This is a genomic window from Phytohabitans kaempferiae (assembly GCF_042433955.1).
In the GTDB taxonomy this organism is placed as follows: Bacteria; Actinomycetota; Actinomycetes; order Mycobacteriales; family Micromonosporaceae; genus Phytohabitans; species Phytohabitans kaempferiae.
This window is the reverse complement of the sequence record NZ_JBHLUH010000031.1, coordinates 1-57671: the sequence shown is the minus strand read 5'-3', so window position 1 is coordinate 57671 and position 57671 is coordinate 1. Positions and strand designations below refer to the sequence as shown.

Below are 57671 nucleotides of genomic sequence, written 5' to 3'. Positions count from 1 at the left end.
GATGACCGTACGCTTCTCGGCGCGCCGGACCGGGCTGCTCGCCCGCGCCGCCGCCGTCGCCGTCGCGATGCTGGCCGTGACCGCCTGCGGTGACGGCGAAGCCGACGACAGCGCGGCGGAGCCGACCGGCCCGACCGTCCAGCCGATCGAGGTGCAACTGCCGGACGACATCAAGGCGGCCGGCGTACTGCGGGTCGGCACCAGCTTCAACTTCCCGCCGCTGAACTTCAAGAACGACAAGAACGAGTACGACGGCATCGAACCCGACCTGATGGACGCGCTCGGCCAGAAGCTCGGCCTGCGGATCGAGCGGGTGGAGACGAACTTCGCCGGGCTCCTCCCCGGCCTGCAGGCGGACCGGTTCGACATCGTCGCGTCCGGCATGAACGACACCACCGAGCGGCAGGCCCAGGTGGACTTCGTCGACTACCTCGAAAGCGGGACGTCGGTGCTCGTCCGGAAGGACAACCCCAAGGGGATCGACGGGCCGGACGACCTCTGCGGCGCCGTACTCGGCGAGACCGTCGGCACCGTCTACATCGAACAGCTGGAGAAGCTCTCCGCCGACTGCAAGGCCGCGGGCAAGCCGGCCATAGACGTCCAGACGCTTCCCTCCGGCTCCGAGGTGGCCCAGGCGATCGTCACCGGACGGGTCGACGGGACCTTCGCCAACCACGTCGCCAACCTCTACTTCGCCGACCAGACCGGCGGGCAGCTGGCGACCGTCGGCGACCGGGTGAGCGCGGTGCCGCTCGGCATCGCCGTACCGAAGGGGGACAAGGTGCTCGTCGACGCCATCCGGGCCGCGCTGACCTCGATGATCGAGGACGGCAGCTACGGGCGGGTCCTCGACCAGTGGGGCATCTCCGACGCCGCCCTGACGACCATCACCGTCAACGGGAAGGCAGCCTGAGCGGTGACTTCGAAGATCCTCCCCTCCCGGCGCACCGGAACGGCTGGGCTGGACGAGGTGGTCGTGCCCCGCCGCCATCCCTGGCGGTGGGTACTGGCCGGGCTCCTGCTGCTCCTCGTGGTGATGATCGTCGAAGGTCTGGTGACCAACCCGGCCATGCGCTGGGACGTGGTCGCCGAGTACCTCTTCGCCGAGCCGGTGCTCGAAGGGCTCGTCATGACGCTTCAGATCACCGTGCTCGCCATGGTGATCGGCATCGTCCTGGGCGGGATCCTGGCCATCATGCGGCTGTCGGGCAACCCGGTGCTGGTCGCGGTGAGCGTCGCCTACTCGGCGCTCTTCCGCAGCATCCCGGTGCTCGTCCAGCTCCTGTTCTGGTTCTTCCTGTCGGCCGTCCTGCCGACGATCGGCCTGGGCATACCCTTCGGCCCGGTGTTCGTGGAGACCGAGACCAACTCGCTGATCAGCCGCTTCGGCGCCGCCCTGCTCGGCCTCGGCCTGGCCGAAGCCGCCTACATGGCGGAGATCATCCGAGCCGGCCTGCTGAGTGTCCCGCGTGGACAGTCGGAAGCCGCCGCCGCGCTCGGCATGGCTCCCGGCCGGGCGCTGCGCAGGATCGTCCTGCCGCAGGCGATGCGCTTCATCGTCCCGCCCACCGGCAACCAGGCGATCTCCATGCTGAAGATGACGTCGCTGGTCATCGCGATCTCCCTACCGGACCTGCTGACCTCGGTGCAGACCATCTACGCCCGGAACTTCCTTCAGATCCCGCTGCTCACCGTCGCCTGTTTCTGGTACCTGGTCATGACCGGCGTGCTCAGCATCGGGCAGTACTTCCTGGAACGGCGCTTCGGCAAGGGGGCCACCACATGACCGGCGAACCACTGGTGCGGGCCGAGGCGGTGACCAAGAACTTCGGCCACGTACGGGCGCTGCGCGGCGTGGACCTGGAGGTGTACCGGGGTGAGGTGGTCTGCCTGATCGGCCCCTCCGGATCGGGCAAGAGCACTTTTCTGCGCTGCGTCAACCATCTGGAGAAGGTCGACTCCGGACGGTTGACAGTGGACGGAGAGCTGGTCGGCTACCGCCGGGCGCGGGGCAAGCTGTACGAGCTGCGGGAGAACGAGATCTGCCGGCGCCGCGCCAACATCGGCATGGTCTTCCAGAACTTCAACCTCTTCCCGCACCTCACGGTGCTGGAAAACCTGATCGAGGCGCCGATCCAGGTCCGGCGCGAGCCGAAGGCCGAGGCGGTCGAGCGGGCACGTTCCCTGCTGGAGCGGGTCGGCCTGTCGGACAAGGAGCGCAGCCATCCGGCACAGCTCTCCGGCGGCCAGCAACAGCGGGTCGCCATCGCCCGCGCACTCGCGATGCGTCCCGCGCTGATGCTCTTCGACGAGCCGACCTCCGCGCTCGACCCGGAGCTCGTCGGTGAGGTGCTGGAGGTGATGCGCGGCCTGGCCTCGGACGGCATGACCATGATGGTGGTGACCCACGAGATGGGCTTCGCCCGCGAGTCCGCCGATCGCGTCGTCTTCATGGCCGACGGCGTGGTGGTGGAGTCCGGCCCGCCGGACGAGCTGTTGCGCGCGCCCAAACACGAGCGCACCCGCGCGTTCCTCTCCAAGGTGCTGGCCTGACCCGGCGCCCGACGCCCACGGAAGGTAGATCCTGTGCCCCACACCTCGTCCGCCGACGCTGGACACGTCGGTCCGGTGGACGCCCGCACCGTGCCCCGGTTCGCCGGGCCCGCCACGTTCGCCCGCCTGCCCCGGCTCGACCAGGTCACCGCGTTCGACGTCGCCGTCGTCGGCGTGCCCTTCGACACCGGCGTCTCGTACCGGCCCGGGGCCCGCTTCGGGCCGGGGCACGTACGCGAGAGCTCGCGGCTGCTGCGCCCGTACAACCCCGCGATGGACGTGCAGCCGTTCGCGGCCCAGCAGGTGGTCGACGCCGGCGACATCGCGTGCAGCCCGTTCGAGATCGAGGACGCCATCGCGTCGATCGAGCGCGGCGCCGACGAGCTGCTCGCCACCGGGGCCCGGCTCTTGACCATCGGCGGCGACCACACGATAGCCCTGCCGCTGCTGCGCGCCGTGGCCCGCCGGCACGGCCCGGTGGCGGTGGTCCACTTCGACGCCCACCTCGACACGTGGGACTCCTACTTCGGCGCGGACTACACGCACGGCACACCGTTCCGGCGCGCGGCCGAGGAGGGCCTGATCGACCGCGAGGCGAGCGTGCACGCGGGCATCCGGGGCCCGCTGTACGGCCCCGCCGACCTCGCCGACGACCGGCGCATCGGCTTCACCGCGGTTACCTGCCCGGACATCGAGGCGGACGGGCTGGCCGGTGCGATCGAGCGGATCCGGGCAAGGGTCGGCGACCGTCCGGTGTACATCTCCGTGGACATCGACGTCCTCGACCCGGCACACGCGCCCGGCACCGGCACGCCCGAGCCAGGCGGCCTTACCAGCCGGGAACTGCTCGCCATGCTCCGGTGCTTCCGGGATTCGAACCTCGTCTCCGCGGACGTCGTCGAGGTCGCTCCGGCGTACGACCACGCCCAGCTCACCGGCTTCGCCGGCGCGCACGTGGCGTACGAGCTGCTGTCCGCGATGGCCGCTGGGCCGAAGGTGGAACCGGCGCGGCGCGGGTAGTCCCGGCTCTCCGTCCCCCCTCGCCGGACACCACCGCCGGGATGTGCGGAAAATGTGCGGTTCTGTAGCCATCCTGGTGCTGCCCGCGTCCCGACTCGTGCTCGGTCGGACCGAGCGGGCTTGGTGCGCGCGTGGTGAGCGGGGGGACCGTGACGACATCTCGATTCGCTGCCGCCGGTTGGTCGATGGCTCTCCTGGCCGCGCTGGTCGTGGATCCCGCCGCGCCGGCGGCGGCAGCCCTTCCCGCGCCGGAGCGGGCCGCCCAGCCCCGGTCCCTGGCCGCCGAGCCGGTGGGCGGGACCGAGGCGGCCCGGGCGGCCGAGACCGCACGGCGCACCGGCGTACCCGTCGAGATCGTCGGCGAGCGCACCGAGACCGCGCGCGTGTTCGCGAACCCGTCCGGTACCCGCACTCTCGAGCAGTACCTGCTGCCGGTGCGGGCCAAGCGCGACGGCCAGTGGGTTCCGATCGACACCAGGCTGGTCCGCGGCGCGGACGGCGAGGTGTCGCCGGGCGCGACGCCGATCGGGCTGCGGCTCTCCGGCGGTGGTTCCGGTCCGCTGGTCACCGCCGAGCAGGATGGCGCCGAGCTGGCGCTGACCTGGCCGGCGCCGCTGCCGGAGCCGGTGCTCGACGCCGACACGGCGACGTATCCCGAGGTGCTGCCCGGAGTGGACCTGCGGGTCACGGTCAACCCGGTGGGCTTCTCGCAGGTGCTCGTCGTCAAGGACGCGACCGCCGCGGCGAATCCGGCGCTGCGCCGCATCCGGTTCGGCACCAGCACCAGGAAGCTCACGCTGCGCGCGGGGGTGGGCGGCAGCAGCGCGGCGGTGGACGCCACCGGCCGGGCCGTCTTCGCCTCCGGACCGCCGCTGATGTGGGACAGCACGCCGGAACCGCCCGAGGCGACCGGCGGAGCGTCGGCACGGACGGCGGACGCGGGGCCGGCCCCGGACCGCCGGCGCGTGATGGGCCTGGAGGTCAACGCCGGTGAGCTGGTGGTGGTCCCGGACCAGCGGATGCTCGCCGCCCCGGACACCAGGTACCCGGTCTACATCGACCCCTCGTACAGCGCGGCCCAGTACCTGTGGACCCTGGTCAACCACGACGACCCCGGCATCTCGTACTGGACCGACAACTTCTACCGCGAGGACGTGCGGGTCGGGACGGTGTACGGCAGCGGCGACGGCCCGTGGCGGACGTTCTTCCAGATGAACATCGCCCGCGTCGCCCGCGCGACGGTCTCCCGCGCCTGGTTCTCGATCTCCATGACGCACACCGCGAACTGCGCGGACACGACCGTGGAGCTGTGGCACACCAAGCTGATCGACCCCGCCACTCCGGTGACCTGGAACAACAGCGGGGCGCACTGGCTGCGTGGCGCGGCGCTGGACACGCGCAAGGGCAAGGCGAACAAGTCGAGGTGCGGCCAGCCGCCGATGCTGATGGAGTTTGGCCTGAGCCCCGACACGATCACGCCCGTCGTGCAGGAGGCGGTGTCGGGGGCGAACGGCCCGCAGGAGGCGATCGGCTTCGGGTTGCGGATCCCGTCCGGCAACGAGAGCACGGAGCTCTACTGGAAGCGGTTCGCGCCGGCCACCGCGCGACTCAACATCGAGTACAACACTCCGCCGGAGGCCCCGACGAGTGTCTCCACCGTGCCGCCGAGACCGTGCGGGACGGCCGCCGCGCCGACCCCCCTGCACACCGCCACTCCGACCTTCACCGCCGTCGGCTACGACCCGAACAGCGACAACGTCACCAACGAGCTGGAGATCCTCTCCGGCGAGCAGGTCGTCACGAGGCTCTCCTCGGGCACGGTCGGCTCGGGCAGCGCGGTGCGCTGGTCGCCGGTGCCCGCCGGGACGCTGCCCACCGATCAGCCCGACGCCGTGTTCAGCTACCGTGCCCGTACCCGTGACGCGGGGCTGCACGGCGGTTACAGCGAACGCTGTTGGTTCACCGTGGACACCGATGGGCCGGAACCGCCGGTGGTGACGTCCCAGGACTATCCCGGCCCGACGCCGGTGCGGTCGGTGGGCGAGGCCGGCACGGTCACCTTCGCCCCGGGCGGCGCGGAGGCCGACGTGGCCGGTTACCGGTACGGGTTCACCCAGGACGTCACCACCATGTGGGTCGCCGCCGGGGCGGACGGCCGGGCCACCGTACCGGTGACGCTCTGGCCGGAGTACGAGTCCGACACCGGTGACGTCCACCGGACCCTGTATGTGCGGGCGGTCGACCGGGCCGGCAACAACAGCGGGCTCAGCGAGGGATACGAGCTGGTCGCCCGGGGCCGTACCGTGACGGATCCACCGATCTCCGCGGACGTCAACGGCGACCGGCGCGCGGACGTGACCGCGCTGGTGGACCACGGCCACGGCCAGACCGCGGTGTGGAACCTGCTCTCCGCCCCGAGCGGCTTCCATCCCGGGTACGTCGCCTGGGACACCGGCGTCGCCGGCGGGTTCCCGGCCGACCTGGTACGCAGCGTGACCGGCGACTTCGACGGTAACGGGCGCACCGACGTGGCCATCTTCCGCGAGGACGCCGACCGGATCGTCCGGCTGTTCCTGCTGCCCGCCGACGGCAACCGGTTCTCCGCCATCAGCGAGCCGGTGTGGAGCGGCGACATGTTCCGGCTCAGCCACCTGAAGGTCGTCGCCGGGGACTTCGACGCGGACGGCGACGACGACATCGCCGCGCTCCAGGGCCTCGTGAACGGCCAGCTCAAGCTCTGGATGTTCCGCTCCACAGGGGACGGTTTCGCGGCCCCCGCGCTGAGCTGGACAAGTCCCGCCACTGGCCCCGGCGTGTCCGGTGCCAACCTGGTGGCGATGGACGTCGACGCGGACGGCGACGACGACGTCGTGGACATGCACGACATGGGCGGCGCCCAGACGCACATGCGGATCCACCACGCCAACGCCGGAGTGTTCAGCGCCCCGGTGACCCGGTGGGACAGCGGGCCCGGCGCCTTCGACGCCCGGCGTGCGCGGTTCGTCGGCGGGGACGTCGACGGTGACGCCGCACGCCGCCACGAGGTGGTCGCGCTCTACGACGACGGCAACGCCACCGCGCGGCTGGTGGTCTTCAAGGGGCAGGACACCGTCTGGACACCGACCACGCGGTGGAGCAGCGGCGCGGGCGGCTTCGACGCGACCCGCGGCACGCTCGCCGCCGGGGACTTCAACGCGGACGGCCGGACCGACGTCGCCTCGCTGTACGACACCGGCGCCGGGAAACGCCGCCTCTACACCTTCATCTCGACCGGTGGCGGCTTCGCCGACAAGCGCGCCGACTGGGAGGGCTACGTCAGCGAGGCCCAGCGGACCGTGCACGTCGACCCGAACCGCAGGTACCGCATCCATCCCGTGCACAGCGACAAGTGCTTCGACGTGCCAGGCGGCAGCACGGCGGACAACGTGATCCTGGACCAGTGGGACTGCGTCGTCACGGCGACCTGGGAGACGTTCCGTTTCGAACGCGTCGGTGGCTCGCCGTACCACCTCGTCAGGACAGCCGCCGACAAGTGCCTCGACGTCAGGCTGTACAGCCTGCTGGACAACGCGCAGACACTCCAGTACCCGTGCAACGACGGCGGCGCGGCCAAGCCCAACCAGCAGTTCCGCCTCGAGCTGGTGGCGGGCGGCGGGTACGAGCCCGTGGTGCGGTTGCGGGTCGTGCACAGCGGGAAGTGTCTGAGCGTCAGCGGGGCGAGTCTCGCCAACGGTGCGCAGATCGTGCAGGCGCCGTGTGCCGCCGTACCGCGGGACAACCAGCGCTTCGCGCTCCGCCTCGAACCATGACCGCGGCACCTCCTGTGCGCTTTCTGTGCTGGGACGACGCCATGATGGCCATCTACGTATCGAGATAAAGCAATCGATGTGACGTCTGTCCGCTTCCGGCCCGTGACCCTCTGTCCCTTGTGGAATGCCGGGAAGGGGGCCGGCGGCTACTTTCGGGCGACGGCCTTGCGCCAGGTCCGTTCGGAGAGCGGGCGGAGGTGGACGAGGTGCTTGCGCATGGCTTCCGCCGCGCCGGGTGCGTCCTGGGCGCGGATGCAGGAAAGTATCTCCGTGTGCTCGCGCAGGATGTCCTGATGGTCGCGCGCGTTGAGCAGCAGGCGCTCCGACCGGGCTTCGAGGACGGCGTACACCGGCTGTGCGGAGATCACCATCAGGCGGTTGTGGGCGAGCTCCAGGAGGGTCATGTGGAACGCGCGGTTCAGATCGCTGATCTCGGCGTGGGACAGGCCGCTGTCCGGGCCCGGCACGGTCTTGGTCAGCCGCGCGAGCTGCTCCTCCGTGCGCCGCATCGCGCCCAGCCGCGTGGCCTCCACCTCGATCAGCTCGCGCAGCTCCACGGTCTCGGCGATGCTCACCTCCTCGGCCGCGGTGAGCAGGTTGATCTGCGTCGTCATGAACTCGGAGACATAGTCGATCGTCGGGCGCATCACGAAGGAGCCGCCGGTCGCGCCCTTGGACGTCCGGATCAGGTTTTCGCTGGAAAGGACGCGAAGTGCCTCCCGGACCGTCGCGCGGCTGACGCCGAACGTCTCGGCGAGGTCGACCTCCCGGGGTAGCCGCTCGCCGGCCCGCAGCTCCGCCTTCAGGATGCTGTCGCGCAGCTGATCCGCGATCTGCTCGTAGGCCTTGCGAACGCGCTTGAGTCCTGAGCTCGTGTACACGTCCGTCCCTCTACCTTCAAGTCAGACATAGCGCATTTGGTGATGAAGCACGCGCTGAGACCTGACTGTACAGGATTTTTTCATCCAGGTGGGGCAGGGATCTGTGCTCACCGAACGTCGCCGAACAAAAGTCTAGCAAAAGCCCTCTTGAAGCTTTAGGGTTTCCTCGTTCGCTACCAGAGGAGGTCCGCAGTGCCCGACGAGGAGCGCGGCAGGAGTTTCGACGCCGTCATCATTGGCGCTGGCCACAACGGGCTGGTCGCCTCGTTCTACCTGGCTCGGGCCGGGCTGGACGTGCTGGTGCTCGAGCAGCGTGAGGACGCGGGAGGGCTCCTGGCGACGGCCGAGATCGTCCCGGGCTACCGCACCAACGCGGTGTCCAACTCTTGCCACAACCTCGAGCCGTCCATCGTCACCGAGATGCGCCTGCAGGACTTCGGGCTCCGGTTCGCCCACCCCGACCCGAGTTCGGTCATGGCGTTCGCCGACGGGCGCCGGTTCGTCGCCGCCAACTCCCGAAGTGCCCTGGCCGATGAGCTCAAGGCGCTCAACTCAGGCGACGTCGATGGCTACTTCGCCACGCTCCAGGTGATGTCCACTCTCGCCGAGAAGCTCGACGTCTCCTTCTACGAGGGCCCACCGAGCCTGGCCGACCTCTACGGCCGGCTCGACAACGACACCGACCGGGCGCTGTTCCACCGGCTCATGTTCGGCAGCGCCACCGACTTCCTCGCCGAGCGGATCTCCTCAGAGGAGGTCATGTCCCTGCTGGGAATGGTCGCCATCTCCGGCAACTACCTGGGCCCGAGCACGCCGGGGTCGGCGTACATGCTCTTCCACCGGCCGCTCTACCGAGGCTCCTCGGCCACGCGCAGCGGGGAACGCTTCCACACGCTGGGGACGAGCAAGGTCGCCCCGATCGGCGGGATGGCCGAGATCGCCCGCGCGATGACCGCGTCCGCCCGCGCGGCCGGTGCGGTGATCCGGACCGGGGCGGGGGTGGCCTCCATCGTCACCAGGCACGGCCGGGTCGCCGGCGTGGTCACCCGCGACGGCGAGGAGTACACGACCGACGCGGTGCTGTCGGCGGTGAACCCGAAACTGACCCTCACCGAGTTTCTGACGCCGGACCAGCTCGGCCAGGAGCTGGCCGAACAGGCGCGCGGCATCAAGATGGACGGCACGGCCTTCAAGCTCATGCTGGCGGTGGCCGGGACGCCGCGCTTCACCTGTGCCGTCGACGACGCCGAGAACGACCGCCTGCTCAAGTGCGGGTTCCGGATGGGAACGACCATCTCCGGGATGGACCAGGGGTACCACGCCGCGCTGGCCGGCGAGTGGTCACGTGAGCCGATCATCTGGGGGCTCATCCCGTCGTCCATCGACCCCACGCTCGCGCCCGAGGGCGGGCACGTGATGAGCCTGACCGTCTTCCACGCGCCGCCGAGGTTGGTGGGCAGCACGTGGGACGTGGAGAAGGACAGGTTCGCCCGCCACATCATCGAGCATCTCGACGCGCAGTACTTCCGCGGGCTCAAGAACATGCTGGCGGGGTACCGCGCGCTCTCGCCCGAGGACCTCCAGCGCGACTTCGGGCTCATGGGCGCCCACGTCTCGCACGGCGACATCACCGCGGGTCAGATGTTCGACGCCCGGCCCACCTTCGGGATGGCCCACTACTCCACCCCGGTCGCGGGGCTCTACCTGGGAAGCGTGGGGACGTGGCCGGGCAACTACGTCTCCGGGCTTCCGGGCCGTAACGCCGCCCGGCGGCTGCTCGCCGACCGCGCCGACCCGGACCGCTACGCGGAGTTCGGCGCGGCGGGGGCCAACTGATGTCCGGACTCGAGACGAGGGAGACAGCCGTGGAGCCTGACCGCCGCGGGCAGGCGGCATTCCTGGAGGCGTCGGGCGTGACCATGCGCTTCGGCGACCACGTCGCCGTACGGGACGTCACCCTGGGCCTGGCCAGGGGAGAGGTCGTCTCCATCATCGGCCCCAGCGGCGCCGGCAAGAGCACGTTCCTGCGCTGCGTCAACCTCCTGGAGATCCCGGACCAGGGGACGCTGCGGGTCGGCGACACGTCGCTCACGGTGGGGCCGGGCGGCAAACCGAAGGAGAAGGACATCCAGCCCTTGCGCCGCAAGTTGGGGATGGTGTTCCAGAACTTCAATCTCTTTCCCCATCTGACCGTGCTCCGCAACGTCTCGCTGGCCCAGGAGCGCGTGCTCGGCCGCTCCCCGGCCGAGGCCAAGGCGCGGTCGATGTCGCTGCTGGAGCGCGTCGGCCTGGCCGACAAGGCGGGCGCCTACCCCGGGCGCTGCTCGGGAGGCCAACAGCAGCGGGTCGCGATCGCCCGCGCTTTGGCGCTGGACCCGGCGGTGATGCTGTTCGACGAACCGACCTCGGCCCTGGACCCCGAGGTCGGCGCCGAGGTGCTGGCCGTCATGAAGGAACTCGCCGGCGAGGGCATGACGATGCTGGTGGTGACGCACGAGATGGCGTTCGCGCGGGACGTCTCCGACCGGATCGTGGTCATGGTCGACGGCGCCGTGGTCGAGGCGGGCGAGCCGCAGCAGGTCATGTCGGACCCGAGCCATCCGCGTACGCGCAGCTTCCTGAGCGCGGTGCTGGGCCGCTGATGTTCCAGTACACCGGATACATCCTGGCCGGCGTGGTGGGCACCGTGACCATCACGGTGGCCGCCTTCGCCATCGGCGCGCTGCTCGGTGTGCCGCTGGCGGTGGCCAGCCGCAGCGGCTACCGGTTCCTCCGGTGGCCGGCGATCGGCGTGATCGAGGTGCTGAGGTCGGTCCCGAACCTGGTCTGGCTCTTCCTCGTCTTCTTCGGCCTGCCCGAGGTCGGGATCCGGCTCGGCCCATGGGCGACCGCGATCCTCACGCTCGGCATCACCAGCTCGGCCTACCTCGCCGAGATCTACCGGGGCGGCTTCAGCGGGCTGGGCCAGGGCCAGTGGCTGGCGTCCAAGGCGCTCGGCCTGACGACGTGGGACCGCGGCCGGTACGTGCTGGCGCCGCAACTGGCCCGCGTGGTGAGCCCGACCATGGCGACGTACGCGATCAGCCTGCTCAAGGAGTCGGCGCTCGCCTCGACGATCGGCGTGGTCGAACTGACGTTCCGCGGTGGCCTGGTGTCGCAGCGGACCGGCGACGGACTCACCACCTTCGTCGTCGTCGGCGCGGTGTACCTGCTGCTGAGCCTGCCGCTCGCCTACACGTCCCGCCGGGTCGACAGCAGCCTTCGCGCGAAGTTCTCGGTCGGCTGAGGCGGGACGATGGACGGATTCCTCTCTGATCTCCAGATCCTGGGCCCCGGTCTCGGCACCGCTCTCCAGTTGGCCGGGCTGAGCCTGGCGCTCGCCTACGTGCTGGGCCTGGTGCTCGCGTTGCTCGTCGACGCGCGGCACCGGGTCGTGCGGATCGCCGCCCTCGTCGTCATCGAGGTGGGGCGCGGGCTTCCGCTGCTCGTCATCCTGTACCTCATCTACCGCGGCCTTCCGCAGGTCGGTTTCTACCTCGATCCCATGCCGGCGGCGGTGGTCGGCTTCACCTGGTCCATCGGCGCGTACGCCAGCGAGATCATGCGCTCCAGCCTCAACGCGGTCCCGCCCGGGCAGCGCGAAGCGGCGACGGCGTTGGGGCTGGCGCCACGGTCCACGTACCGCGACATCCTGCTCCCACAGGCGGCCCGGATCGCCATCCCACCGCTGATGAACCTGGCGATCAAGGCATTCCAGCTCACCTCGCTCGCCTACACCATCACCCTCTCCGAGGTCATGCAGGCCGCGTACCTGCGGGGCAGCGTGACCTTCGAGTACCTGCGCACCTTCGTCGCCGCGGCCGTGCTGTACGCGGCGGTCGCCATCGTGGCGTCCCTGCTGGTGCGGCGATTCGAGCGACGACTCAACCGCCATGTCTGAACCGATGGAGAACGATATGAAGAAGTCCCGCGCGGTCTTCGCCGTGGCCGCTCTTGTGTCCGCACTGGCCGCCACAGCGTGCTCCGATCCCACCTCTGACGAGGCGTCCGGCGCGCCCGGCGAGGACTGCACGCCGGTCCACCCGAACGTGCAGACGATCGCCGAGGGCACGCTGACGGTCGGACACTTCCCGAATCCGCCGTTTGCCGACAGCGAAGGCAACACGCTCACCGGCGTCGAGGGTGAGGTCCTGAGCCGGATCGCCGCACGGGAGTGCCTGTCGATCCGGATCGTGCGCGGCAACGTCGCGAGCATGATCCCGTCCGTGGAGTCGGGACGGGCGGACACAACGCTTGGCAGTTGGTACCGCACCGCCGAGCGCGCGAAGGTCGTCCGCCTCAGCGACCCCGTGATCACCGTCCACCTGGCCATCGCCTCGCGCAAGGGAAGCGGCATCGAGCAGATCGACGACCTTCGCGGACACGCCGTGGGGTCGGCCATCGGCTCCCTCTGGGTCGAGGACGTCAACCGCCTGATCGGCAACGACCAGAAGCTCTACGAGACGCTGGAGGCCTCGTACGCCGACCTCAAGGCGGGGCGGATCGAGGCCATCCTGAACTCGCAACCCACGGCGGTGCGGCAGATCGAGATGGCCGGCCTCCAGAACGACGTCCAGGTGGTCGTCCCCGAACCCAACGACGCGGTGCGGGCGACCCTCCACCCCGGACAGACCAACTTCCCGGTGAACCCGCAGAACGCGAGCCTCCAGGAGGCCATCAACGACGGTCTGGCGGAACTCCGCAAGACCGGCGAGTTCCGCAAGATCCTGGAGAAGTACGGGATCCCGACCGACGCCGACAACCCACAGCCACTCCAGACCTTCTGACTCCCCGGCAACAGACCCGAACCCCTATCGAGGAGACCCGACCTGTCATGAACGCCAAGAATCGGCTCGTCGTCGACGCCCTGCAGAGCAGCAACTTCACCCGAGAACGCTTCCTGGAGATCCGTGAGGGCGGCATCGACTGCATCCACGCCACGGTCGTCATCTGGGAGGACGCGCGGACGACGCTCGACCTGATGGGCACCTGGAATCGGCTGTTCCGGGAGAACGACGACCTGATCGCGATGGCGCGCAACGGACAGGAGATCCGTGACGTGGCGGCCAGCGGGCGGGTCGCCGTGGTGCTCGGGTTCCAGAACGCCTCGTCCTTCGAGGACGACCTGGACCTGGTGGAGGTCTTCTTCGACCTCGGCATCCGGGTCGCCCAGCTCACGTACAACATCCAGAATCACGTCGGTGCCAGCTGCTACGAGACGGAGGACGCCGGCCTGACGCGGTTCGGCGGCTACGTGGTCGGCGAGATGAACCGGCTCGGCATGCTCGTCGACCTGTCGCACGTGGGGGAGCGGACGTCGCTGGACGCGATCGAGCGGTCCGCCCGCCCGGTCGCGATCACGCACGCCAACCCGGCGGGGGTCTGGCCGCACCCCCGCAACAAGTCGGACGAGGTCCTGCGCAAGCTCGCGGCCCGCGGCGGGGTGCTCGGCGTCGCGCCCTACGCCCACCTGACCGGCGGCGGCCCGGTCAGCCTGGAGGAGTGGACGAGCATGGTCGCGTACGCGGTCGACCTGATCGGCGTCGACCACGTCGGTATCGGCAGCGACGCCAGCCACGGCTGGGACGACGAGAAGCTCCAGTGGATCCGAAAGGGACGGTGGTCGCACGAGACCCAGCTCGGTCCGGCGAGCGCCGATGCCCAGGGCTGGCTCCCCTGGCCCGACTTCTTCAAGACCCCCGCGATGTTCCCCGTCATCGAGCAGGGGCTGCGGGACAAGGGCTTCAACGACGTCGAGGTCGACAAGCTGGTGGGCGGCAACTGGATGAGAATCTTCGACGAAGGGCTGACGCCGAGCGGGGGTGCCCCGGCGCGGCTCGCGAAGGCATCCGCATGACGGTGACGTTCACCCGCATGAAGGACGGCACCCGGGAGGAGTACGACCTCCTCGACAGCCGGGAGCGCGCCTTCAACCAGGGCCTGCCGGACCGGATCATCCGCGCGCTCCACGACCTGGACGCGTCCTTCGACGGCCACCGCGTCACGCGGCTGGAGCACTCGCTCCAGACGGCCACCCGTGCCCTGCGCGACGGCCGCGACGAGGAGTACGTCGTCATGGCACTCGTCCACGACGTGGGGGACAACCTCGCGCCGTACACGCACAGCGAGATGGTGGGAGCCCTCGTGCGCCCCTTCGTGCGGCCGCAGCTGACCTGGATCGCCCGCCACCACGGCGTCTTCCAGCAGTACTACTACACGAACCTCCCGTGGGAGGACCGGAACGCGCGCGACCGGTTCCGCGACTCGCCCTGGTTCGACGACTGCGCGGAGTTCTGTGAGCTCTACGACCAGGAGAGCTTCGATCCCGCGTACGAGGCGTCGCCGCTGGCGTCGTTCGAGCCGGCGCTGCGCCGGATCTTCGCGGAACCCCGCTATCTCCAGGAGGAGGCGACAGCACGATGACGGCAGTCGAGACGGCAGCTTCGCCACCGGCTCAGCGGCGGATCCTGCGGACCGAGATTCCCGGTCCGCGGTCCCGTGAGCGGCAGGCGGTACGTGACGCCAACGTCGCCGCTGGACTGGGGCAGACACTGCCCGTCTTCGTCGAACGGGCGGGCGGCGCCGTCGTGGTGGACGCGGACGGAAACCACCTCATCGACCTCGCCTCGGGGATCGCGGTCACCGCGGTCGGCGCGTCCCACCCCCACGTCGTGCGCCGGATCAGCGAACAGGCACAGCGCTTCACGCACACCTGTTTCCTGGTCACCGAGTACGACGGATTCGTCGACCTCGCCGCCGCGCTCAACCGGATCACCCCCGGCGACCACGCCAAGCGGACCGCCCTGTTCTCCACGGGAGCCGAGGCGGTGGAGAACGCCGTCAAGATCGCCCGGGTCGCGACCGGCCGGCCCGCGGTGGTGGTCCTCGGCAACGCCTACCACGGGCGCAGCCTGCTGACGATGACCATGACGGCGAAGGCCGCGCCGTACAAGGACGGCTTCGGGCCGTTCGCGCCGGAGGTCTACCGCGCGCCGGCGCCGTATCCGTACCGCTGGCCGGGAGGTCCGGAGCGGTGTGCCGAGGAGGCGTTCGAGGCGCTGCGGGAAGTGGTCGAGACCCAGATCGGTGGGCACCGGGTCGCCGCGATCGTCCTGGAGCCGATCCAGGGGGAGGGCGGCTTCATCGTGCCGCCGCCCGGATACCTGCCGCGGGTCCGCGAACTCGCCGACCGGCACGGGATCGTGTTCGTGGCCGACGAGGTGCAGACCGGGCTCGGACGCACGGGTGACATGTTCGCCTGCGACCGGGAGGGCGTCGTCCCGGACCTGATCACCACCGCCAAGGCGCTGGGCGGCGGCATGCCCATCGCGGCGGTGACCGGGTCCGCGCGGATCATGGACGCGGTTCCCGCCGGTGGGCTCGGCGGCACGTTCGCCGGAAACCCGGTGTCCTGCGCCGCCGCACTGGCCACATTGGAGGTCATCGAGCGGGAAGGGCTGGTCGAGCGGGCGCGCGAGATCGAGGCGCTCGCCCTGCCCCGCCTGCGGGCCCTGGCCGGCCCGGACTCCAGCGTCGGCGAGGCGCGCGGTCGCGGGGCCATGCTGGCCATGGAGTTCGTACGCCCCGGCAGCCACACGCCCGACCCGGAAGCGGCTCGCGCGGTCGCGGCGGCCTGCCACCGGCAGGGCGTCCTGGTGCTGGTCTGCGGCACCTACGGCAACGTCGTCCGGCTGCTGCCGCCGCTGGTCATCGAGTCCCACCTGCTCGACGAGGCGCTGAGCGTGATCGAGGAGGCGGTGAGGAGCCGATGACCTCGGCCGCCGCCGAGACCAGCCACGACCCCCGCACGGGACTGCCGGCCACCACCGCCCGGCCCACGAGCCCGGAGGAGTTGGCGCGGACCATGGCGCGGGCCGTCGCCGCGGCCGCCGGGCTGTCCCGCGTCCCGCCGAGGGAACGCGCCCGGTGGCTCTACGCGGTCGCCGAAGCCGTCGAGGCGGCACGGGACGACCTCGTGCGGCTGGCCGACTGGGAAACCGCACTGGGCGACGTCCGGCTGCGGGGCGAACTGACCCGGACCACCGACCAGCTCCGCTTCTACGCCGACGAGGCGGCCGCCGGTCACTACCTGCGGGTCGAGCACGACACCGGCGACGAGCAGGTGCCGAGCATGACCCGCGTGAGCGTCCCGCTGGGGCCGGTGGGCGTCTTCGGGGCCAGCAACTTTCCCTTCGCCTTCGGCGTGCTCGGCCACGACACCGCCTCGGCGCTGGCGGCCGGCTGCCCGGTGGTGGTCAAGGCGCATCCGGCACACCTGGGCGTGAGCGACCGCCTGTTCCAGATCGCCCACTCCGCCCTCGCCGCCGCCGGCGCTCCGGAGGGCACGCTGGGCATCGTCCACGGTTTCGAGACCGGCGTCGCGCTGGTGAAGCACCCCGACCTGGCCGCCGTCGCGTTCACCGGCTCGCAGGCCGGCGGGATGGCCCTGTGGCGGCTGGCCAACGACCGACCGGTGGTCATCCCCGTCTTCGCCGAGATGGGCACCGTCAACCCGGTCGCCGTCACGCCGCTCGGGGCGGCGCGGAGCGACGAGGTGGCGCGAGGGCTCGTCTCGTCGTTCACCCTCGGGCACGGGCAGTACTGCACGAAGCCCGGCCTGGTCCTCGCCCCGCGCGGCGAGGAGTTTGCCGCTCGCGTCGCCGCGGAGCTGGTCCGGGTCGCGCCCGATCCGGTGATGCTCACCCGCCGGATCGCCGAGTCTGTCGTGTCCGGCATCGAGGCCCTGCGGGGCGCCGGCGCCACGACCACCGTACGGCTGGGCGGCGACGGTCCCGGCTGGTCGGCCCCGGCGGCCGTACTCGAGGTGCCGCTGGGCCAGGTGAAGGCGGGCAGCGAGGTACTCGAGGAGGTGTTCGGCGCGGTGGTCGTCGTCGCCGAGTACGACTCGCCCGAGCAGGTCCTCGACACGCTGGCGCAGTGGCCGGGAGCACTCGCGGCGACGCTGGTCGCCGGCCCCGGCGAGGATCCGTGGGCGGTCCGGTGGCTGGAGGCGTTGAGCGGCCGGGTCGGCCGCGTGGTCCTGGACGGCTGGCCGACCGGGGCGCCGCTCACCCGCGCCCAGCAGCACGGCGGTCCGTGGCCCGCGACGACGCAACCGACCGCCACCTCGATCGGGGCACGGGCGCTGGAACGTTTCGTGCGCCCGGTGGCCTACCAGGGCTTCCGGGACGAGCTGCTGCCCCCGGCCGCCCGGCGCGGCAACCCGTGGTCACTTCCGTGCCGGGTCGACGGCACCTGGACCGACGGCGGGACGTCATGACGGCGGTGCTCGACGGGATCGTCGTGGCCGACTTCAGCAGGGTGCTCGCCGGGCCGCTGGCCACCGTGACGCTCGCCGACCTCGGCGCCACCGTGATCAAGGTCGAGCGGCCGGGCGTCGGGGACGAGACCCGCCAGTGGGGTCCACCGTGGACGGCGGCGACCAGCGCGTACTTCGAAGCCGCCAACCGGTCCAAGCTGAGCGCCGAGCTTGACCTCGACGATCCGGCGGACCTGGAGGTGGCCGCCAACCTGGCGTACGAGGCGGATGTCGTGTTCGAGAACTTCCGCACCGGGTCGCTGGACGCGCGCGGTCTCGGGTACGACGCCGTCGCCGCGCGGAACCCCGGCGTCGTCTACTGCTCCATCTCGGGATTCGGCCCCGGCTCGTCGCTTCCGGGATACGACTTCCTGGTCCAGGCCGTCGGCGGGCTCATGAGCATCACCGGCGACCCGCAGTCACCGCCGTCGAAGGTCGGTGTCGCGCTCGTCGACGTGCTGACCGCCAAGGACGCCGTCGCGGGCGTCCTGGCAGCGCTCCTGGAACGCACCACCTCGGGGCGGGGACAGCACGTACAGGTCAACCTCCTGTCGAGCCTGCTCGGCTCGCTGGCCAACCAGGCGGCGTCCTACCTGGCGACCGGCACGTCTCCCGGCCGCCTCGGCAACCAGCATCCGTCGATCGCCCCGTACGAGACGCTGGAGTGCGCGGACGGACAGCTCGCGGTGGCGTGCGGCAACGACGGGCAGTTCCGGCGGCTCGCCGAAGCCCTCGGGCGGCCGGCGCTCGCGGCGGACGAGCGGTTTCGCACCAACCCGGCACGGGTCGCGCACCGGGACGAGCTGGTACGGGAGCTGGAGTCGGCGCTGCGCCAGGCCGACGTCGACACATGGCTGGGCCGGCTGGAACGCGCGGGGGTGCCGGCCGGGCGGGTCGGTGACGTAGGCTCCGCCTTCGCGCTCGCGACCCGGCTCGGCCTGGACCCCCGGGTCTCGCTCGGCGACGAGGCGATGGACCAGGTCCGCCATCCCGTCACCTACTCGCGGACCCCGGTGACGGACTACCGCAGACCGCCGCGGCTGGGCGAGCACAACGACCTCGTCCGCGACACCTACGCCAGCAGGAGCCCTCGATGACCACCTCCCCGGTACGCCAGCCCCACCCCCTCGACCTCCTGGATCTCGACGCCCACCTCACGGAGAGCGAACGGGCCGTCCGGGACTCGGTCCGCCGGCTCTGCGACGACCTCGTCGAGCCCCACATCGCCGAGTGGTACGAGAACGGGCGGGTCCCCGGGCTGCGCGAGCTGGCCGCCGCCCTCGGTGACCTCGGCCTGCTGGGCATGCACCTGGAGGGTTACGGCTGCGCCGGCATGAGCGCCGTCGAGTACGGGCTGGCCTGTCTGGAGCTAGAGGCGACCGACTCGGGGCTGCGGTCGCTGGTCTCCGTGCAGGGCTCGCTGGCCATGTACGCCATCTGGCAGTGGGCGAACGAGGAGACCAAGCAGCAGTGGCTGCCCCAGATGGCCAGCGGTCGGGCGATCGGCTGCTTCGGGCTCACCGAGCCCGACCACGGCTCGGATCCGGGCTCGATGCGCACCCGCGCCCGCCGCCAAGGGGGCGACTGGATCCTCGACGGGACCAAGACGTGGATCACCAACGGCTCGGTGGCCGACGTGGCCGTGATCTGGGCGGTCACCGACGACGGTGTACGCGGCTTCGCCGTGCCGACCGACACGCCCGGCTTCACCGCCACGGAGATCAAGCACAAGGCGTCGCTGCGAGCCTCGGTCACCAGCGAGCTGGTCATGGACGGCGTACGGATACCGGACGCGTTCGCCTTCCCGGACGTGCGTGGCCTGAAGGGGCCGCTGAGCTGCCTGAACGAGGCACGCTACGGGATCACCTGGGGAGCCATGGGCGCCGCGCGCAGTTGCCTGCGGGCCGCGCTGGACTACACCTGCCAACGGGAACAGTTCGGCCGCCCGCTGGCCGCGTTCCAGCTGACCCAGCGCAAGCTCGTGGAGATGAACGTCGAGTACTCCAAGGGTCTGCTGCTCGCCTGGCACCTCGGGCGCCGCAAGGACGCGGGCGTGCTGGCCCCGGCACAGGTGAGCCTTGGCAAGCTCAACAACGTCCGGGAGGCCATCGAGATCTGCCGGACCGCCCGGACCCTTCTGGGCGCCAACGGCGTCTCGCTCGAGTACCCGGTCATCCGGCACGCCAGCAACCTCGAGTCGGTGCTCACCTACGAGGGAACGGTGGAGATGCACACGCTCGTGCTCGGCCAGTTGATGACCGGGCTGCCCGCGTTCCGGTGACCTGAGGCGGGTCAGCCGGCACCGCGAGCGTCTACAGTGTCCGGTCCCATCCCGGCTCGAGCGACGCCGTCGAGGAGGTGGCGTGTGATCCACAGCGGCGACGTGACCGCGTTGCCGGCCACGACCGCGAAGGCGCCGGCCCGGAACGCGCCGGCGACCTGCGCCGCGGTGCGGTAGCGCCCCTCGGCCAGGACCGGCACCGTCAACCGCGCGGCCAGCCGCGTGACCAGGTCCAGGTCCGGGCCGGGCGGCACCGGTCCGGCGGTGTACCCGGAGAGGGTCGTGGCCACCGCGTCGGCGCCGGCGTCGACCGCGGCGAGCCCTTCGTCGAGGCTGCTCACGTCGGCCAGCACCAGGGCGCCCCGGCCGTGTACGGCGCGTGCCGTGTCCGCGAACGTGCGCCCGTCCGGCCGGGGGCGGTCCGTCGCGTCGACCGCGACGATGTCCGCGCCGGCGTCGACCACCTGTTCGGCGTGCGCCGCGGTGGGGGTGATCACACAACCCGCCGTGCCGTGCTTGAACAGCCCGATCAGCGGTACCTCGACGGCGGCGCGGATCGCGGCGATGTCGGCCGGGCCGTTGGCGCGGATGCCGGCCGCCCCACCGAGCACCGCGGCGGCGGCGACCCGCGCCTGCACGGCGGAGTCCCGCATCGGGTCGTCCGGCTGTTCGGGGAGGGGCTGGCAGGACACCACCAGGCGGTGCCGCAGCCGGTCGAGTACCGTCATGTCCGCTCCTTGTCATGAGTCATGGCGAGACGGGCCGCGCCGACCGCGACCGCGTCAGCGGCCAGCGCGCCCGGCAGCAGCGGCACGTCGGCCCACGCGGGTAGCAGCTCCCCGGCGTACGCGTCACGGGCGGCGGGCAGCAGGGTCGCCGCGGCCCCGCCGGTGACCACGATCGCGCCCGGGTCGAGCAGCGCGGCGAGGCCGGCGAGGACCCGGCCGAGGACCAGACCCGCGGCCGCCAGGACCGCGCGCGCCGCCGGCTCTCCCTCGGTCGCCCGGCCGGCGACCTGACGCCCGCTGGCCCGGATTCCGGTGGCGGCGGCGTACGCGGCGGCCAGGCCGGTGCCGGACGCGATCGCCTCCAGGTGCCCGAGGCGGCCGCAGGAGCACCGCAACCGCTCGGCTCCGGGGACGGGGAGGTGGGCGATCGCGCCGGCGAGCCCGGTGGCGCCCCGGTCCAGCCGCCCGCCGCGGACGAGACCGGCGCCGATGCCGGTGCCGACCGCGACGAGCAGCAGCCCCGGACGGTCGCGACCGCCGCCGGTCCACGCCTCGCCGACGGCGGCGGCGTTGGCGTCGTTCTCGACCCGGACGGTACGGCCGAGGCGGGCGCCCAGCTCCGCGGCGACCGGCGTGCCGCCCCAGCCCGGCAGGGTCTCGGTGGCGAAGCGGATCCGGCCGGTCCGGACGTCCACGGTCCCGGCCGTCCCCACCCCGACGGTGGCGCCGGAGCCGGGCGGCAGCAGGCTGGCGGCGAGCGCCGCGGCCGTGTCGAGGACCTCGGCCGGGCCGCCGCGGGCCGGGGTGTCGGCCCGCGCCCGGCGCAGCACCTGTCCGCCCGCGTCCACCGCCGCGGCCAGCGTCTTGGTGCCGCCGATGTCGACGCCCACCCACGTCCGGTCGCCGGTCATCCCTTCAGCCCGGTGTGTGCCAGACCCTCCACGAACTGCTTCTGCGCCACGACGAACACGACCAGCACCGGGACCGCGGTCATCGACGCGGCGGCGAGCTGGAGATTCCACATCGGACCGCCGTACGCGTCGACGAACTGGGTCAGCGCCTGGGGCAGGGTGAACAGCTCCGGACTGGAGAGCAGGACGACCGGTTCGAGGAAGAGGTTCCAGCTGTGCAGGAACGTGAAGATCGATACCGCGGCGAGCGCCGGGCGGGCGAGCGGCAACGCGACCCGCAGGAACATCGCGAACCGGCCGAGGCCGTCGATCCGGGCCGCCTCCTCCAGCTCGGCCGGGAGGCTGAGGAAGTACTGCCGCATGATGAAGGTGGCCAGCACGCTGGGCGCGCCGAAGATGGGCACGAGGATCAGGGGCCAGTGCGTGTTGACCATCCCCACCTTCAGAAACATCTGGAACAGCGGGACGATGGTCACCTCGCTGGGGATCAGCAGGCCCACGAGCACGACGAGGAAGAGCACGTTCTGGCCGCGAAACCGGATGCGCGCGAAGGCGTAGCCGGCCATCGAGGAGACCGCCAGCGTGCCGACGGTGACCAGGGCGGCGATGTAGACGCTGTTGAGGTACTGCCGCGCGAACGGCTGGACCTCGAACACCTCCCGGTACGCCTCGAACCGCCAGGTCGTGGGGAGCAGTTGCGGCGGCAGCGCCAGGATGTCGGCGACCGGTTTGAACGAGGAGGTGACCATCCACCAGGTGGGGAACACGAACGGCACCGCCAGCACCATGAGGAGGGCCCAGAACACCAGTTGGGCGCGGCGCGACGGCTTACGACTCATGGAAGACCCACCTCCGGCGCATCCGCCACTGCACGATGGTCAGGACGAGCACGATCGCGAAGAGCAGCACCGACAGCGTGGCGCCGTATCCGAACTGGTGGAACTGGAACGCCTGTTGGTACAGGTAGTAGACGAGCACCGTGGTCGAGGTGCCCGGTCCGCCCTGGGTGAGCACCGCGATCTGCGCGAACACCTGGAGCGAGCCGACCACGGTGATGATCGACGTCAGCAGGATGGTCGGACTGATCATCGGCACGGTGATCCGCCAGAACTGCCGTATCCGGCCCGCGCCGTCGATCGACGCCGCCTCGTAGAGGTCCGCCGGCACGCCCTGGAGCGCGGCCAGGAACAGCACCATGTTGAGCCCGACGTTCTTGAGTACCTGCACGACGATGACCGAGAGCATCGCGGTGTTGTCGCCGCGCAGCCAGTTGGGCCCGTCCACGCCGACGAGCTGGAGTGCGCCGTTCACGCCGCCGTTGTCCTGCAACAGGAAACCCCACACGATGGTCCACGCGACCAGGGAGACCACGACCGGCGAGAAGAAGAGCGTGCGAAACAGCACCGTGCCGCGCATCCGCTGGTTGAGCAGGACGGCGAGGAAGAGCGCCAGGCTGAGGTTGAAGACGACCAGGCCGGTGGAGAACGCGGCCGTCGCGGCCAGCACGCCACGCAGGGTCGGGTCGTCGAGCACGCGGCTGTAGTTCTCCCCGCCGGTGTACTCGAACGTGCCGGCCAGCACGTTCCACTCGTGCAGGCTGTACCAGAACACCAGGCCGAGCGGGAGGAAGACGAAGACTAGGCTGCCGGCCAACTGCGGCGCGATGAACAGGTACCCGGCGAGTTGGTCGCGGCGGCGAGTGGTCCAGGCGAACCGCGCCCGCCCGCCGGGAGGCCCGGTGGGCGAGGCGCTGGCCTCGCCCACCGGGACGGCGGTGGAGATCGACACTGCCGGTCCTACTTCGCCAGTTGCGGGGCGATGGACGCGCAGACGGCGCCGAGCACCGCCTTGACGTCGGCGTCGGGCTTCCAGAGCGGGTCCAGCGCGGCCCGTACCGCCTGGTTGAGTTCGGCCTGGCCGGTGTGGTTGGGCTTCACCACGCCCTGTGTGATCCCGTCGATGACCACGCTCTGCAACTGCTCCGGGCTGAGCAGCGGGTTGGTCTTGGCCAGCGTGTCCGCGGTCAGGAGCGTGGTGCGTGGTGGCGGGAAGAACTGCGCGAGCTTGGCGGAGTTGGCGGGATTGGTCAGGTACGCCAGGAAGTCCGCCGCGACCTCGGCGTTCTCGCCCCGCTTGAGCACACCGATCCCGCCCTGGCCGATGACCGCGTACGGCCCCTTCGGCCCGGCCGGAAGCGGCACCAGATCCCATTTGAACTTGCCGTCCTGGAGCAGCGCCGCGCGGGATATCTGGGTCACGGTGAGGGCGGCCTCGCCGGCGAAGAAGTCGGCGGCGGTACCCGGTCCGGGCAGCGCCTTGTCGACGAAGATGGCCTTGTGCAGGACCGTCATCGCCTCGACCATCTCCGGGGCGTCGAAGCCGCAGGTCTTGCCGTCATCGCTCCACGCCTGCGCGCCCCATCCGGTCCAGACGGTGGAGAGGTTGTCCCACGCCTTGTAGTCCCAGTCCCGGACGACCAGCCCGGCCTTGCCGGTCTTCGCGTTCACCGCGGTCGCGAGGTCGAGCGCCGCGGTCCAGTCCCACTTGCCGGCGGCGGCCAGCTCCGCCGGGTTCTGCTTGCCGGCGGCCGCGACCAGGTCGGTGTTGACGAAGACGCCGAACGGTGAGGTGGAGAAGGGATAGGCGTACAACTGCCCGTCGCGCTGCCACAGCTTCAGCGCGGCCGGGACCAGCGAGTCGTACTCGTAGCCGGCGGTGTCCTTGAGCGTGTCGTCCAGCGGTACCAGCGCGCCGGAGGAGACGAAGTCGGGGGCCGAGTTCTCGAAGAGCCACGCCAGGTCCGGCGGGTTCCCGCCGGCGATCTGTGTGGTCAGCGTCGTGGTGTACGTCTCTAGCGGCAGGCTGTCGTAGGTGATCGAGGCGACGTTCGGATGTTCGGCCCGGTACGCCTCGGCGATCTCGTTGAACAGTTTGAGGTGCGCCTCGTTCGAAGACCAGATGGTCATTCGCAGGGACACCGGGCCGTCGGACCCGGCGTCGTCGCCACCGCACGCGGCGGTGCCGGCAAGCACCGCGGCGGCGAGGGCGGCTGCCGCCACTCTCTTCCTCATCGTCACTCCTCGCTTTTCAGTAGCCGACCACTTCTGGCCAGCGCAGCTCGACACCGTCGCGGGCCAGGCGATCCTGGAAGTCGGTCAACAGGTGGGGGTTGTCACGCGTGGCCCGCGGGGTCGCCGCGCGGTCCAGGCAGAAGGCGGCCAGAGCGCCGGCGGCCTCGCCGATGTTCCACTCGACCGGGTGCAGGCGGTAGCAGCCGTTGGTGATGTGTGTGGTGCCGATGTTCTTGTTCGCCGGCAGCAGGTTCTCCATCCGCCGGGGGATCAGGGCGCCGAGCGGGATCTCGAAGGGGCACGACCCGACGTCGATGTAGTTGTCGCCGCCGGTCGACGGGTGCAGGTCGATCCGGTACATGCCGACACCGACGGTGTCCGGGTACCGCACCGCGCCCGCCTTCCCCCGTACGGCCAGGGACAGGTCCTGCTCGGCGATGGTGTACTCGGCGCGGATGCGCCGCGACTCGCGGATGTACGGCGCCTGCGCCAGCCCGTCCGGGCTGCCGGTGACGTCGCCGCGCAGCCGCAGGCCCGGGAAGCCGGTGCCACCGTCCGGGCGGGGCGCTTCGGTCTGCAACCAGAACAGGACCGAGCGGGACAGCTCCCGGGCCGCGGCGAGGTGGACCTCGGCGTCCGGCACGTCGAAGACCGGCCCTTCGAAGTAGTCGATCATCGGCCAGTTGACCAGGGAGACGTCGCTCTCGTACGCGCCGTCCACGAAGTTGCGCCGGGCCGCGATGCGCCGGAACGTCCACAGGTTTCCGTCGCCGGCGTTGCGGCGCTGGTCGGCGTCGACCGACAGCGGGTCGTCGTCCGGGTTCGGGGCGAATGCCCGTTCGACGATCTCCAGCGTGCGCGGGTTCGGTGAGCGCCAGGAGAGCAGCCGGTCGCCCCAGAAGTCCGGCTGGTAGTCGCGCCAGGTGGAGTAGCTGGTCGGCTTGTCGATGGTGTGGTCGCCGTCCACGTGGTCGATCGCGAAGCAGACCGACACCGCCTGCATGTTGAGCGGCTGGGCCTGCGCGGGCGCGCTCGGCTCGCCGGTCTCCTCGCGCGACTCGAAGCCGGTCACGTACTCGGTGCCGGTCAGCGGGAGCAGCTCGCCGGTTTCGGTGGCGTCCAGGACGTACCGCGCCGTGACGGTGACGCGGTCGTCGCCGTCCCGGTGCGCGAGGGTCACGGCGGTGACCCGGTCGCCGTCGGTCTGGGCGGCGACGGGCCGGAACGGTTGGAGCACCTGGAGGCGGCCACTGCCGCGGAAGGGCGCGAGCATCTCGTCGATGACCGCGACGGCGACGCGCGGCTCGTGGCAGAGGCGGCTGACCCAGCCGGCTCCGGGGTTGAGGTCGGTCCACGCGCGGGAGCGCGCGGTCAGCGGGTAGTGAGCGCGGTAGTACGCCCGGATGCCGTCGCGCAGCGCCTGGTAGCTGGCCGTGACGCCGAAGCTCTCCACCCAGGAGTGCTCGTCGGGCGGGACCGCCTGGCTGGTCAACTGCCCGCCGAGCCAGTCGTACTCCTCGCTCAGCACGACGGAGCGGCCGGCGCGGAGCACCGCCAGGGCGGCGGCGACACCGCCCAGGCCGCCACCGACGACGAGTACGTCGGCGCTTGTCTCGTTCACGTGGTTCCCTTCTGGATTCGGGGCGGAAGCCGTCCGCTTTTCCAAGGCGGGCACGGCCCGCACAGGTCAGCGGCGCGGCGCCGCGAGGGTCCGGCCGTCCACGAGCGCGCAGGGGAGGAGGCGCTGCCGGTCGGTCGGGCGCGCGTGCAGGATGTCGATCAGCAGCTCGACCGCCTGCCAGCCCATCTCCCGGCGGGGGATGCGGAAGCTGGTGAAGTCGTGCGAGACGGCGCTGGGGTGCAGGGCGTCGCCGAGGGCGACCAGGGAAAGCGTTTCGGGCACCGCGACGCCGCGCGTCCCGGCGGCGGCGGCGAGCTCTTCGGCGACCGTCAGCTCCTCGCAGAAGACCGCCGTGTAGCCGGCCGCCAGCACGTCGTCGAGGAGTTCCGCGGCGGCCCGCCCGGCGGGGTTGAGGTGCGCGCCCCCGGGCGCCTCGGGCCAGAAGCCGGCGACGCGGTCGACCGCCGACTCCGCCCCGGAGTGGCTGCCGACGTAGAGCATCCGGCGGTGTCCAAGTTGGACGGCGCGCCGGACCAGCGCGGCGGTGGCCTCCCTGTAGTCCGCGCCGACGTAGGGGACGGCGCGCGGCCGCGCCAGGGCCGGGTCGCTGGGATCGGAGGCGTCGTCACGGCGGCCCACCGAGACGAACGGATAGTCCTCGGCGATGAGCCGGGCCAGCTCGTCGCGGGGCATGTCGCGGCCGAGCAGCACGCAGCCGTCGGCCAGCCGCAGGCGGTTGTTCTCGTGGAAGATGCGTCGCGTGCCGCTGTTGACCGGCGCGCTGGTGAACAGCAGCAGGTCGCAGCCGAGCCGTTCGGCGCAGGCCTCCAGGCCGAGCAGGAACGGCTGGTAGAAGTCGGCGCTCTCGCTCGGGAACACCAGCTCGTACGTGAAGACGCCGAGGATCTGGTTGTGCTGCTGGGTCAGCCGGCGGGCCAGCGGATCGGCCACGTAGCCGGTCTCCCGGATTGCGCGTTCGACACGTTCGCGGGTCTCCGGCGCGATGCGCGCAGCCGCCTCGGAGTTGTTGTTCAGGACCAGCGAGACGGTCGTCTGACTCACGCCGACCAGGCGCGCGATATCACGCTGAGTGATGCGTCGCGGGGGAGCGGTGTGCGGTTCAACCATGCGGCGATCTCCAGGCAATGCGTATTGCATCGACGTGTTGCCGGCGATCCTGCCCAGGCCGCCAAGCGGCCGTCAAGACAAAACCCAGTATTAATATGTATTGCTACTCCAGTGAGTCTTGACCGGCATGTGATCTCCCGTCAACACTCTGCACACAGTTCACGAGCCGTTGCCGACTACGTGGAGTGACATCTGTGAATGGATCTTCTCGCCGTGGCCTGCTGAAGGCCGCCGCCGCGACCATGGCCGTCGCCCCCATGCCCCTGCTCGCCGCCGCCCCGTCCGCCGCGTCGAGCGGCCACCGCGCTCCCGACCGGCGCCCGCCCCGCCTCGGCACCATCGGGCTGATCCCGCTCGACGACCGCCCCTACACCTGGTACGCACCGCAACAGGTCGCCACCGGCGCCGGCTACCACAGCCTGCTGCCGCCGCGGCGCCTGCTCGGCCGGCACGCCGTCCCCGGCGACGGCGCCGCCGTCGGCGACTGGCTCCTGCACGAGACCGGCGCCGCCGACGCGCTCGTCGTCGCCCTCCCCTTGGTCGCCTACGGCGGGCTGCTCAACTCGCGCAACAGTTCGGTGCCCGAGCGGGAGGCCCGTGACCGCCTCGACCGCGTCCGCCGGGCCAGCCGCGTACGACCGCGCCGGCGGCTCTACGCGTTCGACACCATCATGCGGCTCACCCCGGAGGGGCCGTGGCGGCTGCAACTGCGAGACTGGGCGACCGTCAAGGACGAGGTCGAAAACCTCGGGATGGTGGAGAAGTGGGCGCAACTGGACGCGCTGGAGGCCGCCATCCCGGCCGAGGTACGCGCGGACTACCTGGCCACGCGGGCCCGCAACCACCGGATCAACCTCACCATGATCGAGTGGGCCGCACAGGGCGTCTTCGACTTCCTCGTCATCGGCCAGGACGACGCCACCGGCCACGGGCTGCACCGGCCGGAGTCGCTGGCCCTGGCCGAACGCATCCGTGAGCTGGGCGCCGGCGACCGGGTCGTGCTCTACCCCGGCGCGGACGTCGTGGCCGCCCTGCTCATCGCGAAGATCGCCATCGCCGACGCCCGGGTCTCCCCACGGGTCCACGTCGAGTACTCGCGGCTGCACGGCGACGACTGGACCGCCCCGTACCAGAACATCCGCTACTCGGCGCTGATCGACGGGTACGTCCGCACGCTCGGCGGCACCGTCGTCTCCGGTCCCGACCGCGCGGACATCATCCTGATGGCCAACACCGGTGGGAACACCGCCCCGGTCGACGCGTTCGCCGATCGGCTCGTCGGCCACCTGCGCGCCGGCCGCACCGTGGCGGTCGGTGACGACGCCATCGCCGGCCACACCGACCAGCGGCTGCTGGCCGCCATCGGTGACCGCGTCCGGTACGGCGAGTTCGCCGCCTACTCGGGATGGAACGTCGGCCTCAGCCTCGCCCAGTCGCTGTCCCGCTGGGCGTTGCACCAGCGCAGCCGGCGGCTCCCCGCGCCCCGGTACGCGGACCTGCTGACCGACGCCGCCCGGGCCAGCGCCGAGCTGACCGTCTCCGAATGGGTGCAGACGCACGCGTACCGCAACTTCGTCCGCGCCTCCGCCACCGCGTACGCCAGCGAACTGGGGGAGGCGGACCCGCAGAACATCCAGCGGCACTACACAGCCGTCGACGCGTACGCCGTGCGGAACACCCTGCCGCACGCGCGTGACCTCGCCGCCGCCCACTTCACCGGCGTACCCGTCCTGCTCGGCCACCGCGGGCGCACGCCACTGCGGGCCCGCCTCGGCGAGGTGCGCCCCTGGAACCTCTATCTGCCCTGGAACCGGACCGGCGAGATCGCCGCGGAGCCGCGCGTCGCCCTGGACGTGCCGCGCCAGAGGCACCCCCACGAAAGGTAGGCGACACATGCTCCGAAAGCTCAGACGCGCGGCACTCGCGGCGCTACCGGTGGTCCTGGCCGCCACGACGCTGACCGCCGGCCCGGCCACCGCCGGCGGCAAGGGCACCGCCGAATCCTTCGGCACGCTGGCCGTCGTCCCCCTCGACGACCGGCCGTTCACCTCGTACACGCCGGTGGCGACCGCCGAGGCGGGCGGGCACACGGCCCTCGCGCCGCCGAGGGAGCTGCTCGGGCGGTACTTCACGCCGGGGGACAGCGCGGCGGTCGGGCAGTGGTGGCGCACGGCCGCCCGCGGCGCGGACGGTTCCGTCGTGGCGGTGCCGATGCTCGCCTACGGCGGCCTGGTCGCGTCGCGCGCCTGCGACACCGACCTCGCCACCGCGCGCGAACGGCTCGCCGTGCTCGACCGGGTCAAGCGGGAGAACCCCCGCCACCCCGTCTACGCCTTCGACGTCATCATGCGGCTGACCATCGAGCCCACCAGCGGCTACCCCGGCCAGTACTCCGGAGCCGTGCGCCGGTGGGCCGTGCTGATGGACCAGGTGGAGAACCTTGGCCGCGAGGACCTGCGGGCGGAGTACGAACGGGAGGCCGCCGCCATCCCGGACGAGATCCGCGCCGACTACCTGTGTGCCCGGACCCGCAACCACCAGATCAACCAGGAGATGATCAAACGGGTCGCGAGCGGCACCATCGACTACCTCATCCTCGGGCAGGACGACGCCAGCGAGTTCGGGCCGCACCGGCCGGAGAAGGAGGCGCTGGCCGCGCTCGCCCGGAAGCTCGGGGTCGGCGGCAAGGTCAAGATCTATCCCGGTGCCGACGTGCTCGGCGCCCTCCTGGTCGCCAAGCACGTCACCGAGCGGCTGAACGCGCGGCCGACGGTGAAGGTGGAGTGGTCCCGCACGCCGGGCGAGTCCTGGATCGCGCCGTACCAGGACGTGCCCTACGCGACCCTCGTCGACGAGTACGTGCGGACCATCCACGGCACCGTCGTCGACGACGAGGACGCCGACATCCTGCTCATGGCGAACACCGCCGGGGGCGGCAGCCTGGAGCCGTTCGCGGCCCGGGTGCACCGGGCCGTGGCGAACGGCCGCCTCGTCGCCGTCGGGGACGACGCGGTCGCCGGCAAGGTGGACCCGGAGCTGCGTGACCTGCTCGCCCCGCGCATCCGCGTCGGCGAGCTCGCCGGTTGGTCGGGCTGGAACATCGGCCTGTCGATCGCACAGGCGGCGGTGCGTGCTGCGGTCCTGCAACCGCCCTCGAAGGCCCGCGACTGGTGGCGGGCGATATTCGGCGCGGGCTGGGGGTCCGAGCGCGCCGCGCGCCAGCGCGCGGAGATCCTGCGCGGGGCCGCCACCGCGCACACCGAACTGCTGCTGCACGAGCACGTCCACACCGACCTGTACCGGCACCAGGTGCTTCCCGAGGTCCAGGCCTTCGCCCAGGCGAACGGCGACGACCCGCAACACATCACCAAGGTCTTCCCCGCGACGGACGCGCTCGCCGTCCAGCGGCTCACCCCGCTCGCGGACAAGCTCTTCGCCACCGAGTTCGCCGGCGTGCCGCTGCGCCTCGGCCACGACGGCCGGCACGACCTCACCGCCGTCGTTCACCGCAACAACCGCTGGACGATCGGCCTGGCCTGGTACCGCTACCAGGAGGTGGCGGCCTACCCGGACCTGGTGCTGACCACGTCTCCGGCGCACCGGTCGGCGGCGGCGTCCCTCTCGGCGGTGCCGTACCAGGCGGTCGTCAAGCCGGAGCAGGTCGTCACCACCACGGTCACGGCGGTGCTCCGCAACGACCAGGCCACCCCGGTCCACGCCACCGTGACCGCCGAGGTGCCGGCCGGCTGGAAGGCGCCGCGCCCGGTGCGGGTCGTCCTCGCGCCGTTCCGGGTACGTCAGATCCCGTTGACGATCACCGTCGACAAGCTGGCGCCGGAGACCACCGCCGAGGTGACCGTCACGGCGACACAGCGCACAGTGGACGGTCGCCACTACACCACCACGGCCCCGACCCGCGTGACAGCGGTCTGGCGCAACGTCGCGGCAGCCGCCAACGGGGCGACGGTCACCGCGTCGGGCTACTGGCAGCAGTACCACCCCGACCGGGTCATCGACGGCAACCGGGTCAGCACCGGCAGCCGCTGGATCACCGAGGTCGGCGACCGGCACTGGGTCCAGGTGCGCTTCCCGCGTGCGGAGGTCGTGGACACCGTCACGCTTTACCAGTACGGCGGGTACGCGCTCACCGACTACCACATCCTCGCCGAGGTCGACGGAGAGTGGCGGACGGTGGCCGAGGTCAGCGGCAACCAGGACGCGACGACACAGCACAGCTTCGCTCCGGTCACCGCCACCGGCGTCCGGCTCGAAGTGCTCTCCACAAGGGACGGTCGCGCCCGGCTCTACGAGCTGGAGGTGACCGACCGGTCCGGCCCGGCATAGGCCACCACGAGCGACGCCCGAGACCCCGAGGAGGAGTTTCCATGAGACGTCCGGCGCTGCTGGCCGCCGTCCTTCTGTTGACCACGGCCGTGGCGGTACCGACCCAGGTCGGTCCCGCGCACGCCGACCCGACTCCGCTCGTCGACACCTACAAGGACTGGCTTCTGCAGACCCACGACGGGGTCCGCAACGGGCTGCGCCGCGACGTCGAGTACGTCTACGGCGACACGCTCGTCATCGGCGGCGTCGCCTGCACCAAGGCGGCCCCGTGCGTGGTCGGCGGACCCACGCAGAGCACCGCCGCGTGCAAGGCGCTGCGGTTCCTCGCCGGCTACTTCGAGCAGCGCGCCGCGTACGAGAGCCGATCGCTCTCCAGCGTCGAGACCGGCATCGTCGACGAGTTCGCCACCGCGGTGCTCGCCTACCGCTCGCCGCCCAACCCGGTGGCACCGAAGATCTTCGACAACGCCGTCGCCAGCGCCCTGGGCACCGGCACGCGCTACTACACCTCGTTCGGCAACGCGGCCTGCGGCGAGGCACTGCTCGCCGCGTACGAGGCGACCGGCGACCCCGACCACCTCGCGACCGCCACCGGCATCGGCGAGTTCCTGCTGCGCATGCAGGACCCGCGCGACTACTACGCGGCGTACGGCGCGCATCCCTTCGTCGACGCCGGCGGCACCCCGACCGCCCCGCCGGGCGGCTACGTCGACCAGATCTCCAGCAGCAGCAACCTGTACTCCACCATCTCCACCTGGAACCTGACCGCGGTGGCGTTCATGCAGCGCCTCGACACCGTCGTGGCGCCCCCGGACGACCGGTACGCCGACTCCGCCGCGCTGGCCGAGCAGTTCCTCCACAACGGGCTGGACCTCGGCGCGGACTGGTACACCTTCAAGTTCGACTCGCCGGTCACCGCGCAGAACCGGATCGTGGCGCAGTCCGCGTACAGCGCGAACTGCCAGGACAACCGGTGGCACCGGAAGGGGTCCTGCGCGTACACGGGCACCGGCGAGATCGCCGCCGGCACGCTCGGCACCGACATGATCGAGTACGGGCTCGCCGCCCTGTACGACTACGAGCGGCAGCGGGCCGGCACCAGCGCGGCCACGGCCGCCGTCGCCGACCTGTACGAGCAGTACTCCAGCCTGCCCGGATTCCACACCGCGTCCGCCAACGACCCGCTCGACTGCGTGGACGACACGCGCGCCGGTGCGGTCGACCCGTACTACCCGCCGGACAACCAGGGCACCACGCCGTCCGGGGACGTCTGGGACTACGACCCGCACCTGTCGTTCGGCGGGTTCTTCCGCCTCGGCGACACCACCGACAACGCCGAGGCGAAGTACTACGACATCGTCGGCTTCGGCATCCTCGCCGAGATCCGCGCCGACCTGGTCCCGGCCAAGTTCGCCCACGGATACGCGCGCCTGGACGCGGCCGGGCGCCAGGACGCACTCTTCGCGCTCCTGGACCGCTCGCTGGCCCGCATGTACCTGCCCGGCCGGGACGGCGCCGACCTGGACGCCGACGGTGACCTGGCCGAGCAGATCTGCAAGGGCACGCGGGGCACCCTCCCGAACGCGGTCAACGGGCTGGGCATCCTCGCCGCCCTCGGGTACGCCGGGACCCGCTAGCGGGCCGCACCAGCGGTGGCCGGTCCCGTGACGGGGCCGGCCACCTCGGTGGGCCAGGGGATCAGCCGCCGCTGGTCGCCTGACTGGGCACCTTGCCGGAGGCGGCCGGGCTGTCGTCCGGCAGCCGCTGCTCCAGGTCGTCGACGAGCGCGCGCAGGCGGGCCAGTTGTTCGCGCACGGACGGCTCGGTGTGCTCGTCCGGCGGCGGGTCGGCGGCACGGCCAGATGCGGCGCGCTCGTCCTGATGCGCCTCCTGAAGGGCGGTCAGCACCAGGCCGACGAGCAGGTTGGTGAGCAGGTAGCAGGCGGCGACCATGTAGGAGACGTAGTACACCACCGCCCACTCGGTGACGTCGCGGCCGGCCTGGAGCGTGTCGGTGATGCCGTCCAGCGAGAGCAGCAGAAACAGGGTCAGCATCGCCTGCCCGACCGTGCCGTACTCCTCGGGGTAGGCGCGGCCGAACAGCATCCAGCCGAGGATCGCGTAGGCGTACAGCAGCAGGACGGTGACCAGCAGGAAGCTGCCCAGGCCGGGGATGCTGCGCCGGATTCCGACGAGGATGACGCGCAGGCTGGGGAAGAGCCGGAACGTGCGGACGATCCGGGCCAGGCGCAGCAGCCGTAGCAGCGTCACGTTCTCCCGGACGCCGGGCAGGAGCGGCGCGGTCACGATCGCCAGGTCGAAGAGGTTCCACCGGTCCCGGAAGAAGCCGGCGGGCGTGGCCAGATGCGCCCCGAAGCGGATGAGCAGCTCGACGACGAAGCAGGCCACGCAGACGTACTCGACAGCCCGCAGCGCCGGGCCGGCCGCGGCGGCCACCGCCCCGTAGGTTTCCAGGCCGAGCGCCACCGCGTTGACGACGATGACGACGAACCCGGCGACGTTGAACCAGGGCACGGCGACCAGCGCCGCACATCGCCTGGTCACGTCCCGCACGAGAGTCTGGCGGGTAGTGGTCATGTATGGCGTTGTCTCCTCGGCCCGTGCGGCAACCGGCGAGATCCTATGACACCTCCCGCGGCGGCGGACCGAGTGGTTGACGCCGGGCGTCGGTAAGTCGTAGCTTACAGTTCGTGGCTACTTACCGAGCTGACGACGGGTGGGATGCGCTGGGCGACCCGACGCGGCGGGCGATCGTGGCGGCTCTGGCCGAGCGACCGCGGGCCGTGGGGGAGCTGGCCGAGGTGTTGCCGATCAGTCGGCCCGCCGTGTCCCAGCACCTGAGGGTGTTGAAGGACGCGGGGCTGGTGACCGACCGCGCGGCCGGCACTCGCCGGGTCTACCGGCTCAACCCCGCTGGCGTGGCCGCCTTGCGGGATCAGCTCGACACGTACTGGAGCCGGGCACTGTCGGGCTTCCAGGACGTGACCGAACGTGCGGACGAGGAGGATTCATGACCGAAACGGTGGTGCTTCGGCAGATCGTCGTCGAGGCCCCGATCGACAAGGCATTTGGCGTGTTCACCGAGCGGTTCGGCGATTTCAAGCCGCGGGAGCACAACCTGCTGCGGGTCCCGATCGTCGAGACCGTGTTGGAGCCGAGGGTCGGCGGGCACATATACGACCGGGGCGAGGACGGCAGCGAGTGCCGCTGGGCCCGGATCCTCGTTTTCGAGCCGCCGGACCGGCTGGTGTTCACCTGGGACATCGGCCCGACGTGGCAGCTCGATCAGGCCCCGGAGAACGCCAGCGAGGTCGAGGTCAGGTTCGTCGCCGAGACGCCGCAACGGACGCGGGTCGAGCTGGAGCACCGCCACCTGGACCGGCACGGGCCGGGCTGGGAGTCGGTCCGCGACGGCGTCGGCCGCGACCGGGGATGGCCGTTGTACCTGGCCCGGTACGCCGGCCTGTTCGGCGACGCAGGCTGAGGACCGGCGGCCGAGCGGCGCCCGCGTTAGCGAAGGGCTCGTTCCTGGTATCCAGCGTGTGTGCAGACGTTCCTGCCGTACCCGGACTTCGCCGCCACGGCGGCGGCACTCGACCCGCGCCGGCTGGGCAAGCAGCGCGTCGAGGCGCTGCAGGTGCTGCGCGGGTTGACCATCCCCGGGTACGGCTGGCGGCACCATCCCGTGATGCGGATGTGGGCCGGATACCAGGAGGCGCTGGTCCGCTACGGGCTTGACGTCTGCGCCCGCTGGTCCACGACGGGGCGGGCGGACACGGTCGCCGCCACGCTCGCCGCCGCCTTCGGCCGTCCGGTGCGCGGCCAGGGCGATCTCGCCCGGGCCGGCGAGCTGCCCGACTGGCTTGGTGGTGCCGCGTTCCACCGCAGCCACCAGTCGGCGCTGCTGCGCAAGGACCCGGCGCACTACCGGCCGCTGTTCGGCCCGGAGGTCCCGGACGACCTGCCGTACGTGTGGCCGGTGTCGGACCGCTGGCCGGGCGATCCGCCCACCGCCTGAGCGTGCCGGGCCGGGGGAGACCGCCGGGGCCCGGCACGCCGCGTGCTCACCCAGGTCAGGTGAGGGGTTCGATCCAGACGTCGCGGTACTGCACGGGGTTTCCGTGGTCCTGCAGGCGGATCGACCCGGTCGCCGGGCCCTCGGGGATGTTTCCGCCGGTCGGGCCGGTGATGGCGACGTCGTCGTGTACGAGCACGCCGTTCCAGGTCACGCTCACCCGGGCGTTCTCCGTCTTGGCGCCGTCGCTGCCGTAGCGCGCGGCCCGGTACTCGATGTCGTAGGTCTGCCAGGTCTCCGGCGCGGTCGCGGCGTTGACGTCCGGCGGCTTCTGCAGGTAGATGGCGCCGGCCTCGTTGTTGTCCAGCGTCGGGTCGCCGTACGAGTCGAGGATCTGGATCTCGTACCGCTCCTGCAGGTAGACGCCGCTGTTGCCGCGGTTCTGGCCGGTGACCTCCGGCGGCAGCAGCGGCACCTTGAACTCGACGTGCAGCCGGAAGTCGCCGAACGCCTGCTTGGTGCGCAGGTCGCCGCCGCGGACCTCCATCGCCCCGTCGGGCAGCCGGGCCCACGAGGCCATCCGCCCGTCGGTGTGCTGCCACTCGTCCAGGTCGCCGCCGTCGAAGAGGACGATCCGCTCGCTCGGCTGGCGTACCGAGACGAGGTCGAGGTTGACGTGGCCGGTGTCGGTGGCGTCGACCCGGTACTGGATCGCGTTGACGCCGCGGCGCAGGGTGAGCCGTTCGGTCTTGGTGGCCCACTCCTCCCAGGTGACCGTGCTCGGCAGGACCGTCTGCCGTACCTTGCGGCCGTTGACGTACACGCTGATGGTCTTGTCGCCGGCGAAGGGGTTGGGACCGTTGCTGTAGCGGAGCCCGACCTCGTACTCACCGGCCTTCGTCACCTCGGCGTGGATGGTGGTGGACGCGTTGAGCGAGCCGTAACCGTCCACGAAGCCGACGCCCGAGTAGCCGCGGTGGTCCGTGTCGAGCTGGGCGCCGCCCTCCCGGTGCCCCTCCTCGGCCTCGTAGAAGACCCGGTCCGCCCGCGGGCCCGGGATCTCGTTGAGGGTGTACCAGGCCTCGGTGTTCCACAGCTCCTCACCGTTCACGGCGGTGAAGGGGCGCGGCGAGCGCAGGTGCACCACGCGGTCGCGCTTGAGGCCGTCGACGGTGAGCGTGACGGTCCTGCGGTCGCCGGAGACCTTCGCGCCGGTGACGGTCAGCGACTCCTCGTCGACCTTCGGGCCGCCGTACGCGGGGGTCGCCGCGTACCGCCACTGCGCCAGGCGGTAGCCGCGCGCGATGTTCTCGACCGTGTCGTTCGACAGCGGCCTGGTGTACTCGATCTTGAAGCCGTCGCGGGTCGCGCTCATCGACTTCATGTCGAAGACGTTCGTGCCGTTCGGCGTCAGCTTCTGCAGGCCGTACCCGAGCTTGCCGGGCTGGCCCCAGTTGCCGCCCGCGCCGAGCCCGCCGGTGTAGATCGCGCCGTCCGGGCCGATCGAGACCTCGTTGACGCCGGCCTCGAGCCCCTGCGTGTGGCGGAACACCGCGCCCTGGTCGACGCCGTGCACCTGCTCCAGGTACGCGCGCTGCAACCCGCCGTACGTCACGTCGCCGATCAGGACCTGGCCCCGATACGGCCCCTTCTTGAGCAGCACCGGCGTGCTGGGGGAGTTGGCGATGTCGTTCTGCGGCAGCCACAGCACCGGACGGGTCACCGGGTTCGCGTCGAACGGCCCGGCCGGGTTCGTGTAGTGGTTGAAGAAGCGGTCCTGCTCGATCCGGACCAGCTTGGAGGCGGGCAGCCAGCCGCCCTGGTTGTCGGTGACGAGCAGCGCGTTGTCCGGGCCCCAGCCGATGCCGTTCGGGGTACGCAGGCCGCCGGCCACGTAGCTGACCTTGCCGGTGCGGCGGTTCACCACGACGCTGGTACCCCGGTTCTGGGCCGGCTGGGGGTTCGTGGTGGCGCCGCCCAGGTTGATCGCGACCGACAGGTTGAGGTGGAAGTTGCCGCCCTTGTAGAGCAGGCCGAAGGCGAACTCGTGGAAGTTGCCGCCGAACGGCCAGGTGGCGACCGTGCGGTGCTCGTCGGCGACCTCGTCGCCGTTGGTGTCGCGCAGTTCGGTCAGCTCGTGCTTCTGCGAGACGTAGATGACGCCGTCGACCACCGCGACGCCCATCGGCTCCTTGAGCCCGCCCGCGACCTTCTTGTAGGTGACGTCGCCGGGGCCGGTCACGGTGGTGACGCCGTCCACTATGTACACCTCGCCGGCCATCTGGTCGCTGCCGCCCCAGGTGCTGACGACGAGCCGGTCGTCGGCGGTCCAGGCCATGCCGGAGACCTGCGGCTCGAAGCCGTCCGGCCGGAGGTCGGTCAGCGTGTACCCGGGGTGCACCGAGTCCAGCGGGAGGCCGTCGCCGGGCGCGTCGGCGACGCCCTGGCACGCCTTGTATCCGGGCGCGGTGACCCGGACGACACCGGATTCGGTGCTGAGCACCGAGGTGGGCACGACGGTGAACCCGGTCGCGCCGGGCGGCTGCCACGACAGGGTGAGCTGCTGGCCGCCGCCGGCCTCGAAGTGCTCGACCCGCAGCGCGTGGTACCCCTCGGTCAGCGTGACCGTGCCGTCCTTGGGGGTCGCGCCGTGCAGCCCGTCGTGGTCGATCACCAGGGCGTCGTCGATGTAGAGGCGGGAGCCGTCGTCGCTGGTCAGCCGGAACGTGTACGCGCCCGCGGCCGGGATGGCGATGTTCGCGAGGGCGTGCGTGAGGAAGTTGTCCTCGAAGCCGAAGTCGGCCGCGGTGCTCCAGTCGATGACCGCCATCAGCTTGTCGACGTTGGGCGTCTGCCCGGGCTTGAGCGTGCAGATCTCTTGGAGCGGTACCCGTATGTCGTAGGTGCGCAGCGTGACGCCGGGCTCCTGGGGCGGCAGGTCGGCGGCGCTCGCGCCGGCCGGCGGCGTGGCGGCGGCCGCCAGCGAGCCGAGCAGTGCCGCGCTGAGCAGCGCGGCGGTGCGGCGCGGCCGGGTTGGGCGAGGGGGCATTCTTCCTCCTTCGACGGCGCTCGTGGGGATGATCGCCGCCGACATCATCGATCACATTTGCTGGTACGGCTAGATCTTTCGATGCGAATACTCAAACTTTTATCTGTACGAGCGAAACGCGCCGGGTGCGGTGATCCCACAACTTCCGGAAGGCGCCATTTGTCCTCAATGGAGGATGTCTCCACCGCAGGACCGGTGTGCTCCGCGCGGGCCGGCCCTGGACCCCTCGCGAACTGATCTGCCCGGGGTACCTGACCAGCCGGTCCACCGGTTTCGGCCCGGCCCGTGTTTGCCGCCCAGGTTGGCGGGTAGCCGTCGGAGCATGGCAACAGCAGTCGAACGGGACGCCGGAGGCAGCGCGCAGGCCGCCCGTGAGCGCTTGGAGGTCCGGTGATGACACGCCACCAGGTCAGCGCCGGGCACGGCCAGATGCCGGCGGCGTGGAGCCTCGTCTCCGGAGCCGCCGCGGGCGCGGCCGGGACGGCGGCGCTGGACGCCGCCACGTACCTGGACATGACCATCCGCGGCCGACCAGCCAGCAGCACACCGGAGCAGACCGTCGAGGCCATCGAGGAGAGGCTGCCCGTCTCGATCCCCGGCGGCGGCAACACTCACGGCAACCGCGTCAGCGGCCTGGGCGGCCTGTCCGGCATCGCCACCGGCGTCGGTGTGGGCGCCGTGTTCGGGTTGCTGCGCCGCGCCGGTGTACGCGTGCCGCTGCCCGTAGGCGCCGCGCTGGTGGGACTCAGCGCCATGGCCACCACCGCCCTGTCGATGGCCGCCCTGGACGTCTCCGATCCGCGGCGGTGGTCGGCGCGGGACTGGGTGAGCGACCTGCTGCCCCACCTGGCGTACGGCGCCGTCACGTACGGGACGCTGCGGGCCCTCGACGCGGACGAGTCCTGAGCCAAACCGGCGGCCGCGGGTCCACACCTCGCGCGGCGACCGCCGGCGCGGCGCCCCGCCCGGTGGTCGATCACAGCCGCTGGACGCGAAACCGGCGGCGGATCGGCGTTACGCCTGGGCGGCGAGGGTCAGCGAGCCGAGTAGCGCGGCGTCCTGTGCGAAGCCGGACAGGACGATCTCCGGCAGGTACGGCAGGGCCGGGGAGATGCGCTCGATCAGCAGCTCGCGCACCATCTCGTTGCGGGCGACGCCACCGACGAGCACCATCCGTTGCGGGTCGACCAGCAGGCAGCAGGTGACGAGGTGGCGGGCCAGCTCGTCGATCCGGGCGACCAGCGCGTCGCGGGCCGGACCGGGAGACTGGGCGGCGTCGCAGAGCCCGGCCGCGCCCCCGGAGAGGTCGAGCCGCTCGGCCAGCTCGTCGAGGGCCCGGCCGGAGAAGTCGGCTTCCAGTCGCGCCTCGGGGGAGGTCGGCCAGCCCGGACCGGTGACCGCGTACGCGATCTCGCCGGCCGCACCGTGGTGCCCGGGTACGACCGCGCCGTTGACGGTGATGGCGGCCGCGACCCCGGTGCCCAGTCCGATCACCAGCCCCGGATCGGCGTCGCGCAGCGCACCCCGGTGCAGCTCGGCGAGGGCGGCCGCGTTGAGGTCGTTGGCGACCCGTACCCGGGAGATGCCGAGGCGGGTGCGGACCGCCTCGGCCAGGCGCAGCTCCTCCCAGCCCGGGACGTTGGGCGCGAGGTCGATGCCGTCGTCGCGGACCAGACCGGGAGAGGCGATGCCGGCGGCGTGCAGCGTGCCGCCGGTCTCGGTGACGAGCTTCTGCGCCAGGTCGAGGGCGCGGTCCAGGGCCTGCCGCGCCCCGCGTGAGGCGTGGGTCGGCAGCCGCTCGGAGACGAGGAGGCGTCCGTCGGCGTCGCCGATCCCGATCGCCATCTTGGTGCCGCCGAAGTCGATACCCAGGAGCCGCCGGTCGTGCTGGAGGTTCACTGTGCGGCCCTTTCCGCGACCGCGGCCGCGAGCATCTTGTCGGCGTCGGCCAGCCGGTGGCGCAGAGCGGCGGCTCCGGCGAGCGCGTTGTCCAATGTAGAGCGTATCTGGACGACCTGGGCCCGTACAGCGGCTTCGCCCGGACCGTCCGCCTGCGCTCGGCCCAGCACCAGCTCGGGGCGGAGCGCGGCGGCGACCAGGTCGCGTACGGCGCCGTCGCTGAGCGCGCCGGTGCCGGCGCCCTCGGCCGCCTCGCGTACCCCCGCGTCGGTCCAGGTCGAGGGCGCGCCGGCGCGGAAGAGCCGGCCGACGAGGGAGTGGGCGGCGCGGAACGGTACGCCGTGCCGGGTCAGCGCGTCGGCGGCGGCGGTCGTCGTCGCGCCGGTCGCCACGATCGCTTCGTTCGTCGGCGGTCGCAGTGGCTCCAACCGCTGGAACAACCCGCCGAGCAGGGCGAAGAACCGGTACGCGCGGTCGTTGCTCTCCCAGAGCCGCACCTGCACGTCGGTGGTCGCGTTGTTGGAGTCCTCCCACCACGCGGCGGAGACGTTGTTGTAAACCGAGGCGGCGTCGGCGGCGGTGGCACCGGCCATCGAGACCAGGTGCTCCAGCACGACGGGGTTGCGCTTCTGCGGCATGATGCTGCTGCCCTGGGTGAACTCCTCGGGCGTACGCACCCACTCCCAGCTCAGCCAGTCCATGAACGTGCGTGCCAGCCGGGCGCCGGTGGCCAGCGACTGCGCGTTGAGCGCGGCGGTCCGCATGAGATGGTCGGCGCCGACGACCGCCTCGTACGAGTTGACCACCAGCTCGTCGAAGCCGAGCAGCTCGGCCAGGCGGGCCGGGTCGATGTCGAGGTCGGTACCGGCGAAGGCGCACGAACCAAGCGGGGACCGGTTCATCTCGGCCAGGAGGCTCGCGTACGCGGCGGCCTGCCCGGCCAGCGCCTCCGCGTATCCGGCGAGCACGTGCCCGATGCTGGTGGGCTGGGCCGGGCGCCGGTGCGTGTACCCGACGACGACCACGTCGGCGTAGCGGTCGGCGCGGTCGAGCAGCTCGGCGCCCGCGTCCCCGATCGCGGCCAGCACGCGCAGGAGCTGGTCGCGCAGCACCATCCGGAACACGCCCGCGTCCAGGTCGTTGCGGCTGCGCGCGAGCTGCACGTTGAGCTCGCTGGTCGGTATGCCGCACGCCGCGGCGAGGCGCTTCTCCACCGTGTAGTAGACGTCTTCCACCGAGCCGTCGTAGGTGAACGTCTCCGGCTGGTCGTCGCGGAGCGTGACCAGTCCGCGGAGCATCCGCGCGGCCGACTCGGCGGGGATCAGGTCGCGTTCGGCCAGCATCACGACGTGCGCCTCGCTCGCCTTCACCATCGGCCGGTACAGGTAGGCGGCGTGGTGCTCGAACGTGACCCGCAGATGGTGCTGCTGGTAGGTGGTCAGCGGCGGCTGCGTCATGGCGTTTCCCCCGGTTGCGGTTGTGGTGCCGGATCGGTGCCGGGCTTGCCGGGCGGCGGCGCCGCCTCCCCGGCCGGGTCAGCGCTGGGCTGGCCGGGCGGCGGCCCCGCCTCCCCGGCCGCATCGGCGCCGGGCGGGCCGGGAAGCGGTGCCGCCGCCCAGGCCCGAAGGATCTCGCCGAGCCGGGCGGCGGCGAGTTCGCGTACCCGCCGGCCGGCCGCCTCGCTGGCGAGCGATACGTGGCCGCTCCAGCCCTGCCACGGCTCGGGCCGGGACTCGACCAGGACGTACGGATGGGGCGTCGGCAGCTTCGGGCGCGGTGGCAGGTCGGTCGCGGCGGCGGGGTGCACGGCCTCGGGGTCGAAGCCGAGTACGGCCGAGGTCTCGTACGCGCCGCCGTGACCGCGCGAGATCAGCTCGCCGAACAGCTCGCCGGTCTCGCCGGCGTTGACCAGCTGAAACCAGTTCACGAGCAGGAAGCTGGCCCGCCGGCGGCCGGAGACCCACTCCATCGCGGCCCGCGCGACGGACATGTTCGCGTCGTGCCCGTTGACGACGAGCACGCGCGGGAAACCGGCGGCCACGATGCCGTCGAGCACGTCGCACGCGTACGCGACCGCGGTCTCCGGGCGTACCGCGACCGTCCCGGGCCACGGCCGGGTCTGGCCGGGGCACGCCGAGTACGCGACGGCGGGAAACAGCACGGCCCGTACGCCGGCTCCGTCCACTTCGGACGCGAAGCCCTCGGCCAGGATCAGGTCGGTGCCGAGCGGCAGGTGCGGCCCGTGCCACTCGACCGCGCCCACGGGGAGTACGGCCAGGTCGGCCGCCTCGGCCACGCGGGCCAGCTCGTGACCGGGTATCCGGCTCGCCGGGAGCAGCCCGCCGCGGGCCTGCCAGGTGTCGATCAGTTCGTCCATTGTTCCGCCCGCCGTGACGCGGCCCGTCCGCCGTTCTCCAGCCGCCCGGAGAACCACATCACCACGAAGATGAGGGCGACCTGGAGCATGCCGTACGCGGCCGCGGTGCCGATCTCGAACGAGTACATGCGGTTGTTGATGGCGACCGAGATCGGGACCGTGGATGAGGTGTAGATGAGCACCGACGCGACGAACTCGCCGACACCGTGCACGAAGGCGAGCAGCGCGCCGACGATCACGCCCGGCAGCATGAGCCGCACGGTGATGTTCAGGAACGCCCGCCACCAGGACGCCCCGAGGTTGCGCGCGGCCTCCTCCAGCGACGGGTCGATCAGCGCCAGCGACGCCGAGCTGGCCCGGAACACCAGCGGCAGGAACCGCACGAAGTAGGCCAGCGGCAGGATCCAGAAGGTGCCGATCAGCGCCTGCCCGAAGCTGAAGCCGTTGCCGGTGCTGTACGCCGAGATGAGGTTGATCGCCACGACGGTGCCGGGCAGCGCCCAGGCGATCATGACGCCGATGTCGAGCAGGCTCCGACCGACGAACCGCAGGCGCCGCACGGCGTACGCGATGAGCACGCCGACCACGACGCACGCGGCGGTGGCGAGCAGGCTCATCTGGAGCGAGTTGAGGATCGGCTCGAAGGCGCGCGGTTCGGTAAGGATGGTGACGAAGTTCTCGATCGTGTAGGCGGACGGGATGACCTCCGTCGTCCACGATCCGTCCGCGGAGAACGCCACCAGCGCGATCGTCGCGACCGGGGCGAGCAGCACGAGCGTCGCCAGTACCGACGCGACCGGCGCGAGCCAGCGCCCGATCGGGTTGGCGATCTCCCGCCGCCGCGCCGAGATGCCCTTGGACTGCGACAGGTAGCTGCGCCGCCCCTCGTACCAGCGCATGAGCAGCAGGAACGCGATCGACACCAGGCCGAGCACGGCGGCGTACGTGGAGGCCATTGGCAGGTCGCCGTTGGTGCGGTTGATGTAGATCTGCATCGTCATGGTCTGGTCGACGCCGAACAGCAGCGGCGCCGTGTAGGAGGCCAGCGAGGTCATGAAGACCAGCAGCGACGCCGACACCAGCGCGGGGGTGAGCATCGGCAGCAGCACCGTCCGCCACACGCGGATCCGGCCGGCGCCGAGGTTGTAGGCGGCCTCCTCGACCGAGGGGTCCATGCCTGCCAGCGCGGCCGACGCCGCGAGATAGAAGAACGGGTACATGGTGAAGGTGTGCACGACCAGCACGCCGGCGATGCCGTCGAACGCGAGCACCGGCTGCGCGGTGCCGAAGAGCTGTTGCAGCGCGCGCGGAAGGATGCCGATCTCGCTGTAGAGCAGCTGGAACGAGACCGCCCCGATCAGCGGCGGCAGCGCGGCGGGGACCAGGATGAACGCCTCGATGAGGCGGCGGCCGGCGAACGAGAAGCGCTTGAGCAGGAACGCCATCGCGACGCCGACGATCCCGCAGAGCAGGACGCTCGCGGCGGAGATCACCAGCGAGGTGAGCAGGGAGGTGCGCGCGACGCCGGAGGAGGTGAAGAACTGCGCGTAGTTGGCCGTACCGTCCTCGCTGACGCTCTCCACGAAGGTGGCGAGCATCGGCTGGACCACGTACCCCCACAGGATCAGGGCGAGGGGGGCCACCAGCACGTACGGGAACCACGCCGAGTTCGCGCCACCGCCCAGGCGCTGGGTGAGCTGCGCCCACCGGGACGGGAGCGTGGAGGGCACCGCGGTCACGGTCGTACCACCCAGAGCCGGTCAGCGGGCAGGCGCAGCCCGACCCGGTCGCCGACGCCGATGCGCTCGGGCGCGTCGACGGCCGCGACGGTCACCTGCGTGTCGATGTCGCCGGTGTCGACGTCGACGGTCAGGTGCGTGGTCATGCCGGTGAACTCCACCGCGGCGACCCGCCCGCCGATGGCGTCGGAGTCGGCGGGGCTGACCACCGAGATGTACTCCGGCCGGGCCGAGACCAACGCACTGTCGCCGACGCGCAGCCCGTGCCCCTCCGGCGCGCCCGCGTGGACCTGGCCACCGCCGGGGAGCACCACCTGGACCCGGGTCGCCTCGACGGCGGCGACGGGCAGCGACAGGACGTTGCTGCGGCCGATGAAGCGCGCCACGAACGCGTTGGCCGGCTGGTGGTACACCTCGCGCGGGGTACCGACCTGCTGCACCTGGCCGGACCGCATCACCGCGATGCGGTCGGACATTGCCATCGCCTCGGCCTGGTCGTGGGTCACGTAGATCGAGGTGGTGCCGGACTCCCGCTGGATGCGGCGGATCTCGGCGCGGGTCTCCTCGCGCAGCTTTGCGTCGAGGTTGGACAGCGGCTCGTCCAGCAGCAGCATGCGCGGCCGGATCACCAGCGCGCGGGCCAGCGCGACCCGCTGCTGCTGGCCGCCGGAGAGCTGGTCGATGCGGCGTGGCCCGTACCCGTCGAGGTGCACCTCGGCGAGCGCCTCCGCCACGCGCCGGGCCGCGTCGGCACGGCCCACCTTGCGCACCTTGAGGCCGTAGGCGACGTTCTGCGCCACGGTCATGTGCGGGAAGAGCGCGTAGTTCTGGAACACCATGCCGGTTTCGCGCTTGTTGGGCGCGAGTCGGGTCACGTCCTTACCGCCGAAGCGGATGTGCCCGTCGCTGGGGAAGTAGAACCCGGCCACCATGCGGAGCGTGGTCGTCTTCCCGCATCCGCTCGGGCCGAGGAGCGTGAAGAACTCGCCCGCGCCGATGGTGAGGTTGACGTCGTCAACGGCGGCGGCCTCGCCGGACCGGGCGAAACGCTTGCTCACCGATTCGAGTTCGACGTCGATCATCTTTCCTCCAGCCGTGCAGCCGATCGGCGGCCACCGGTGCCGGGCCGCCTCGCGACGGCCCGGCCTCCGGCGGTGGTCAGCCCTTGTTCTTGATCTCGGCGTTCCAATGGTTGATCCACTCGGTCTCATGCTTGGCGATGACGTCCCAGTCGACGTCCATCGGCTTGAGGTTGAGGTTGGCCAGCCACTCCGGCTGCTCCGAGATGGGCACGGCGGGGATCTGGAAGAAGTCCTTGGCCAGGTTGGCCCGCAGCGAGCTGTCGAAGAGGAACTCGAGGAACGTCTTGGCACCCTCGGAGTTGCCGCCCTTGATCACGGCGACACCGTCGACCAGGACCGGCGCCCCGGAGGCCGGCATCACGTACCCGAACGGCATGTTGGACTGCTCGGACTGGAGCAGGATGTCCTGGAGGTTCCAGGCGCTGAGCACGCCCCGCTCGCGCGACATCTTGACGTACAGGTCGGTGGGGTTGGCGGCGTATTCGACGGTGTTGGCGTCGAGCTTGCGGAGCCAGTCGTAGCCCGGTTGCGGGTTGCTGCCGTCGGGCGAGAGCCGCTGGATCATGGAGGCGTAGATCGACCGCATCGTGCCGGAGGCGGGCACGTCCCGGATGATGATTTTGTCTTTCCACGCCGGGGCGATCAGGTCGTCCCAGTCCTTCGGCGCCTGGTCGGGCTGGATCGCCTTGTTGTTGTACATGATGACCTCGGGCAGGAGGATCTCCCCGAACCAGCGGCCCTGCGCGTCCTTGTACCGGGCGTCCATCTCGGCCGCGAAGGACGGCTGCCACGCCTCGAGCAGGTCCTCCGACGCGCCGGCGGAGAGTCCCTGCTGCGTGCCGCCCCACCAGACCGAGCCCTGCGGGTTGGCCTTCTCCGCGCGGGTGCGCTCCAGCACCTCCTGCGCGCCCATGTTGAGCACCTCGACCTTGCCCTGGTACTCGGGGTGCTTGGCGACGAACTGCTCGACGACGAAGTCGGTGACCTTCTTGTCGCGCGCGCTGTACACGACGATCCGCTCCGCCGTGGTGCCGCCCGGCGTTTCGGTGTCCTCGCTGTCGCCGCCGCACGCGGCCAGGCTGGCGACCATCGCGCCGAGCGCGATGCTGAGAGCCAGGCGACGTCTCATGGCTACCTCCACTTGCAGGAAGATTGGGGGTGAAATCGTTGAGCTGATACGGGTCAGGAAAGGGCGGAAAGGCGTACTGCGGCCGACAGGGCGTAGCTGATCGCGCCGTGCAGCACCGCCTGGTCTCCGAGCACGGCCCGTCGCACCTCGGTGGAGGCGGGAGCCTTGGCGGAGACCAGGTTCTGTATCTGTGCCAGCGCCGCGTCGTCGAGTTGAGCCGCCGCGCCGCTGAGCAGTACCCGGCCCGGGTCGACGACGCAGGCGCAGGAGACGATGAGCCGGGCCCAGGCGTCGAGCACCTCGTCGAGGTAGCTCCGGGCCGCGCCGGAGGTGTCGGCGAGCTCGATCAGCTCGCTGACCGGCGCCTCGGGGCGCCGGCCGGGGTGCAGCGCGACCACGCGTTCGGCGATGGCGTTGGCCGACCACCGCGCCTCGAACGGGCCGACGCCCCCGTAGGCGCGGGCCGGCTCGGGGTCGAGCGGGAGGAAGCCGACTTCACCGGCCGCGCCGCTCGCGCCCCGGCGTACCTTGCCGTCGAGGATGAGGCCGGCGCCGATGCCGTCGGCGACGTGCAGCAGCAGCAGGTCGTCGACGTCCTTGCCGGCGCCGGCGACCCGCTCCCCGGCCGCCATGAGGTTGACGTCGTTGTCGACGACCACCGGCACGCCGAGCTCGCGCTGCACGGACTGGCCGATCGGCTGCGCCTCGACCAGGCCCACCGAGGGCGCCAGCCGGACCGCGCCGTCGGACGAGACCCCCGGTACGGCGATCGCGACGCCGCACAGCGCCGGCCGGCCCTCGGCGGCCAGCTCCGCCACGAAGTGGCAGACCGTCTCGACCACGTCGCCGCCGAGCCGGGACGTGCGGTGGGCGATCACCGTGCCGTTGCTGTCGGCGATCTCGCAGGTGATCCGGGGCGGCTCCAGGGACACCGCCGCCACCAGCTCGGCGCGCGGGTTGAACTCGAGCATCGCCCTCGGCCGCCCGGTCGTCTGCGCGGCCGGACCCCGCTCGATGAGGTAGCCCTCCGCGATCAGCTCCCGCACCAGCGTGGTGAGCGTCGCCGCCGGGAGGCCGGTCCGCTCGGCCAGGTCGACCCGGGACAGCAGCCGCGCCTGCCGGGCAGCCGAGATCACCGACTGGCGCTTGATCTCACGCGACCGCTCCCGGCTGACGGGGCTGGTCGGCGTCTTCCCTTCGGCGATCACACTTTCTTACTAGTGCGAAGAAAGTGCCTAGGTCAAGTCACGAAACGATCTCGACGGCGGCTGCGCGACCGCGACCTCCGCTGCCTGTCGGCCGCGCGGGCAGGCAATACCTCCGGGCGGGGAGGGGGCAATCCGGGCAAACCCGAGTCTCTCCGGCCGTGCGTCGGGCTCGATTCTTTTCATAGCGAAGAAAGTGGTCGACCGGGTATTGACGGCTCTCCGAGCTGATCTTTAGCGTTACGCCTCGAAGGTCCTTCCAGCGCTAACGGGGCACGCCGAGGCGCTGTGACAGTCTGTGTCGTCCACTGCGGACGCAGGTCGTGCACGCGGATCGATACCGCCTGCGCGGGGCAATTTTCTACTCCGAATTAACTCGCGAGTCGCAATCGGACACCCGACCCCCAGCCGAGGCGCTCCGGTCGCACCCCCCGGACCGAGTGGTATCCCCTGTCCACCACACGAAGAGGTATGTCCACATGAGATGGCGCGCCAAAGCCGTGATCGCCGCATGCGGTCTACTGCTGACGGGCCTGGCCAGCCCCGCGCAAGCGAAACCGAGCCAACCCATCGACCTCGACATCATGTTCATCGGCGCACACCCCGACGACGAGGCCGGACAGCTCGGCACGTTCGGCTACTGGAACGAGTACCACGACATGAAGGCGGGCGTCATCACGATGACCCGCGGCGAGGGCGGCGGTAACGCGGTCGGCCTGGAGGAGGGGCCGGCGCTCGGCATCCTGCGCGAGGCCGAGGAGCGGCGCGCCGTCGGCTGGGCCGGCGTCGAGAACATCTACAACCTCGACGCGCTCGACTTCTACTACACCGCGAGCGCGCCCCTGTCCGAGCAGGTCTGGGGCTACCACAACTCGCTGTCGCGCATCGTCCGGACGATCCGGACCACACGGCCCGAGGTCATCGTCACGATGAACCCGTCGGCGACGCAGGGCAACCACGGTAACCACCAGGAAGCCGCGATGCTCGCCGTCGAGGCGTTCTACGCCGCCGCCGACCCGAAGGCATTCCCCGAGCAGATCACGAAGGAAGGGCTCAAGCCGTTCCGCGTCGCCCGCATCTTCCAGTCTGGCGACGGCGGCTCCGGCCCGAGCGGGCCGGCCTGCGAGAACACCTTCACCCCGAGCCAGCCGACCAACGTCGTCTTCGGCACCTGGCAGGGGTACGAGTCGGCCCGCCACGACGGTACCCGGTGGAACCAGGTCAACGTGTGGGCGCGGCGCGAGTACGCATCCCAGGGCTGGGCCGACACCGGGGACGCCTCCACCAACCCGGCGAGCATCGGCTGCAACCGCATCACGATGATCGACAGTCGGACCCCGTACCCGGACCCGAGCGTCGGTGGCACCGCGGCGCTGCAAGGCACCAGCATCCGCGCCGAGGGCGGCCTGCCGCTCGGTACCGAGCTGCACGTCCGCTCGGAAAGCTGGGAGGTCCTGGCCGGGCAGCCGTTCGAGGTCAAGACCCACGTACGGGCCGACAAGGCGATCCCCGGCGCGAAGGTGACGCTGGAGCCGCCCGCGGGCTGGACTGTCAAGGGCAACGGCAACATCGGCACCATCACGCCCAAGAAGGAGGCCGTCGCCACCTTCACGGTCACCCCGCCGCAGAGCCTGGTTGCCGGCGAGCGGTTCCGGCTCAAGGCGACCATGACCTCCAAGAAGGACGGCGCCGGCAGCAACACCACGCTGGTGCAGGCGACCGCACCGGTACGCGGCACACTCGAGCCGCTGCCCGAGGTCGGTGACTTCCGCGAGTGGACGGAGAGCAAGCGCGTCCAGTCGCTCGACGCGCTGATCGACTCGCTGCTGAGCATCCCGAGCGGCGGCACCAGGCCGATCCGCGTCGACCTTCGCAACCACAGCGACCAGGTGCAGTCGGGCACGGTGAAGCTCAACGTGCCCGCCGGCTTCGCCGTGGCGCAGGCCCAGCAGAGCTACAGCGGCCTGCGGCCGGGCGCCCGTGGTGCGGTCACCTTCACCGTGACGAACACCGACGCGTCGCTGCCGACCGCCAACCGCGCGCCGAACGACGGCCGGTACCCGGTGCAGATCGAGACCAGCTACAACGGCGGCAGCGCGGTCCAGCCCGGCTTCCTCAACATCGTGCCGGTCACCACCATCCCCAAGGCGGCGACCGCGCCGACCGTCGACGGCACCGCCGGCCCCGGCGAGTACACCGGCGAGGTCATCGACATCTCCACGCGCTGGGAGGGGAGCGCGGCCCCGGCCGCCGACATCTCCGGTACGGCCCGGCTGACGTACACCGACGACGCGATCTACGCGCTGTTCGACATCACCGACGACGTGCTCGGCACGGTGCTCCCGCCGGAGGACTGCAAGCGTCCACGGCGCAACGACAACATCGAGTTCGGCATCGACCCGCGGGGCGGCTCGCCGAACACCTCGACGGTGTTCAACGTGGCGCTCTTCCCGACCACCAACGACCCGGCCAACGGCAACCCGCCGTGCTACGCCCGGGAGCGGGACAACCACCAGGGTCCGGGCCCGCAGACCGCGCCCGGCATGGAGGTCGCGTCGGTCGTCACCAGCAACCCCTACACCGGGTACCGGATCGAGGTGAAGGTCCCGTTCAGTGTCCTGCCGGACAGGGTCGACGCCGACCGGATGGGCATGAACATCCTCGTGAACGACTCCGACACGCAGGACCTGTCGGCGCAGACCCGCGTCGGCTGGTCCACCTGGAGCGGCGTACGGGCCGACCCGTGGCGCTGGGGCGTGGCACGGCTCGCCGGCTACACCACGCAGCCGTCGTCGCCCAAGGAGCCGATCATCCCGGACACCGCGGCGCTGAGCGTCGACTCGCCGCAGACCATCCTCCAGTCCAGCGGGGACGGGGTAGCGCCGGGCGGCTGGACCGCCCTGCCCGACGGCACGATCCGGATCCACGGCGTGACCAAGCGGCACGACGGCGTGCGGGTCGAGCTCAAGGCGCGCCAGGCCGGTACCGCCCGGGTCTTCGTCTGGGACGGGGACAAGGTGGTGGCGGACGCGACCGTCGAGTTCGACCGCCGGGGCGACCGCGACGTGTGGCTCCCGCTCAGCGGCGGTCTCCCGACCGGTGCCACCCTGCTGGTCTCGTACCAGTCCGGTGACGCCACCGCGGGGATCGCGCAGCGGCTGCGCTGAGCGAACCCGTACACCGCGTGCGATCTCGGGAGGGGCCGGCATCCCGCCGGCCCCTCCCGACCCTTGCGCCTCTGAAGCGCTCCCAGTACTCCCTTCCGCGATGACGGCGGGTTTGACCGGCCTCTCGTTGGCCACTCGCCTTCGGGTCTGCCGATTCTTGGGGGAGTGGGGGCCTGATGACGGCGCGGGAAGCGCAGGAGACCGGTCGGGGCCGGGGACGTGGCTGGCGTTGGCTCGACATCGCGCTGCTGGGGGTCCCGGCCGCCGTGGTCGCGCAGTGGTGGGGTGCGGCGGCGGCGGTCGTCTTCGCGCTGGCGGCGGTGGGTATCGTGCCGGCCGCCGGATTGATCGGTCGGGCCACCGAGTCGCTGGCCGAACGCGCCAGTGGAAGCGTCGGGGCACTGCTCAACGCCACTTTCGGCAACCTCACCGAGGTCATCGTCGGTGTTTTGTTGATCCTCAACGCCCAGCTGGAGGTGCTCAAGGCGTCGATCACCGGAGGGATCGTCGGCAACCTCCTGCTCGTGTTCGGTGTGTCCATGATCGCCGGCGGCTACCGCCGGCTGGAACAGCGGATGCAGTGGCGCCAGGCGACGGACCAGGCGACGATGATGATGGTCGCGATCGCGACACTGTTGCTCCCGACGGTCTTCTCGCTGCGGGGAGAGGCCACCCAGGGGCGGATCGAGCAGGTGAGCCTCTTCGCGGCCGGGGTGCTGGTCGTGCTGTACGCCGCGGGGCTGTTGTTCACCTACAAGACCCACCGGGCACTGTTCCAGACCGACCCGCACAACTCCGAGGAAGCCGACCGCGAGAGGCGTGAAGGCCCGCGGTGGTCGGTGCGGACGGCTGTCGCCGTGCTGACGCTGGGCACGGCGGCGGCGGGGGTGGCCGCGCAGTTCATCGCGCACAGTCTCGAGGAGGCCGGCCCTCAGCTCGGCCTGAGCACGGGGTTCCTCGGTCTTGTCGTCATCCCGCTGGTGGGCAACGCCGCCGAGCACTTCAGCGCGGTCAGCATGGCGGCCGGCAACCGCCTCGACGTGGCCAGCGGCATCGCGATCGGTTCGAGCATGCAGCTCGTGATGCTCGTCGTGCCTCTGTTCGTGGTGGTCGGTCTGGCCTCCGGCCACCTGGTCACTCTCGCGTTCACGTCGCTGGAGCTGGTGACGCTCGCGGCCGCCGCGGTCCTGGTCCGTCATGTCGTCGCGGACGGGCGCGGCAACGTCCTGGAGGGCGCCCAGCTCGTCGGCCTGTACGTGGTTTTCGCCGCGGCCGCCTTCTACACGCACCTGTGACACCTGGGGCAACGACAGCCACGACGGTGGTTCGTCAGTCGGCCGTGCACGCCCGCCCGGTCTGTTTCGACGTGGGCCGGTCAGGGGCCGGCATCCGCGGGCTGGTCAGGTTTCAGTGCGTCCCGGTCCGCCGCGAGGTTGCCGGCCGTCCGTACCGCCTCGGGGTGATCCGCGCCCAGCGCCTGCCGGTACCTCGGCAGGATCTCGGCGTTGAGGTCGTGCGCCTCCTGGTACCGGCCAAGGCTGTGCAGGTCTTCGGCGAGGTTGCTGGCCGTGCGCAGGGTCTCGGGGTGGTCGTCGCCCAGCGTCCGCCGGTATCGGGAGAGGATGTCCGTGTTCAGGTCGTGTGCTTCCTGGTAGCGCCCTGTCGCGTGCAGGTCGAGCGCGAGGTTGCTGGCCGTGCGCAGGGTCTCGGGATGGTCGTCACCGAGCACCTCCCGGTACCGCGACAGCGTCTGGACGTTCAGGTCGTGGGCTTCCCGGCCACGGTCCAGCCGGCGCAGGTCGATCGCCAGGTTGCTGGCCGTCCGCAGCGTGTCGCGATGGTCGTCGCCCAGTGCCCGCCGGTACCGGGCGAGTGTGTCGGTGTTCAGGTCGCAGGCGTCCTGGTGCCGGCCCAGCTTGCGCATCGCGATGGCGAGGTTGCTGGCCGTACGGAGTGTCTCGGGGTCGTCGTCGCCCAGGACCCGCCGGTACCGGTTCAGGGTGTCGGTGTTCAGGTCGAGAGCTTCTTCGAACTGCCCCTGGGCCGACAGGTAGGCGGCGAGATTGCTGGCGGCGACAAGGGTGTCGGTGTGGTCCTCGCCGAGGACCCGGCGGCTGCGGGCCAGTGTGTCGACGGTCAGGTCCCGGGCGTCGGCGTAGCGACCGGTGAAGAAGTACGCCGCCGCGAGCCGCCGTGCCGTGTGCAGGGTGTGCGGATGGTCCGGGCCGAGGTCGTCGCTCCATCGGGCGTACCAGGTCTCGGTGAGCGCGAGCGCGGTCTGGTAGTCGCCGCGCATGAGCAGGTACCAGAGGGCGTGGAGGGCGGTGTCGCGCAGCACGCCCGGACCCGCGACCGGGTCGAGGGCGAGCAGATGCGGCAGGAGCGTGGCCCATGCCGACCAGGAGGCCGGGTCGGTGCCGGCGTTGTCGGGCTCGACCGCGGCGATGAGCGCGGCGGCGAAGCCGTGGTCGCCCTGGAGCTGCTCGCGGGTACGGTCGTCGCGCAGCACGGCCTGGGTCAGGCGGTGCACCTGGAGTGCCTCGGGCGTGGTCCGGGCCAGCCCCACGCTGCCCACGCGGCTGACCGCGCGGCGCAACGTCAGCGGCCGGTCGGCCGCGACGCCCAACGGGTCCGGCAGGTGACTCCTGGCCTGGCTGAACCAGGCCACCGGGATGGGCTCGGGAGCGAGGATCGCGGCCAGGTGCAGCAGCTCCAGGGCGGCGGGAGCCTGGTCGCCGAGGCGGCTGACGGCGAGGTGGATGCCGGCCGCGAGCGAGAGCGGGTATCCGAGCGGGCGTCCCTCGTCGAGGATCTCACCGGCGTGCGCCTCCAACTCGTCCAGGTAGTCCCGGGCGCTCAGGCCGGTGTCCTCCAGCAGCGCGGCCGCCTGGGCCACCGCCAGCGGCAGATCACCCAGTGCCCGGGCGAGCTCGTCCGCGTCCGGGCGGGACAGGTCGGCGCGGTGGGCGTGGAGCAGCTCGATCGACTCGTCCCGGGTGAACTCGGCGACCCGGACCGGCACGGCGACCTGCGTGAACGTCGCCGACCGGGAGGTGATGACCACGTGTCCTCCGCCCGGCGGCAGCCACGGGTAGATGGCGGCCGCGTCCTCGGCGTTGTCGAAGATCAGCAACCACCGGCCGGTCCTGCGGAGGTGGTCTTTCATGGCTGTCCACGCGTCGTCGACCTTCGTCGTGGCACCGACCCAGCCGGCCGCCACGGCGCACCGGGCGAGCTGCTCGCCGATCAGGGCGGGGTTGCCGGCGTCGACCCACCAGATGAGGTCGTACTCGCCGCTGAAGAGGTGGGCGTACTGGATCGCCAGCTGTGTCTTGCCCACTCCGCCGATGCCGGTCAACGCTTGGACCAGGGCCCGTTCACCGCTGGTCAGCCCTTCCCGCAGTGCGGCCAGCTGGGGCCGCCGGCCGGTGAAGACCCGGTTCCGGTACGGCACGTTCCACACCGTGGGGATCGACCCCGGCATCCGAGGGCCGCCCTCCACGGCCCGGCCCGGGAAGGCCACCGGCTGCCCCCGACCGGTGGGTCCGGCGACGGCGCCGAGCAACACCGTGCGCGCGTCGTCCTCGTCCAGACCGAACACGTCCCGGTAGATCATCGGCCGCAGGAGGCCCGGTGGGGTGACCTCGGCGACCCGGACCGGCACCAGCCGGGTACGCCCCCGCGGGCGGAGCGCCACCGCTGCGGTCCACTCGTCCTCGGTGAACCGGTCCGGCATGAAGTAGGCCGGCGACCACAGCGAGAGCACCACGTCCGCGCGGTCCAGCGCCTCACTCATCCGGCGGACGAAGTTGTCGCCGGCGGCCCAGTCCCACACGTCCAGTTCGACCTGGTATCCGGCGGCCTCCAGCACCTGAGCGGCCCACGAGGCCCACGGCCGGTCGCTGCCCGCGTAGCTGACGAACACGCGCATCGGCCGCTCCGGGTGACCCGCCGATTTCGCCATGCCCCACATCATGGCAAACGCCTGGGCGGCATTCCGGGGCGTGGAGCGTCCGCCGAGCCGCCACATCGGACTGTTCTAGGTGGACAGGCGGCTCTGGCGGCCGGTCGGCCCGCACACCTCGGGGGAGGCGATCACCGGCGCGGTGCCGAGGTACGGGTGTAAGCCGCACCCGCCTGGGTAACCAGACCCGCGCGTCGAAGGCGTGTCGCGTCGAAGGCGTGTCGAAAGGTGGAGGCGTGGAGCTGGTCGAGGAGTCGCCGTACCGGTTCCGGATCGACCCGCTCGGCGAGATGCGGGTACCGGGAGTGGTGTTCGCCGCGCGGTCGCTGCTGCCCGACGTCAGGGCGGACAGATCCCTCGACCAGGTGGCCAACGTGGCGACACTGCGGGGCATCGTGGAGGCGTCATACGCCATGCCCGACGTGCACCTTGGCTATGGCTTCCCGATCGGCGGGGTGGCCGCCACCGATGTCGAGGCGGGCGGGGTCGTCTCGCCGGGCGGGGTCGGGTTCGACATCTCCTGCGGAGTGCGACTGCTCGTCGCCGACCTGGACCGCGCGGCGCTGGCGCCGATGCTGGACCGGCTGATGGACGGCCTCGACGCGGCGATCCCCCGGGGCATGACCAAGGGCGCGGTGTGGAAGCTGTCCGGCCGCGCACAGCTGGACGAGCTGCTGGTGGGCGGCTCGCGGTACGCGGTCGAGCAGGGCCACGGGGTCGAGCGTGACCTGGCCCGCTGCGAGGACTACGGCGCGGTGTCAGACGCCGATCCTGGCCAGGTCAGCGACCGGGCCGTACAGCGCGGTCAGGGGCAGGTCGGCAGCCTGGGCTCCGGCAACCACTTCCTGGAGGTGCAGGCGGTCGACCACATCTACGACGAGGCCGCGGCGGACGCGTTCGGGCTGCGGGCCGGGCAGGTCTGCGTCATGATCCACAGCGGCTCGCGCGGGATGGGGCACCAGATCTGCACCGATCAGCTACGGGTCATGGAGCGCGTGATGCCCCGATACGACATCAGCGTGCCGGACCGGCAGTTGGCCTGCGCCCCGGTCTCCTCGCCGGAAGGGCGGGCCTACCTGGGCGCGATGGCGGCCGCGGCGAACTACGCGCGGGCCAACCGCCAGATGCTGGGCCAGGCGGCCCGACGGGTTTTCGAGCGGGTCACCCACCGCCAGCTCGACCTGGTCTACGACATCTCGCACAACCTCGCGAAGATCGAGACCCACCGGGTCGACGGTGCCGAGCGGCGGCTGTGCGTGCATCGCAAGGGGGCCACTCGGGCGCTGCCGCCCGGTCATCCGGACCTGCCCGCGGACCTCGCCGCGGCGGGGCAGCCGGTGCTCATCCCCGGCTCGATGGGGACCCCGTCGTACGTGCTGACCGGGGTCGAAGGAGCCCCGGCCTTCGCCTCGACCTGCCACGGCGCCGGTCGGGTACGCAGCCGGAAACAGGCCGCCAAGGCGGTGCACGGCCGGGATCTGCGGCACCAACTGGAGGCCCACGACATCCTGGTACGCGGGGCGTCGTGGCGGGGTCTCGCCGAGGAGGCGCCGGACGCCTACAAGGACATCTCCGCGGTCGTCGAGTCGGCCGAGGGCGGCGGCCTGTGCCGGCAGGTGGCGCGGCTGGTCCCGGTCGGCGTGGTGAAGGGCTGACCAGCGGTCGCCGGCATCACACGTCGAACGTCACGGCGCACGACCAGCCCTCCACACCTGGTGCGAACCGCAGCTCGTGCAGCGACACCGCTTTCGGCACCGCGCCCACGAGCTCCACCCGGTCCGGGTCGGCCAACCACATCCGCACATCGAGGCCGCCGTCGACGGCCGCCACGTCGGCGGCGGCCGGCAGTCGGCCCTCCGTGTCCATCCGGAAGATCACCTCATCGAGTACGGCGACCAGCATGTCCTCGTCGGTGCCGGGGGCGACCCGGAAGTCGACCGTCTCCGCCGGCCGGGCGGGCGACACCTCGGCGAAGCTGCCGACCATCGCGGTCACGGCCTCGGACACGCAGCCTTCCCGGTCTGGCGCCCACGCCTCGATCCGTACGTCGGCGGTGTGCGGCACGCGCCGATGGCCCATCAGATGACGCCGAGTGCGAGCATCGCGTCGGCGACCTGGATGAAGCCGGCGATGTTGGCTCCCGCGACGTAGTTGCCCGGGCTGCCGTACGCGTCCGCGGTCTCCAGACAGCGGTCATGGATGCTGTGCATGATGTCGGCCAGCCGCCGCTCGGTGTGCTCGAAACTCCACGAATCACGCGAGGCGTTCTGCTGCATCTCCAACGCACTGGTCGCCACACCACCAGCGTTGGCGGCCTTG

Annotated in this window: 46 protein-coding genes and 1 pseudogene (1 of these 47 running past the window's edge); 27 read left to right on the top strand and 20 right to left on the bottom strand. The window is 71.4% G+C overall.

Annotation, left to right across the window (positions count from 1 at the left end):
* From ACFFIA_RS17180 to ACFFIA_RS17155, 6 genes are all read left to right on the top strand, one after another.
* Positions 1-5, top strand: the 3' portion of a protein-coding gene (locus ACFFIA_RS17180; RefSeq protein WP_377252088.1) for a polysaccharide deacetylase family protein. Its footprint begins 925 nt before the window's first position; the window shows 5 of its 930 coding nt (coding positions 926-930); its start codon lies beyond the left edge, outside the window; its stop codon occupies positions 3-5.
* Positions 2-913 carry an ABC transporter substrate-binding protein gene (locus ACFFIA_RS17175; RefSeq protein WP_377252086.1) on the top strand — a complete coding sequence of 304 codons (912 nt, stop codon included), beginning with the start codon at positions 2-4 and terminating at the stop codon, positions 911-913. The genes ACFFIA_RS17180 and ACFFIA_RS17175 overlap by 4 nt, the downstream gene beginning before the upstream one ends.
* Before the next feature lie 3 nt (positions 914-916).
* On the top strand, positions 917-1786 hold the full coding sequence (locus tag ACFFIA_RS17170; RefSeq protein ID WP_377252084.1) for an amino acid ABC transporter permease: 870 nt from the start codon (positions 917-919) through the stop codon (positions 1784-1786).
* Positions 1783-2553, top strand: coding sequence for an amino acid ABC transporter ATP-binding protein (locus ACFFIA_RS17165; protein ID WP_377252082.1), 771 nt, complete (start codon positions 1783-1785; stop codon positions 2551-2553). Before ACFFIA_RS17170 ends, ACFFIA_RS17165 begins: the two co-directional genes overlap by 4 nt.
* 33 nt (positions 2554-2586) lie before the next feature.
* Positions 2587-3573, top strand: a complete 987-nt coding sequence (speB, locus tag ACFFIA_RS17160; protein ID WP_377252080.1) for an agmatinase — start codon at positions 2587-2589, stop codon at positions 3571-3573.
* A 185-nt stretch (positions 3574-3758) separates the two neighbouring features.
* The gene (locus tag ACFFIA_RS17155; protein WP_377252078.1) at positions 3759-7382 is read left to right on the top strand and encodes an RICIN domain-containing protein; all 3624 of its coding nucleotides are present in this window, start codon (positions 3759-3761) and stop codon (positions 7380-7382) included.
* A gap of 146 nt (positions 7383-7528) precedes the next feature.
* Here ACFFIA_RS17155 and ACFFIA_RS17150 read toward each other — a convergent pair whose 3' ends face one another.
* On the bottom strand, positions 7529-8263 hold the full coding sequence (locus ACFFIA_RS17150; protein ID WP_377252076.1) for a FadR/GntR family transcriptional regulator: 735 nt from the start codon (positions 8261-8263) through the stop codon (positions 7529-7531).
* Positions 8264-8455: 192 nt separating this feature from the next.
* On the opposite strand from ACFFIA_RS17150, the gene ACFFIA_RS17145 reads away from it, so the two are divergent.
* The 11 genes from ACFFIA_RS17145 to ACFFIA_RS17095 are packed head-to-tail and all read left to right on the top strand — an operon-like array spanning position 8456 to position 19902.
* On the top strand, positions 8456-10099 hold the full coding sequence (locus ACFFIA_RS17145) for a phytoene desaturase family protein (RefSeq protein WP_377252074.1): 1644 nt from the start codon (positions 8456-8458) through the stop codon (positions 10097-10099).
* Between the two features lie 29 nt (positions 10100-10128).
* A complete protein-coding gene (locus ACFFIA_RS17140; RefSeq protein ID WP_377252072.1) occupies positions 10129-10905 on the top strand; it encodes an amino acid ABC transporter ATP-binding protein in 777 nt (258 codons plus the stop codon).
* The gene (locus tag ACFFIA_RS17135; RefSeq protein ID WP_377252070.1) at positions 10905-11549 is read left to right on the top strand and encodes an amino acid ABC transporter permease; all 645 of its coding nucleotides are present in this window, start codon (positions 10905-10907) and stop codon (positions 11547-11549) included. Before ACFFIA_RS17140 ends, ACFFIA_RS17135 begins: the two co-directional genes overlap by 1 nt.
* A gap of 9 nt (positions 11550-11558) precedes the next feature.
* Entirely contained in the window at positions 11559-12203 is a 645-nt protein-coding gene (locus tag ACFFIA_RS17130) for an amino acid ABC transporter permease (protein WP_377252068.1), read from the top strand.
* A gap of 16 nt (positions 12204-12219) precedes the next feature.
* Positions 12220-13089: an ABC transporter substrate-binding protein gene (locus ACFFIA_RS17125; RefSeq protein WP_377252066.1), complete on the top strand. Its 870-nt coding sequence runs from the start codon at positions 12220-12222 to the stop codon at positions 13087-13089.
* Between the two features lie 47 nt (positions 13090-13136).
* Positions 13137-14159 carry a membrane dipeptidase gene (locus ACFFIA_RS17120; RefSeq protein ID WP_377252064.1) on the top strand — a complete coding sequence of 341 codons (1023 nt, stop codon included), beginning with the start codon at positions 13137-13139 and terminating at the stop codon, positions 14157-14159.
* Positions 14156-14725, top strand: a complete 570-nt coding sequence (locus tag ACFFIA_RS17115; protein WP_377252062.1) for an HD domain-containing protein — start codon at positions 14156-14158, stop codon at positions 14723-14725. The genes ACFFIA_RS17120 and ACFFIA_RS17115 overlap by 4 nt, the downstream gene beginning before the upstream one ends.
* Positions 14722-16074 (top strand): 4-aminobutyrate--2-oxoglutarate transaminase, encoded by a 1353-nt coding sequence (gabT, locus tag ACFFIA_RS17110; RefSeq protein WP_377252060.1) that lies wholly within the window; start codon positions 14722-14724, stop codon positions 16072-16074. Before ACFFIA_RS17115 ends, gabT begins: the two co-directional genes overlap by 4 nt.
* Positions 16071-17582, top strand: a complete 1512-nt coding sequence (locus ACFFIA_RS17105; protein ID WP_377252058.1) for an aldehyde dehydrogenase family protein — start codon at positions 16071-16073, stop codon at positions 17580-17582. The genes gabT and ACFFIA_RS17105 overlap by 4 nt, the downstream gene beginning before the upstream one ends.
* The gene (locus ACFFIA_RS17100) at positions 17579-18718 is read left to right on the top strand and encodes a CaiB/BaiF CoA transferase family protein (RefSeq protein ID WP_377252056.1); all 1140 of its coding nucleotides are present in this window, start codon (positions 17579-17581) and stop codon (positions 18716-18718) included. The genes ACFFIA_RS17105 and ACFFIA_RS17100 overlap by 4 nt, the downstream gene beginning before the upstream one ends.
* The gene (locus ACFFIA_RS17095) at positions 18715-19902 is read left to right on the top strand and encodes an acyl-CoA dehydrogenase family protein (protein WP_377252054.1); all 1188 of its coding nucleotides are present in this window, start codon (positions 18715-18717) and stop codon (positions 19900-19902) included. The genes ACFFIA_RS17100 and ACFFIA_RS17095 overlap by 4 nt, the downstream gene beginning before the upstream one ends.
* 11 nt (positions 19903-19913) lie before the next feature.
* Here the strand turns inward: ACFFIA_RS17095 and ACFFIA_RS17090 are convergent, their stop codons facing one another.
* From ACFFIA_RS17090 to ACFFIA_RS17060, 7 genes are all read right to left on the bottom strand, one after another.
* On the bottom strand, positions 19914-20630 hold the full coding sequence (locus ACFFIA_RS17090; protein ID WP_377252052.1) for an N-acetylmannosamine-6-phosphate 2-epimerase: 717 nt from the start codon (positions 20628-20630) through the stop codon (positions 19914-19916).
* A complete protein-coding gene (locus ACFFIA_RS17085; RefSeq protein WP_377252050.1) occupies positions 20627-21541 on the bottom strand; it encodes an ROK family protein in 915 nt (304 codons plus the stop codon). The genes ACFFIA_RS17090 and ACFFIA_RS17085 overlap by 4 nt, the downstream gene beginning before the upstream one ends.
* Positions 21538-22380, bottom strand: coding sequence for a carbohydrate ABC transporter permease (locus ACFFIA_RS17080; protein WP_377252048.1), 843 nt, complete (start codon positions 22378-22380; stop codon positions 21538-21540). The genes ACFFIA_RS17085 and ACFFIA_RS17080 overlap by 4 nt, the downstream gene beginning before the upstream one ends.
* Entirely contained in the window at positions 22370-23329 is a 960-nt protein-coding gene (locus tag ACFFIA_RS17075) for a carbohydrate ABC transporter permease (RefSeq protein WP_377252046.1), read from the bottom strand. The genes ACFFIA_RS17080 and ACFFIA_RS17075 overlap by 11 nt, the downstream gene beginning before the upstream one ends.
* Before the next feature lie 8 nt (positions 23330-23337).
* The gene (locus ACFFIA_RS17070; RefSeq protein WP_377252044.1) at positions 23338-24612 is read right to left on the bottom strand and encodes an ABC transporter substrate-binding protein; all 1275 of its coding nucleotides are present in this window, start codon (positions 24610-24612) and stop codon (positions 23338-23340) included.
* A 16-nt stretch (positions 24613-24628) separates the two neighbouring features.
* Positions 24629-26233, bottom strand: a complete 1605-nt coding sequence (locus ACFFIA_RS17065; protein WP_377252042.1) for an FAD-dependent oxidoreductase — start codon at positions 26231-26233, stop codon at positions 24629-24631.
* A 66-nt stretch (positions 26234-26299) separates the two neighbouring features.
* Positions 26300-27361, bottom strand: a complete 1062-nt coding sequence (locus ACFFIA_RS17060) for a LacI family DNA-binding transcriptional regulator (protein ID WP_377252040.1) — start codon at positions 27359-27361, stop codon at positions 26300-26302.
* 194 nt (positions 27362-27555) lie between these two features.
* Here ACFFIA_RS17060 and ACFFIA_RS17055 point away from each other — a divergent pair, with 194 nt between their 5' ends.
* From ACFFIA_RS17055 to ACFFIA_RS17045, 3 genes are read left to right on the top strand one after another with little or no spacing between them, the layout of a single operon-like run.
* A complete protein-coding gene (locus ACFFIA_RS17055; RefSeq protein ID WP_377252038.1) occupies positions 27556-29247 on the top strand; it encodes a DUF4127 family protein in 1692 nt (563 codons plus the stop codon).
* 7 nt (positions 29248-29254) lie between these two features.
* Complete coding sequence (locus tag ACFFIA_RS17050; RefSeq protein ID WP_377252035.1) at positions 29255-31705, top strand: DUF4127 family protein; 2451 nt, start codon at positions 29255-29257, stop codon at positions 31703-31705.
* A gap of 41 nt (positions 31706-31746) precedes the next feature.
* The gene (locus tag ACFFIA_RS17045; protein ID WP_377252033.1) at positions 31747-33342 is read left to right on the top strand and encodes a hypothetical protein; all 1596 of its coding nucleotides are present in this window, start codon (positions 31747-31749) and stop codon (positions 33340-33342) included.
* A 61-nt stretch (positions 33343-33403) separates the two neighbouring features.
* On the opposite strand, the gene ACFFIA_RS17040 is transcribed toward ACFFIA_RS17045, so the two are convergent.
* On the bottom strand, positions 33404-34303 hold the full coding sequence (locus ACFFIA_RS17040) for an ion transporter (RefSeq protein WP_377252031.1): 900 nt from the start codon (positions 34301-34303) through the stop codon (positions 33404-33406).
* 113 nt (positions 34304-34416) lie between these two features.
* Between ACFFIA_RS17040 and ACFFIA_RS17035 the strand changes: the two genes are divergently transcribed.
* Genes ACFFIA_RS17035 through ACFFIA_RS17025 form a run of 3 tightly spaced genes read left to right on the top strand, consistent with a single transcriptional unit; the run spans position 34417 to position 35744 of the window.
* Positions 34417-34740 (top strand): ArsR/SmtB family transcription factor, encoded by a 324-nt coding sequence (locus ACFFIA_RS17035; RefSeq protein ID WP_377252029.1) that lies wholly within the window; start codon positions 34417-34419, stop codon positions 34738-34740.
* Positions 34737-35210 carry an SRPBCC family protein gene (locus ACFFIA_RS17030; RefSeq protein ID WP_377252027.1) on the top strand — a complete coding sequence of 158 codons (474 nt, stop codon included), beginning with the start codon at positions 34737-34739 and terminating at the stop codon, positions 35208-35210. The genes ACFFIA_RS17035 and ACFFIA_RS17030 overlap by 4 nt, the downstream gene beginning before the upstream one ends.
* A 60-nt stretch (positions 35211-35270) precedes the next feature.
* Positions 35271-35744, top strand: a complete 474-nt coding sequence (locus ACFFIA_RS17025; RefSeq protein WP_377252025.1) for an MSMEG_6728 family protein — start codon at positions 35271-35273, stop codon at positions 35742-35744.
* A 55-nt stretch (positions 35745-35799) separates the two neighbouring features.
* Here ACFFIA_RS17025 and ACFFIA_RS17020 read toward each other — a convergent pair whose 3' ends face one another.
* A complete protein-coding gene (locus tag ACFFIA_RS17020) occupies positions 35800-38790 on the bottom strand; it encodes a 3-keto-alpha-glucoside-1,2-lyase-like domain-containing protein (RefSeq protein ID WP_377252023.1) in 2991 nt (996 codons plus the stop codon).
* A gap of 393 nt (positions 38791-39183) precedes the next feature.
* Between ACFFIA_RS17020 and ACFFIA_RS17015 the strand changes: the two genes are divergently transcribed.
* Positions 39184-39696 (top strand): hypothetical protein, encoded by a 513-nt coding sequence (locus ACFFIA_RS17015; protein WP_377252021.1) that lies wholly within the window; start codon positions 39184-39186, stop codon positions 39694-39696.
* Between the two features lie 108 nt (positions 39697-39804).
* On the opposite strand, the gene ACFFIA_RS17010 is transcribed toward ACFFIA_RS17015, so the two are convergent.
* The 7 genes from ACFFIA_RS17010 to ACFFIA_RS16980 all read right to left on the bottom strand — a co-directional run bounded on the left by ACFFIA_RS17010 (position 39805) and on the right by ACFFIA_RS16980 (position 48224).
* The gene (locus ACFFIA_RS17010; RefSeq protein WP_377252019.1) at positions 39805-40689 is read right to left on the bottom strand and encodes an ROK family protein; all 885 of its coding nucleotides are present in this window, start codon (positions 40687-40689) and stop codon (positions 39805-39807) included.
* A complete protein-coding gene (locus ACFFIA_RS17005; RefSeq protein WP_377252017.1) occupies positions 40686-42146 on the bottom strand; it encodes a lyase family protein in 1461 nt (486 codons plus the stop codon). The genes ACFFIA_RS17010 and ACFFIA_RS17005 overlap by 4 nt, the downstream gene beginning before the upstream one ends.
* A complete protein-coding gene (locus ACFFIA_RS17000) occupies positions 42143-43066 on the bottom strand; it encodes a creatininase family protein (RefSeq protein WP_377252015.1) in 924 nt (307 codons plus the stop codon). Before ACFFIA_RS17000 ends, ACFFIA_RS17005 begins: the two co-directional genes overlap by 4 nt.
* Positions 43054-44805: an ABC transporter permease gene (locus ACFFIA_RS16995; protein WP_377252013.1), complete on the bottom strand. Its 1752-nt coding sequence runs from the start codon at positions 44803-44805 to the stop codon at positions 43054-43056. The genes ACFFIA_RS17000 and ACFFIA_RS16995 overlap by 13 nt, the downstream gene beginning before the upstream one ends.
* On the bottom strand, positions 44802-45887 hold the full coding sequence (locus tag ACFFIA_RS16990; protein ID WP_377252011.1) for an ABC transporter ATP-binding protein: 1086 nt from the start codon (positions 45885-45887) through the stop codon (positions 44802-44804). The genes ACFFIA_RS16995 and ACFFIA_RS16990 overlap by 4 nt, the downstream gene beginning before the upstream one ends.
* A 76-nt stretch (positions 45888-45963) precedes the next feature.
* The gene (locus tag ACFFIA_RS16985; protein WP_377252009.1) at positions 45964-47016 is read right to left on the bottom strand and encodes an extracellular solute-binding protein; all 1053 of its coding nucleotides are present in this window, start codon (positions 47014-47016) and stop codon (positions 45964-45966) included.
* Between the two features lie 53 nt (positions 47017-47069).
* On the bottom strand, positions 47070-48224 hold the full coding sequence (locus ACFFIA_RS16980) for an ROK family protein (RefSeq protein WP_377252007.1): 1155 nt from the start codon (positions 48222-48224) through the stop codon (positions 47070-47072).
* A 476-nt stretch (positions 48225-48700) separates the two neighbouring features.
* Between ACFFIA_RS16980 and ACFFIA_RS16975 the strand changes: the two genes are divergently transcribed.
* Together ACFFIA_RS16975 and cax are read left to right on the top strand one after the other, a co-directional pair.
* Positions 48701-51388, top strand: coding sequence for a sugar-binding protein (locus ACFFIA_RS16975; protein ID WP_377252005.1), 2688 nt, complete (start codon positions 48701-48703; stop codon positions 51386-51388).
* 176 nt (positions 51389-51564) lie between these two features.
* A complete protein-coding gene (gene cax, locus ACFFIA_RS16970; RefSeq protein WP_377252003.1) occupies positions 51565-52683 on the top strand; it encodes a calcium/proton exchanger in 1119 nt (372 codons plus the stop codon).
* Between the two features lie 80 nt (positions 52684-52763).
* Here the strand turns inward: cax and fxsT are convergent, their stop codons facing one another.
* Positions 52764-55352: an FxSxx-COOH system tetratricopeptide repeat protein gene (gene fxsT / locus ACFFIA_RS16965; RefSeq protein WP_377252001.1), complete on the bottom strand. Its 2589-nt coding sequence runs from the start codon at positions 55350-55352 to the stop codon at positions 52764-52766.
* 236 nt (positions 55353-55588) lie between these two features.
* On the opposite strand from fxsT, the gene ACFFIA_RS16960 reads away from it, so the two are divergent.
* Entirely contained in the window at positions 55589-57007 is a 1419-nt protein-coding gene (locus ACFFIA_RS16960) for an RtcB family protein (protein ID WP_377251999.1), read from the top strand.
* Positions 57008-57023: 16 nt separating this feature from the next.
* Here the strand turns inward: ACFFIA_RS16960 and ACFFIA_RS16955 are convergent, their stop codons facing one another.
* Together ACFFIA_RS16955 and ACFFIA_RS16950 are read right to left on the bottom strand one after the other, a co-directional pair.
* Positions 57024-57431: an archease gene (locus ACFFIA_RS16955; protein ID WP_377251997.1), complete on the bottom strand. Its 408-nt coding sequence runs from the start codon at positions 57429-57431 to the stop codon at positions 57024-57026.
* A pseudogene (locus ACFFIA_RS16950) lies at positions 57431-57671 on the bottom strand (NADP-specific glutamate dehydrogenase); the annotation flags it as partial. The gene ACFFIA_RS16955 and the pseudogene ACFFIA_RS16950, both read right to left, overlap by 1 nt.

What these genes read in the sequence shown, in the direction of transcription:
- ACFFIA_RS17175 (WP_377252086.1), top strand. Translation starts at nt 2, where the DNA reads ATGACCGTACGCTTCTCGGCGCGCCGGACCGGGCTGCTCGCCCGCGCC.
- ACFFIA_RS17165 (WP_377252082.1), top strand. Translation starts at nt 1,783, where the DNA reads ATGACCGGCGAACCACTGGTGCGGGCCGAGGCGGTGACCAAGAACTTC.
- ACFFIA_RS17155 (WP_377252078.1), top strand. Translation starts at nt 3,759, where the DNA reads ATGGCTCTCCTGGCCGCGCTGGTCGTGGATCCCGCCGCGCCGGCGGCG.
- ACFFIA_RS17135 (WP_377252070.1), top strand. Translation starts at nt 10,905, where the DNA reads ATGTTCCAGTACACCGGATACATCCTGGCCGGCGTGGTGGGCACCGTG.
- ACFFIA_RS17130 (WP_377252068.1), top strand. Translation starts at nt 11,559, where the DNA reads ATGGACGGATTCCTCTCTGATCTCCAGATCCTGGGCCCCGGTCTCGGC.
- ACFFIA_RS17125 (WP_377252066.1), top strand. Translation starts at nt 12,220, where the DNA reads ATGAAGAAGTCCCGCGCGGTCTTCGCCGTGGCCGCTCTTGTGTCCGCA.
- ACFFIA_RS17120 (WP_377252064.1), top strand. Translation starts at nt 13,137, where the DNA reads ATGAACGCCAAGAATCGGCTCGTCGTCGACGCCCTGCAGAGCAGCAAC.
- ACFFIA_RS17115 (WP_377252062.1), top strand. Translation starts at nt 14,156, where the DNA reads ATGACGGTGACGTTCACCCGCATGAAGGACGGCACCCGGGAGGAGTAC.
- gabT (WP_377252060.1), top strand. Translation starts at nt 14,722, where the DNA reads ATGACGGCAGTCGAGACGGCAGCTTCGCCACCGGCTCAGCGGCGGATC.
- ACFFIA_RS17105 (WP_377252058.1), top strand. Translation starts at nt 16,071, where the DNA reads ATGACCTCGGCCGCCGCCGAGACCAGCCACGACCCCCGCACGGGACTG.
- ACFFIA_RS17100 (WP_377252056.1), top strand. Translation starts at nt 17,579, where the DNA reads ATGACGGCGGTGCTCGACGGGATCGTCGTGGCCGACTTCAGCAGGGTG.
- ACFFIA_RS17095 (WP_377252054.1), top strand. Translation starts at nt 18,715, where the DNA reads ATGACCACCTCCCCGGTACGCCAGCCCCACCCCCTCGACCTCCTGGAT.
- ACFFIA_RS17090 (WP_377252052.1), bottom strand. Translation starts at nt 20,630, where the DNA reads ATGACGGTACTCGACCGGCTGCGGCACCGCCTGGTGGTGTCCTGCCAG.
- ACFFIA_RS17085 (WP_377252050.1), bottom strand. Translation starts at nt 21,541, where the DNA reads ATGACCGGCGACCGGACGTGGGTGGGCGTCGACATCGGCGGCACCAAG.
- ACFFIA_RS17080 (WP_377252048.1), bottom strand. Translation starts at nt 22,380, where the DNA reads ATGAGTCGTAAGCCGTCGCGCCGCGCCCAACTGGTGTTCTGGGCCCTC.
- ACFFIA_RS17070 (WP_377252044.1), bottom strand. Translation starts at nt 24,612, where the DNA reads ATGAGGAAGAGAGTGGCGGCAGCCGCCCTCGCCGCCGCGGTGCTTGCC.
- ACFFIA_RS17060 (WP_377252040.1), bottom strand. Translation starts at nt 27,361, where the DNA reads ATGGTTGAACCGCACACCGCTCCCCCGCGACGCATCACTCAGCGTGAT.
- ACFFIA_RS17050 (WP_377252035.1), top strand. Translation starts at nt 29,255, where the DNA reads ATGCTCCGAAAGCTCAGACGCGCGGCACTCGCGGCGCTACCGGTGGTC.
- ACFFIA_RS17045 (WP_377252033.1), top strand. Translation starts at nt 31,747, where the DNA reads ATGAGACGTCCGGCGCTGCTGGCCGCCGTCCTTCTGTTGACCACGGCC.
- ACFFIA_RS17040 (WP_377252031.1), bottom strand. Translation starts at nt 34,303, where the DNA reads ATGACCACTACCCGCCAGACTCTCGTGCGGGACGTGACCAGGCGATGT.
- ACFFIA_RS17030 (WP_377252027.1), top strand. Translation starts at nt 34,737, where the DNA reads ATGACCGAAACGGTGGTGCTTCGGCAGATCGTCGTCGAGGCCCCGATC.
- ACFFIA_RS17020 (WP_377252023.1), bottom strand. Translation starts at nt 38,790, where the DNA reads ATGCCCCCTCGCCCAACCCGGCCGCGCCGCACCGCCGCGCTGCTCAGC.
- ACFFIA_RS17015 (WP_377252021.1), top strand. Translation starts at nt 39,184, where the DNA reads ATGACACGCCACCAGGTCAGCGCCGGGCACGGCCAGATGCCGGCGGCG.
- ACFFIA_RS17005 (WP_377252017.1), bottom strand. Translation starts at nt 42,146, where the DNA reads ATGACGCAGCCGCCGCTGACCACCTACCAGCAGCACCATCTGCGGGTC.
- ACFFIA_RS17000 (WP_377252015.1), bottom strand. Translation starts at nt 43,066, where the DNA reads ATGGACGAACTGATCGACACCTGGCAGGCCCGCGGCGGGCTGCTCCCG.
- ACFFIA_RS16990 (WP_377252011.1), bottom strand. Translation starts at nt 45,887, where the DNA reads ATGATCGACGTCGAACTCGAATCGGTGAGCAAGCGTTTCGCCCGGTCC.
- ACFFIA_RS16985 (WP_377252009.1), bottom strand. Translation starts at nt 47,016, where the DNA reads ATGAGACGTCGCCTGGCTCTCAGCATCGCGCTCGGCGCGATGGTCGCC.
- ACFFIA_RS16975 (WP_377252005.1), top strand. Translation starts at nt 48,701, where the DNA reads ATGAGATGGCGCGCCAAAGCCGTGATCGCCGCATGCGGTCTACTGCTG.
- cax (WP_377252003.1), top strand. Translation starts at nt 51,565, where the DNA reads ATGACGGCGCGGGAAGCGCAGGAGACCGGTCGGGGCCGGGGACGTGGC.
- fxsT (WP_377252001.1), bottom strand. Translation starts at nt 55,352, where the DNA reads ATGGCGAAATCGGCGGGTCACCCGGAGCGGCCGATGCGCGTGTTCGTC.
- ACFFIA_RS16955 (WP_377251997.1), bottom strand. Translation starts at nt 57,431, where the DNA reads ATGGGCCATCGGCGCGTGCCGCACACCGCCGACGTACGGATCGAGGCG.